Raw genomic sequence first — 50,021 nt, forward strand, 5'->3', positions numbered from 1 at the left:
AGGGGGTACCTGCTCAATCGGCTAAATACCCGCAAGTTCGCAGTAGCGGTCGACATTGCTGGCAAATACCATCTCGACGGCACCCTTCTGGACGGGCACCGTCGGGGTCCTTCCCCACAGCAGATAATCGCCCAGTGTCTTGGCGCCGCGATACGCCAGGCTCGTCGGGTCCTTATAGACAATATTGGTAAAGATACCGCGGCGCAAGGCCAGGGCGCTTTCGGGAAACAGGTCGTTGCCGATCACCATGACCCGACCGGCCTTGCCGGTCGAGACGAGCGCGTCGGCAACCACTTCGGAACCAACGGCAAAAACGCTACAGATAAGTTCGGGGGCGTCCGGCGCACTCAAGCGCTTTTCGAGCTCATGCTCGAGTTGTTTGACTTGCGCATGGGCACCTGCAAGATCCTCAACCTGCCATGGAATATCACGTTCGCGCAGGTAATTGTGGAAGGCGCGGGCGGTTAGATAGTGCGAATCGGTATATGGGTCGCCTGTCAAAAGGAGCACGCGGGCGTCGGCCCCAGAAGCATGGACCAGGTTTGCCGCCTGCTCGGCCATAAGGCTGCCTGCCGTCGAATAATCGGCCAAGCTCGCACCCAAACGATTCAAATGCGGACGGTCGCCGTCGACAAGCTCAATCGTCACGCCCGCCTCGGCGATCTGCCCCAAAAGCTCAGTCGCACGATCGTCGCCCGGCGCATAGGCGAGCAAGCCATCAATCTTCTCGCCCACCTGCAGACGCTCGTCGATTTGCTCGAGTGCATCAGCGTAGCCGCCCACGCCAAATTCAACGCGCTCAACCGTAATGCCCCGGTCGATGACCTCCTGTTCAAAGCGATTGCAGCCTTCCCACAGGTAACGGAAAAAGTACGCTCCTTCGCGCGATGCGCGGGGCAGGCAAAACACCAGATTGATATCCTTGCGGCGCAGGCTTGAGGCACTTGTGTTGCGGTGATAGCCCATGGCCTCGGCCTTAGCGTTCACCTTGGCGCGCACGGATTCGCTCACGCCGGCCTTTCCCGTCAGAGCCTTGTGCACGGTATTGATGGAAACGCCAAGCTCGGCGGCTATGTCCTTCATGGTTACGCGAGCGCTCATGCGGTTACTCCGTTATAGATAAGTTGCCAATTAATAGTCCAGTTAACGATACCCCAAAAATACTCTTCGACTCGCCGTGCTCTCCCTCAAATGCACAAAGCGCCCCGCGAACGGATGCCCGCGGAGTGCTTGGATGTCCGGACCTTATTTGATACCGCGACCCAAGTCTTCGGCGATTTTGTCTACGCCCTTAAGTGCAGCGCACGTCTTTTTGTTGGAGCAATGCCCCGTGCAAACGCCACCCTGAGCGCAGTCGGCGCAGGTGCCCTTGCGGTAGATGCGCACGCACACGGCGACAAACGCAACGCCGATAACAGCCAGTACAACAATATCGATAGGTGCCATAGCAAGCCTCCTCTAGTTAACCATCACTTACTTTACCCCATTCTCCACCTACCAAAAAGGGACAGGTTTATTTTGGTTGGTTTTATCTGCGGAAACGCCACATCTCTCCCACCAAAAAGCCCGGGTATCGCGAAGATACCCGGGCTCGTGGAAAGGGGCTAATCCTTATTTGGACTTAAGCGGAAACTGCGGCGGAAGCGGTGTTGGTCTCGTCCTCGTCCGTCCAAGCGTGCTTGGGCATGGGACGAAAGATCTGGAAGAGCATCGCAACCAGCAGAACGATGGCTACAACCGTCCAAATACCAAACTGGCCAAGGACAAGCAGGTTGTAGAACTGGTTGATGAACAGGCCAATGACCCAGGCAAAGGCGCACTCGTAACCGATGGCGATCGCAGTCCACTTGCCGGAATCCATCTGGTTGCGGATGGTACCCATGGCGGCAAAGCACGGGGCGCACAGCAGGTTGAACGCGCCAAAGGCAACGCAAGCGCCCATGGTCGGGAACATGCCGGCGAACGCGGTCCACAGGCTCGGGTCAGTCTCGGCGGCGTCGGCCACGGACAGCAGCGAACCGGCGGTGGCGACGACGTTCTCCTTGGCGACAAGGCCAGAGACAGTCAGCGCAGTTGCCTGCCAGGTGCTAAAGCCGAGCGGGGCGAAGATCCAGGCAACCAGGTTGCCCAGCATGGCGAGCACGGAGTAGTCCATGAACTCCTCGGGGATGCCTTCCATCGCAGGCAGGAAGCCAAAGGAGCCGTTGTAGCTACCAAAGTTGGACAGGAACCAAACCACGACAGTGGACGCGAAGATGACCGTGCCGGCCTTCTTGATAAAGGCCCAGCAGCGCTCCCACACGTGCAGCGCCCAAGAGCGGATCGCCGGGAAGTGGTAGGCGGGAAGCTCCATAACGAACGGCGTCGGGCGACCGGCGAAGAGCTTGGTCTTCTTGAGCATCAGACCCGAGCCGATGACGGCAAAGACACCCAGGAAGTAGAAGAGCGGGCTGATCCACGCGGCGGTAGTGGAAGAATCGCCGATGATGGAGCCCATGAGCAGAGCGATGATCGGCAGCTTAGCGCCACAGGGGATGAACGTGGTGGTCATGACCGTCATGCGGCGGTCCTTCTCGTTCTCGATGGTCTTGGTGGCCATGACGCCAGGGACGCCGCAGCCCGAGGACACGAGCATGGGGATGAAGGACTTACCGGACAGGCCAAAGCGGCGGAACACGCGGTCCATGATGAAGGCGACGCGGGCCATATAGCCGCAGTCCTCCAGGAAGGACAGCATGACGAACAGCAGGAACATCTGCGGCACAAAGCCAAAGATGGCACCCAGGCCGCCGACGATACCGTCACAGACGAGCGAGTCGACCAGGCCACCGTCCTCGGTGCCGCCCGCCACGAGGGCATCGTGCACCATAGTGGTAATACCCGGAACATACGGACCATACTGAGCCGGATCGACCGAATCAGCATCGTCGCCCGCAGCCTCGACGGCTGCGTCGTAGGCATCGCGGCCCTGACCGAGCACGTACCAGCCGTCGGTGCCGAAGAGCTGGTCGTTGGTGAAGTCCGTCACCGTGCCACCCAAGGTGGAAACGGCGATGTAGTACACGCAGAACATGATGACGACAAAAATCGGCAGGCCCAGGATACGGTTGGTAACCACGCGGTCGATCTTCTCGGAGGTGCTCATCTTGGCCGGGGCCTTGGTGAGGCACTCGTCGATGATGTGCGCGATCACGCCGTAGCGCTCACCGGTGATGATGGACTCGGCGTCGTCATCGCAATCCTGCTCGCACTGGGCGACCAGCTGCTCTACGCGAGCAGCCTTCTCCTTGGTGAGGTTGATGAGCTTGCAGGCATCCGCATCGCGCTCGAACAGCTTGACGGCATAGTAGCGGCGCTTGTTGGCGGGAACGCTTGCCGGCAGGTTGTTCTCGATGTGCGTCAGGACATCCTCGATGGAGGAATCAAACTTGTGCTCGGGCACCTGACCCTTAGAAGCAGCGGACTGCTTAACCTGGTCGAAGAGCTCCTTGATGCCCTTGTTCTTAAGAGCGGAGATCATCATAACCGGGCAGCCGAGCTTCTTGGAAAGCTTGTCAATGTCGATCTTGTCGCCATTCTTCTCGACCAGGTCGGCCATGTTGAGGGCAACGACCACGGGCAGGCCGGTCTCGATGACCTGAAGCGCCAGGTACAGGTTGCGCTCGAGGTTGGTGGCGTCGACCACCTGGACGACAACATCGGGCTCGCCGCTCATGAGGTAATCGCGCGAGCATTGCTCCTCGGGGCTGTAGGGGGAAAGCGAGTAGATGCCAGGGAGGTCCGTGATGGTAACGTTCTTGTCGCTTAGGAGCTTGGCTTCCTTTTTCTCAACCGTGACGCCGGGCCAGTTGCCAACGTAGCCGTTGGCGCCGGTGATCAGGTTGAAAAGCGTGGTCTTGCCGCAGTTGGGGTTACCCGCCAGCGCGACATGGATCTGAGAATCCGCCATTCAATCCTTCTTCCTTGTGTGCCTGCGCTGCTTTCTCCGCGCAGGCTGGATAATGTGCTTCAAAGATGCTGCATTAAGTTAGAAAAACCTAACTTTATCTGCAGAAATATACGTCGCAAGCCCTTACTGGACCTCGACGACGGCCGCCTCCTCCTTGCGGATGGAAAGCTCGTAGCCGCGCACGTTGATCTCGACCGGATCACCGAGCGGCGCGACCTTCACGACCTTGAACGAAGTGCCCTTGATGAGCCCCAGGTCCATAAGGTGGCGGCGAAGCGCACCCTCACCGTGAAGCTTGACGATGGTGGAGCTCTCGCCCACCTTAACGTCACCCAACGTCTTCATTTACTTGTCCCCCTTTCGGTTTTTATCAAATGCTGCAGACTAACCGACAGTCATGATGTGCATGGCAACCTTGGAATCGATGCCAAAGCGTGCGCCCAGCACCGTGACGATGATATTGGCGCCACTCGAGCTCACCACGTGGATTTCGTTGCCCTCGACAAAGCCGAGGTCCTTGAGGTGGTGTTTCATGTCCTCATTGCCCTTTACACGAGACACGCGCACGGTTTCACCCGCTTTTACCATCGAAAGCGGCATGGCCGGCATCTGCGGTCCGCAAGACATGAGTGAGCTCCTAACGTCAGTTCGTCCTCAACATCGACGCGATAAAAGTTAACCACGTCTATGTTCGCTTTAGTAAACTAGCACGTGGTTAACTTTTTGGAAAGGGTCCGCATTCAGATTTCGAAAAAGTTTCCTATACGAAACAAAAAGGCGCGGCAAAGAGCCGTCCTTTGCCGCGCCCCGTCATGCTTAAAGCGAGAGGTTTCTAATCGACGTAACGCAGGAAGCCTCATCCACGCCCGAAACGCGGAAGATGATGTCCTCGCCGCACTCGCCGTAGAGAGCCATGAGGCCCATAACGTCGCGACCGTCGGTATGACGGTCACCGATGCTGACCGACACGTCGCTACGATGCTTGGCAATGATGTCATAGAGCAACGCAACCGGGCGGGCATGTAGTCCCAACGGATCTTTAATCGTCTTTGTAAACTCGACCATGTCCCCTCCCACGACATCGCACATTCGGCCGGCAAAACCCAGCCACGTGGTAGTTATTGTAGCGTTAGATGCTTGTCGAGAGCCCCTCCGGATACCCCGTGGTCAAAAAGTGGCAAATATGAGTACTGTCACCAATTTAGTAGCAGCAAAATCGAGAGCAAATTGCCTACTTTGAGCGATTCGAAGAGGTTGAAAGCCGTCAAACGCCCTTTAAAGGGGGTTAGATAAATTGATTTTGAGTCCATTTTTGCTCAAAACCGGCCGATAGATATGACACCTCTTTTGCAACAGTACTCATATTTGGCATTTTTTGACCACAAGGTCCAAAACCATGCCCCAAAACACAAAAGGAGGGGCCTCGTAAGGCCCCTCCTTAGGAAAGGGAATCGATTTATTCCACAGCCGTAGATTAATCCTAGCCGCTACTCCATCATGTCGAGGACGGAGGGGCGCAGCTCGCTCTCGGCGGCCTCGGGATCGGTCTCGCGCAGACGGTTGATGTAGCGGTTGTACCACATCACGGCAAGGCCCAGGAAGACAACCACACCGCCAACGTTGTAGACCAGCGTCAGCCACAGCGGCTGATCGAGCGGAATGGTGCCGCAGATAAGCACGAAGCAGAAGACCACAAGCAGGAATGCGGCAACGACCAGGCCAAAGCTGCGCGAGCCCATGCGGAAGTCACGGGGAGCGGCGTCGAAGTTCTTGCGCAACATAAAGTAGGCAAGCAGGATCAGCAGCGGCGGGAGCAGAGCAGTGGCAGCCGTCATGTTAGTGACGATCATGAGCAGGTCGTCGAGGTTGCCGGAGCCCAGGGCCGGGATGATCAGGATGGGGACGACGATAGCGAACTGCAGCCAAGCAGCGCGGGCGGGAATGCCATGCTCGTTAAGCTCGACGATCTTGCTACCAAAAACGCCCTTGGGGATCTCGGTGAAGAAAACCTTGATGGGAGCCGAGGTCCACATCATGAGGGAGCCCAGCGTGGCAGCGAGAAGGATCAGGCCAATGACGCGCGTGGACACTTCCATGGGAATGCCAAAGTGGGCAAAGACAGCGCCGAATACGTCGAAGATGCCGGTGGAGATGGCAACGCTGCCCTCGGGAATGAACAGGTTAACCAGCAGCGAAGCACCTGCATACAGAAGGCCGATGGTCAGGCCGGCGATAACGACAGTGCGCACGAAGGCCTTGACGCCGCCCTTGAGGTCGTTGAGGAACACGCCGACAGACTCAGCGCCGCCAACGCCCTGGATGATCCAGGCAAGCGTACCGAAGAAGCCCCACGCAGTTGCGAAGTTGCTCATGTCGGGAGCCATGTTAGCGGGAGTAGGAGCCGTAGCGAACTCAACGCCGCCAAAGGCAGCAGCCAGGGACAGCAGGATGAACACGGCGGTCAGGCCGAGAGCCGCGGTCGAACCGAAGGAGGAAATGGAGCCGATCCACTTAGCGCCCTTGGTCGAAACCCACGTGGCGATAGCAAAGACGACGATCTCGATAATGGTGATCCACAGCTGCGAAAGCTCGGCGTTGGCACCAAAGAACACGTAGCTCGCGTAGATGATGACGTTGGGCAGGACGGACGCAAAGAAGAACAGGTTAACGAACCAGTAGCTAAATGCCGTCAGGAACGCCCAGCGACCACCCATCGAGGTCTTAACCCATGCGTACACGCCAGACTCGGAGTCCTTGTTGAGGCCGACGAACTCGGCGGTAACCAGGGTATAGGGGACAAAGTACAAAAGCGTGGCAAAGAAGAACGACGGCGCAGCTGCCAAGCCGATGGCCGCGTTGTTGTTGATGATGTTCTTGATACCGAACACGGCGGCGACCGTCATGCCCAGCAGAGCGAACGAACCAATCGTTCCTCGTTTTTCAGAGCTCATAAGCCCTCCCAATCATCTATTAAATGTCATCTAAACCCGTCCGAGCTGCAAGTGCAAACACGGACGGTGCACCTGCTAAGGGGAATGGGGAAAAGGGAGTCAACAAAGCCATCCCCCTTAACGGCGCGAAGCAAACGTCCAGGCGGACGAATACTACTTGTTGGGGAAGGAATATCCTTCAACCGTCACGTGCAGTACCACGACGCGGGGATCCGCGGCATCAGCCACGACACGGTAGGCCTCGTCGATCTCGACGACGGCAACGCCGCCGGCAGGAATCGTCACGGTCTCCCCCGCTCCCTCAAAGCGCTCACGATCGTCGATATCGCTGTAGGCGCGCGTACAGGTAAGATCGGCCTTAGAAGCCACCTCGACAGTCAGGTCGCCGTCGAGCGGGGCGAGCACGGCATGATAGCGACGGTGACCGACCAGATCGGCGGTAGCGGCCTCGTGGGCGTTCACCCACCAATACACCAACGAGTCGCCGATGGAGTAAGCCACGTCGTGCTGCAGGTCGGCAACACCATCGAGCGCCTGTCCGGTACGCATCCACTTCTTGACGGACTTCATCTGAGCGTCGAAATCGGCGCGCGAGTTAAAGACATGCATGACTTATGCCTCCTTAATGGGTGCCAGCGCCTGAGCCAGATCGGCAGACGTCAGCGGTCGCAGGGACACCTCAAAGCTGAAGCTCTCAAAACGGGTGCGATAGGAATCGAGCACCTCGGAACCCCAAGAGTTCGAGCCAAGGCCGAGCAACTGGTCGTTGATGTTGACCGTAACCGTGTCGCCCTTGACAAGGTCGTAGACGTGCTTGGCGTTATCGATAGCCTCGCAGCTATAGGGCCATGCCGAGAACGAGAACGGGTTGGAAGCGGCGTCGGCCGGACGAGTCACCAGCACGCCGTCACCGTGGCTCGAGCGCAGGGCAACCCAGCGGGTACCCTCGCGGTTGGCACAGTCCTGAGGCATAACGTAGGGCGTGAACATGTCGTCGACCGTAGTGCGGTAATGACCGACCGGGTTGGCGCGCAGCGAGTCCGGATAGTTCTCGCCCGGGCCGTGGCCATACCACTCGACGGCACGATCGCAACCGGGAACCTCAAAGGAGATGCCGATGCGCGGGATAATGTCCGAATAGTCGCCGTAGGGCTCGCCGGAAACCTTGAGGTCGACGCGACCGCTCGGAAGCACGGTGTAGACAAGCTCGACGCGCATGCCGAACGCGCGGACGGGAGGAGCAATACGTTGGCTCACGGTAACGACGACCGCATTGCCGTCCTGCTTCCAAGAAACCTTGCGGGTAGACGTCTGCATCACATCGATGAAGTTGTCCTTCCACAGGGAGTCGTACTCCTGGGCGTGGTTGTCGACGAGCGGATGCCAAAAACCAACCTGGGGGCCAGAGGCCATGACGTCGCGGCCGGATGCCTTCCACTCGCTCACGGTACCGTTGACCTTGCTGAAGGTCAGCTCGCCGTTGAGGGAGTGAATGTGGATCTCCTGCTCGGTCTCCTCGACCGTAAGCTCAGGACGAGCGGGGGCAGCGATGGCCGGCGCCGAATGGTTGGCGATGGCAAACTGGCTTGCACCCAGTTGGAACATCGGCTCGCACCAGACGTGAGCGGCCATGGTGTAGGCGCGCACGGTCAGCAGGGTCTCGCCTACCGCGGCCTCGTGAATCACCAGCGGAAGCTGGACGGACTCGCCGGGGGCAACCGCACCGGGCATGAACGTCTTGCGGCAGACCACGTCGCCGTCCACCAGGGTCTCCGCCGACAGGCAAACATCCTCGAGGGTGGTAAACCAACGCTTGTTGGTGACGGTCAGCTCGCCCGCCTCGTCGTCGTAAGCCATGCGAACCGGGCAGATGACCTGACCATACTCAATGAGGCCCGGGCTCGGCTGCTGCCAAGGGAACACCATGCCATCGATGCAGAAGTTGCTGTTGTTGGGGTAATCGCCGTTGTCGCCACCATACATATCGTAGGCAACGCCGTCCTCGGTCACAGCAGCCAAACCGTGGTCGCACCATTCCCAGATAAACTGGCCTTGGATGCAATCCCAGCGATCGAAGACCTCCTGATACTCGGACAGGCCTCCGGGGCCGTTGCCCATGGAGTGACCGTACTCGCAGTTGATGCGCGGCTTGGGGAATGGATGCTCACCAAAGTCGTTCATCTGCGACACACGGGAGTACATGGTGGAGATAACGTCGACGGTATCGGCGTTGCGGTCCTCCTCGTAATGGACCGGACGACCATCGAGCTCGTGAGCCTTGGCGTACATCGCGCGGATGTTGCAGCCATAGCCGCTCTCGTTGCCCATCGACCACATAATGATGCAGGCGTGGTTGCGCTCCTGCATCACCAGGCGCTCAATGCGGTCGACGTAGGCCGGCTCCCATGCCGGGTCGTCGGTGACCAGGGCGATATTGCCGATATTCTCGAAGCCGTGGCTCTCCATATCGGTCTCGGCGACCAGCATGATGCCGTACTCGTCGCACAGCTCGTAAAAGCGCGGGTCGTTGGCGTAGTGGGACGTGCGCACCGCGTTGATGTTGTGCTGCTTCATGAGCTCCAGGTCGCGGCGCATGCGATCGAGGCCCACGGCGCGGCCCTTGTGATCGTCGTGATCGTGGCGGTTGACGCCATGCATCTTAAAGTAAGTGCCGTTGAGGTAGATATGATTGCCCTCGACCGTCACCTCGGCAAGACCCTGGCGATGCGGGACGTACTCGCTGACCTGGTCACCGTCGTAGACCTCAAACGTAAGGTCGTAGAGGAAGGGGTCCTCGGGATTCCAGAAGTGGGCATCGGTCACGCCGCACTCGGCATGGCCGTCGACGCACTCGCCCGTAGCCACCACGTTCTCGCCATCGCTGAGCGTATACACAACGCGGGTAGCGCCCTCGGCCACCGTATCGAGCGTGATCAGAGCGGTATCGCCCTCGCGGTGCGTGCGGAACCTAAAGTCGACCAGGTGCGCGGCGGGACGCTGCATAAGGTACACATCGCGGAAGATGCCCGAGGCCCACCACATATCCTGGTCCTCGATATAGCTGCCATCGCTGTACTGCAGGACCTTGACAGCAAACAGGTTGTCGCCCTCGACGAGCGCGTCGGTCACGTCGAATTCGGCAGACAGGCGCGAACCCTTGGTCATGCCGATAAACTGACCGTTGACGTACAGCTCGCCATAGCTCTCGATGCCGTCGAAGCGAATGATCTCGCGAGCGCCGGCGGGAACAGCGGGAAGATTGACGATACGCTGGTACACGCCCGTGGGGTCATCGGAGGGAACGAATGGCTGGTCCACCGGGAACGGGAAACCCTCGTCGGTGTAGGCAAGGTTGCCATAGCCGTCTACCTGCCACAGGTGCGGAACCTCCACGTGATCCCACTCGGGCTCGTACTTGGAAAGCTCCTCGTTAGAGACGGCAGCAGGCCCCTCAAAGAGGCGGAACTGCCACGAGCCGGACAGCTGGACAAACCCGCGCGACAGCTCGCGGCTGTACGTAGCGGCGAGATCGGCGGTCTCGTAACCCATAAAGTACGCATGGGGTGCCAGGCGGTTCCTGTGGGTGAGCGCTTGGTTTTCCCAATCGTTAATGGCGTCCATGGTGATGCTCCTTCGTCATCGTAGTGATTCTTGTGCAACCGGTTGTCCTTATCTTACGGGCGATGCAAAAAACTGTGCAACCGGTTGTCCGCTGAACGGTCGATTTCGCCGGATTAACGGTGCAACCGGTTGTACAACCGCGGCACTTATGTCACCCTGAGTATCGAAACTCAGTGTAAGACATCGTTCTTAAGCTCGTAGGCAACCGCCACGCCCGCTGACATCTCACCCATACGAGACGTATTCGATTGCGGCTTGGTTGCAAAACGACACCGGTCACCGGATATCATGAACGCTGTTCAGGCGCACTATAGTAAGCTGTATCCGCACCAGCCCGTATCAGCGACAACATCGACCGCATTCTCCAGGAGACGCCATGACCCAACCAGTTCGCACCGCACCTACGCTTGCCGAGGTTGCCGCAGCTGCCGGCGTGTCGCGCTCCACGGCATCGCGCGCCCTCAACGATTCACCCCGCATTAGCGAGGAAACCAAAAAGCGCGTCCGCGCGGCGGCCAAGAAAGTCAATTTTGTCCCCAACGCTCGTGGCCGAGCGCTCGCTGTCGGGCGCACGGAAATCATCGCCGTGCTCGTGACCGAGCCCCTGAGTGAACTCTTCAGCGACCCCACCTATAGCGAGTTTTTGAGCGGCATTACCGAGGAACTGTCGGAGTCGTCCTATCTGCCCGTTATCTTGCAGGCGTCTTCTACGCATGAGCGCAACCGCGCACGCGAGCACTTTGAGCGACGCTCGTTCGACGCCGTGATCGACGTCTCCCCCTACAAAGGCAGCGAGTTGCTCGAGGTGCTGCGCGAGCTGGGCGTACCCACCGTGTTGTGCGGCCAGCTCGAGGGCCACCCCTATCGCGACGTGTTCTCGACGGTCTACTCTGGCGACGAAGAGGGCGGACACTTTGCGGCACTCGCCATGAAGAAGCGCGGGCGCAAAGATATCGTCGCCGTGTTGGGACCGCAAGACAACCCCGCTGTTGTCGACCGCCTGCGCGGCTACCGCGCCGTCTTGGGCGAAGACCTCCCAGACGCAAACGTTATCTATACCGGCTGGAACAGCGGAGACGGCTATCAGGCCATGCACCAAATTCTCGCGCGCGAGATGGCTTTCGATGGCGTGCTCTGCGGATCGGACCGTATCGCGGCTGGCGTCATCACCGCACTCAACGAGGCAGGCCTATCCGTTCCGGCGGACGTTTCTGTCGTCGGCTTCGACGATCACGAGATTGCGACGCGCTGCGTCCCCGCGCTCACGACCGTCCGCCAGCCCCTGCGCGAAGAAGGCCACATGGCCGCCAACATTGCGCTCGACATGATCAAGGGTGCCGAGCCCACCACCTCCGTGATGCACATGAAGCTGATCCAGAGAGACTCGCTATAAGAAACTGGGCCGGGCTTTCCGCCAGACAGTTGTTGCGGAAAGTCTATCCCGTTTTGAGCGCTCGTTCTGGGGCACAGTTTCCGTTAGACAGCTCAACCGGAAACTGTGCCCCATTATTTTGCCGGATTCTGGGTCGCACTTTCCGCGATGCCCGGTCACCCCATGCCCTCACAATCTCGGCGTATAAAAAACGAGGGAAGGCACACGTCCTTCCCTCGTTACGAGCAATATATAGCCGCTCGCCTACATCAGGCGCAGGCTGACGTCCTTGAGCTGGGCGCCGCTAACGGCACTCGGGGCGCCCGACATGAGGTCGGAGCCACTAGCCGTCTTGGGGAACGCCATAACGTCACGGATGGAGTCGGAACCGGTGAGCAGCATGCACACGCGGTCCAGACCCAGAGCGAAACCGCCCATCGGGGGCGCACCAAACTTGAGGGCCTCCATGAGGAAGCCGAACTGAGACTCGGCGCGCTCCTCGGTAAAGCCCAGGAGCTTGAGCATGGACATCTGCATCTCGGCGTTGTGGATACGCATACCGCCACCGCCGGCCTCAAAGCCGTCCATGACAAAGTCGTAGGTGCACGAACCGGCTGCCAGGGGATCGGCCTCGATCTTGGCGATGTCGGTCTCGGTCGGCAGGGTAAAGGGCTGGTGCTCGGCAGCATAGGCCTTGCGATCCTCGTCCCAATGGAACAGCGGGAAGTTGACGACCCACAGGAAGTCGTGACCCTCGCGCTTGATCTCAAGCGCATTGGCCATGTGCGAACGCATACCGCCCAGGATCTCATCAGAGAGCAGGCGCGGGCCGGCGGCGAACATCACAAGGTCGCCGGGCTCGACGTCCATGCGCTCGCGCAGAGCGGCCATCTCCTCGTCCGAGAAGAACTTGACGATGGGGCTGTTGATGGAGCCGTCCTCGCGGAAGGCGATCCAGGCCAGGCCCTTGGCGCCAAACGTGGAGGCCACGCCGGCGAGCTTATCGATCTTGGCACGTGCCCAGGCACCGGCGCCCTTGGCGTTGATGGCCTTGACGACAGAGCCCTCCTCATTTGCGGCGGTCGCAAAGACCTTGAACTTGGAGTTGGCAAAGATGTCGGTCAGGTCGACCAGGTGCATGCCATAGCGGGTATCGGGCTTGTCGGAGCCATAGGTGTCCATGGCATCCCAGTAGTTCATGCGACGCAGCGGCGTGGGCATCTCGACACCCATGCGACCGAAGGCATCGGCAAGAACCTCTTCGAGCGCGCTCATGACATCGTTCTGGTCCACGAAGGACATCTCGATATCGACCTGGGTGAACTCGGGCTGACGGTCGGCACGCAGGTCCTCGTCGCGGAAGCACTTGGCAACCTGGTAGTAGCGCTCAACGCCACCGACCATGAGCAGCTGCTTCAGAAGCTGCGGGGACTGCGGCAGGGCGTAGAAGTTGCCCGGCTGGATGCGGCTGGGAACGATGAAGTCGCGGGCGCCCTCGGGCGTGGACTTGAACAGGGAGGGCGTCTCGACCTCCATGAACTCACGGTTGTGCAGTGCCTCGCGAATGGCAAAGGTAAAGTCGGAGCGCAGCTTGAGGTTGGCCATCATCTCGGGACGGCGGAGGTCCAGATAGCGATAGCGCAGGCGGGTGTCCTCGCTGGTCTCGATGCCGTCCTCGATCTGGAACGGCGGGGTGACGGACGTGTTGAGCACCTCGGCGTGGTCGGTCAGGACCTCGATCTCGCCGGTCGCGAGCTTGGTGTTGGTGGTCTCCTCGCCACGGGAGCGCACGACGCCGTGGATCTTGATGGGCCACTCGGGACGCATGGTCTCGGCGATCTTAAAGGCGTCGCCGTCGGAGTGCTCGGGGTCGAAGGTGAGCTGCGTGATGCCCTCGCGGTCGCGAAGATCGCAGAAGATAAGGCCGCCGTGGTCGCGGCGACGGCTCACCCAACCGGTGAGGGTGACCTCTTCGCCCACGTTCTCGCGGCGAAGCTCGCCGCAGGTACGGGTGTGCATGGAATGCTCGTCGATGGGACGGGTCTGGCTCATACCAGTGATCCTCCTTTATGGATCTGTGCCGCCCCGTGTCGTTCCGGGCGGCGTCGTACAGATTTGCCCAGCCTGTGTAAACCGCGCAGCCAGACATGGCGTTCTATCTTATCGCACCTGTGTCGATGTGCCGCGGAAAAGTAGCTCCTGCCCAAAGACTTGACGGAGACGAAACAATTGACGCGGCCTGACCGTCGCCCAGGCGCGCCGCGTGCGACAATGTGCCCCAATACAACTGCACTCGGAAAGGCCCGCCATGACTGCACGCCTCATCGTTATGGATATCGACTCCACGCTCATCAACCAGGAAGTCATCGACCTGTTGGGCGAGGAAGCCGGCGTGGGAGAGCAAGTTGCACAGATCACCGAACGCGCCATGCGCGGCGAGCTTGACTTTAAGCAGGCGCTCGAGGAGCGCGTGGGGCTGCTTGCCGGCTTGGATGAGAGCGTGTTCGAGCGCACCTTTGAGCGCGTGACGTTTACTCCCGGCGCGCTGGAGCTTGTGCGCTCGGCGCACAGCAAGGGCTGGAAGGTCGGCGTGGTGAGCGGCGGCTTCCACGAGGTCGCCGACAAGATCGTGGCCGCCGCGGGCATCGATTTTTGCCTGGCCAACCGTCTGGAAGTCGTGGACGGCAAGCTCACGGGTAAGCTGGCGGCAGACATTGTGACCAAGGAATCCAAGCTCATTCAGCTGCTGGATTGGGCGGTTGAGTGCGGTGTCGACATGGCCCACACCGTCGCGATCGGCGACGGCGCCAATGACATCCCCATGATTCAGGCCGCGGGCACGGGCATCGCGTTTTGCGCCAAGCCCAAGACGCGCGAAGCCGCCCCGTTTGCCATCGACGAACGCAACCTGACACTCGCCATGGATATCATCCTGCGCGACTAGTCGATCCTTCTAACAATAGAATCAGTCTGTCCTATAGTTTCCGAACAATTTTGTCTTAGTGTTCGGAAACATACCCTTTGAGTGCTAGACTTTGCGCCGTCGAAGGGAACATATATGGATAAGCGAGATCTAGAGCAGCTGCTGAGCGATGTTGCCGGCGGATCAGTCACCCCCGCCGACGCCCTTACGCGCATCCAGACGGCTCCGACTGCCGATTTGGGCTTTGCGCAGCTCGATCTTTCGCGCGGAGTGCGCCAGGGAGCCGGCGAGGTTGTCTACGGTGCCGGTAAAACCGCCGAGCAAATTGCCGCCATTATCGAGGCGCTGCGCGATGCCGGCCAGGAGCGCATCCTAGTCACACGCTTGGATGCCGAAAAAGCCGCGCGCACCGCTGAGTTCCTCGGCAACGACATCGACCTGGGATATGTCCCGGACGCCCAGCTCGCCCTGGTGGGTGGCAAGCCCTCCCCCACCGGCAACGGACACATCGTCGTCGCCTGCGCCGGTACGAGCGACCTGCCCGTCGCCGAAGAGGCGGCACTGACGGCCGAGTTCTACGGCAACGAGGTCGATCGCCTCTACGACGTGGGTGTCGCCGGCCTGCACCGCCTGCTCGCTCATGCTGAGGAACTTGCCCAGGCGCAGGTGGTCATCGCCATCGCCGGCATGGAAGGCGCCCTGGCGAGCGTTATCGGCGGTCTTGTGAGCTGTCCGGTCATCGCCGTCCCCACCAGTGTGGGCTATGGCGCGAGCTTTGGCGGCGTGGCCGCACTGCTCGCCATGCTCAACTCCTGCGCCAGCGGCGTTTCAGTCGTCAACATCGACAATGGCTTCGGCGCCGCCTACCAGGCAAGTCTTATCAATCATTTGAGCGCCGGCACGCCCTGCGCCCGTTAAGGAGCATTCTATGTCCAACCATCAGCACACGCTTATCATCGACGGCACCTCGGGCATCAGCGGCGACATGACCGTCGCAGCCCTGCTCGACCTGGGCGCCAGCGAGGAGCACCTGCGCGAACAGCTCGCCACGCTGCCGGTCGGCGGCTTTGAGATTGCCGTCACCCGCGTAAACAAGCATGGCATCGACGCCTGCGACTTTGACGTTCAGCTGGCAGAAGAGCTCGAGAACCACGACCACGACATGGCCTGGCTCTACGGCAACGAAGCAGCTGCCGAGCACACGCACGAGCATGAGCACCACCATCATGCCCATGGTGAGCACGAGCACCGCCATGGGCACGCGCGTGACCACGACCACGACCACGAGGGTCACCATCACGCCCACCACCACCATCACCGTTCTTTGGCGGACGTCACCGCCATCATCGATGGCTCGCAGATGAGTGATGGCACCAAGCGTCGCGCGCTCGCCATCTTTACCGCGCTCGCCGCCGCCGAGGCCAAGGCCCACGGCAAAACGCCCGAGACCGTCATGTTCCACGAAGTAGGCGCCATCGATTCCATCGTTGACATCTGCTCTGTCGCCATCTGCCTCGATGACCTGGGCATCGAGGATATTGTCGTCGAGTCGCTCTCCGAGGGTCACGGCACCATCCACTGTGCCCACGGCCTTATGCCCATCCCGGTGCCCGCCGTCGTCAACCTATGCCAGGCAGGCAATATCGCCCTCACGCCCGCACCGGTCGCCGGCGAGCTCGTGACGCCCACGGGTGCCGCCATCGTCGCCGCACTGCGCACGTCCGAGCACCTGCCGGCCCGCCACCGCATCGAAGCCGTCGGCTACGGCGCCGGTAAGCGCCCCTACGAGGGCTGCTCCGGCACGCTCCGTTGCCTGCTTGTTCACGTGGACGCATAGCCATGGATGCCCGCAAAACCAAAAGCCGCGCCGCCATTGTCACGGCGTTTTCCGAGCTCCTTCGCGAGGAGGACTACGGCAAGATCACCGTCGGCGACATCATCGCGCGCGCCCATGTGGGTCGGGCCACGTTCTACGGCCTCTTTAAGAGCAAAGACGACCTACTGTCCAAGCTCGTAAGCGACATCTGCACCCACGCCCTCGACGACGATGGCACACCGCTCGACGACCCACTCGTGCAGGTCGAACATATCCTCAACAACCTCTGGGAGCGCCGCCAGGGCGTTCGAGCCCTCGTAGCCGGCGCCGGCTCACGCGTCTTCGCCGACTGCTTACGCAAGACCATCATGTCACGAGCAGCCGAAACCGTCCCCGCCGACCCCACAGGCCCCGCCGCCACCATGGACCGCAGCTTCTTACTACACCACATAGCCTCAAGCTTCGTTGCCACCGTCCAATGGTGGGCCTGTCACAACTTCCAAGCGGACAAAGCCGACGTAGCCAAAGACTACCTCTCGGCCATAAAGCCCCTCTTCAGCTAAGTAAGAAGCTCATCCCAAAGCATCGCCCCAACCCAGGCCGCCACGCACCCCAAAGTGTCACTCGCACCTCAAAGCGCCTAACAACAAAGTGCCCACCACATCCAAATTCAGATATATATGTTGGTTGCTTGTTCGAACACAACTGGATTCCCGCAGGGTCCGGCATAGGTTAACTTTTCGCCGCACTCCGCAGGACGCAAGAAGCTCCCGCCGCACTCCGCAGGACGCAAGAAGCTCCCGCCGCACGAAGTGCGCAGCGAGAGCTTCTTGCATGTCCGAGGACGCGGCGAAAAGTTAACCTATGCCGGACCCGGGCGTTATATCAATTGTCTTGGACTAGAACATGCCCAAGAAACCGTGCACAAACAGCGCGGCCAGAGCGGCACCGATAAACGGAGCGATGCCAGGAACAAGCAGGCCGTACTTCCAGTTGTTGTCAGCCTTGTTCTTGATCGGCAGCACCTGATAGGCCATGCGAGGACCAAGGTCACGAGCCTGGTTCATGGCGAAGCCGGTGATGCCGCCCATGCCCATGCCAACAGCCCAAACGATCAGACCGACGCAGATAGCGAGCATCAGAACGTTCTCGCCGGCGCGGCTAGCGGCAGCAAGGATGGCGCTGATGAACACAAAGGTGCAGATAGCCTCGCAGAAGAAGTTACGGGCATAGTTCGTACCCTCGGTGGTGGGGTTGGTCGAGAAGATGTTGCGCTGGGCAATGGGGTCGACGACGCCCTCGGAAGCCTTGAACTCATCGGCATACATAAGCCAAGCGATTACGGCGCCCACAAAGCCGCCGAGCATATCGGCAATCATGAAGGGGATGCAGCTGCTCCACGGCACCAGGCCTACGATGCACTGGGCAAGCACCATAGCCGGGTTCATGCACACGGCGCCGCCAAAGACAAACAGGCAGACCGAGATGCCAAAAGACCAAGTGGTGATGGCAAACATGTGGCCGGAGCCCTGATACTTGGTGCCCTTGAGCACGGTATCGCAGTGCACGCCCACGCCAAAGATGATCATGAGGGCCGTTGCGCCGAATTCGCAGAGGAGTTTGGTAAGCATAAAACCTTATCTTTCTTGTCGGTTATAAACGATTCGTTTAGGCCGCGCGCTAGTGCTGAGCGACGACAACGCCCAGGCCATCGGGAATGACGGCCACCTTGGCATCGGCACCCTTCATCTCAAAGGCGAGCTTGAGCGCCTCCTCGAGGGTGTTGACCGGCGTCATGTGCATATCCTTAATCATCTGGTGATCGCACAGGTCGGTGACCATGATCACGGGGTGATGCGCCAGGATGCGGGCAAAGATCTGGCTCGTCCACTGGTCGGGCAGGGTCTCGTCCTTAGGACGGTCGATGCAGGCGCGCTCAAACTCTGCCGGATCGTTGTCGGCGATGTTGTGATAGAAGCCCTCGCCGCCGTGACCGTCGGCACAACCGGCGACGTCGATGATCACACCGCCCTCGGGAAGCGTGGCCTCGGCAGAGCACATGCCCTTCACGGCCTGGTAGATGTTCTGGTCGAGCGGGTAGCCGCCGTTGGTGGTGATGGCAATCTCGCACTCGACGGGCTCAACGCCGGCAAGGCTCTTTACGAACTCGCAGCCAGCCTCGTGTGCCTTGTGGATGTCGCCGGCGAAGGAGCCAATGACCTCGTGCTTGCCGTTGAGCACCACGTTCAGCACAAAGGCAAGGTGAGCCATCTCGGCAGCGGCAAACATGTCCTCGCTCACGTGGTTATGGCACAGGTTGCCGGCACGCGAATGGGAATCGTTCACAAACTGGCCGTTGTGGTTGTACATGATGGTCTTGTAGCTGGCGATGCCAGGCAGGACGGACTTGCGGCTGCCGGAGAAACCAGCAAAGAAGTGCGGCTCAATAAAGCCCTCGGCAAGCAGCAGATCGCAATCGACGGCAATCTTATTGATGATGCACTCGCCACCAGAAGGCAGGGTGCCGATCTTTTTCATCATGCTGTCGTCAGTCGCGACGTGCATAACGATTTCCTCGTTGGCAACGATCTCCTCGCCGTACTTGTTGACGAGCTCCTCGTGCGTCGACGGACGATGCATACCCGTAGCAACCAGAATGCGAACGCGCGCTTCAGGCGCAGCAGAATGGATGTGATGCAGCAGAATAGGCATCGTCACACGCGAAGGAACGGGACGCGTATGGTCGGAGCTAATGATGACGATATCCTTCTTGCCAGCACAGAGCTCCTCGAGCGAAGGCGAGCCGTAAGGGTTGGCAAGTGACTCCTCCACCAGCTCTTCCTGCGATTTCGTGGTCTTAAACTCGTTTTGATGACCTTCCATCACACCTGCAAAGTTCTTATCCTCGAGCTCCAGATGCAACGTCTTGTGGTCAAACGGCAGTTCACATTCAAACAATGACGAGCGCCCTCTTCCTTTCAACTGACACACTAGATAAACCGTTGGAAGGATACGCCGCTCACCGAAAAACGCCACCGTCCACCGAGTCGTTAACACAACGTTCATATTTGACTCACAAAAAAACGGCCGCGATCCCAAACGGGACCGCGGCCGTCCGCCAAATACACCATGGGCAGGATAGCCTACGCAATGCCGAGGCGAACGTCCACCCCGACGGCATGCGTACGTAAGCCATCTTGCATAAATACGTCAATTAATTGCATAAAATGGCGCAAGGTTTTCTAGCCGTAACAGGGTAGTACCCTCCGGAGCGTGCATTTTTGCGAGTATTCTGCATCACGTAATCAGATTATGGAGTCAAGAGTCTCTTAAAAGGCCGAAATCCCTCACGACTCATCCCGTCAGGACGACGCACTGCGATAAGCCCGCCAAATTTAAACATCGTTAGCCTCCAATTGGCGCGCAGAGGCATCAACAAAGGCAGCGAAAATCGGCTATCGCCCTTATACATCAATCTTTGGCTGCTGAAAACTCCGTTTTTTGCACGTCGCCCCAAGCACCACCCTCACCCAGCGGCTGATCCACCGAAGACCGGACATCGCAGGGCCCGCCATAGGTTTACTTTTAGGCACACTCCGCAGGACGCAAGAAGCCCTCTCCGCACTCCACATTAGGCGCGAAGCGCACTTTATTTTCATCAGCTTTAATCCCTGAAGACCGAGGACGAAGGGACCCGATGGGTTTCCCTCTGAATGCATTCCGCAGCACGAAGCCCTTTCCAAACGCGCGAAGCGCGCCTTTATTTCCCCAGCAAGTAATCCACCGAAGACCGGACATCGTAGGGGCCGCCGTTTGTTTTCTTTCCGGCGCATTCCGCAGGACGCAAGAAGCCCTCACCGCACGAAGTGCGCAGCGAGGGCTTCTTGCGTGTCCGAGGACGCGCCGGAAAGAAAACAAACGGCGGCCCCGGACAACGACTACAGGGCTATCGATTACCCCGTGTTCTGCAAACCTGCCGAGACGCCGGTCACAGTCGAAAGAATCAGGCTCATGTACTCGGCCTTCTTCTCCTCGGCCATCTCGTCCTGGTTCATACGCACCTCGCGAAGGGCGCGGACCTGGGCGATGGACAGGGCGTCGACATAGGGGTTGCGCACGCGAACGGCGCAGCCGAGCACGCGACGGCGCTGCAGCGGCCACTCATCACCGACGATAGCAAGGACCCACTTACGGGTGAGCTGCATCTCGGTGAAGACCTTCTCGGACAGATCCTGGCGATCGCCCAGGTGCAGATACATCTTAGCGATGCGCTGGTCGGTCTTAGCGATCGACATCTCGATGTTGTCGATGAACGTGCGGAAGAACGGCCACTCCTGGTAGGCAGCCTTGAGCTGGTCAAGATCGCCCAGCTGCTCGCAGGCGGTGCCCAGGCCGTACCAAGCGGCCAGGTTAATGCGCGCCTGGCTCCAGCTGAAGATCCACGGAATGGTACGCAGGTCGTCGAGCGACTTGGCGCCCAGGCCGCGCTTGGCGGGACGCGAGCCGATCGGCAGCAGACCGACTTCGGTCAGCGGCGTCACGGTCGAGAACCACGGTGTAAAGTCCTCGGTGTTCAGCAGGTCCAGATAGCGCTCGTGGCTTACTGCGTTGAGCTTCTCTGCCATATCCCAGAACTTCTGCGTGGTCTCGGTGTTGGTCTTCTCGACACTCGGGGCCGACTGCAAAAGCGTTGCGGCGGCAACGGACTCAACATGGCGCTGAGCCAGCGTGCGGTTACCGTAACGGGCAAAGATGACCTCGCCCTGCTCGGTGAGCTTAAAGAAGCAGTTGACCGAACCCTTGGGCTGCGCCAGCACGGCCTTGTTGGCCGGGCCGCCGCCACGGCCCACGGCACCGCCGCGACCGTGCATGAGCACCAGGTCGATATCGTTCTTCTCGGCCCACTTGGCAATGCGCTCCTGCGCGGAGTGCAGCGCGAGCATAGCCGTAGTAGGACCGGCATCCTTGGAGGAGTCGGAATAGCCCAGCATGACCTCCATGCGGCGGTTGGTCTGGGCAAGGCGCTTCTGCACCACGGGCAGCGTAAGCATCTGGTCGAGCACGTCGACACAGCCCTCGAGGTCCTCGAGCTGCTCGAACAGCGGGATCACGTCGAGCTCGGGAACGTCCTCCTCGTGTGCGAAGGACAGGTGGGCCAGCTCAAAGACGTCGGCCACATGCTGGGCGCTCTTGGTAAACGAGATGATGTAGCGGTGCGCCATCTTCTTGCCGTAGCGCTTTTGGATGGAGCCGATAGCGCGGAAGGTATCGATGACCTCGCGCGTCATGGGCTGCAGGTCGCCATGGATACCGTTCTCGTGGATATCCTTGAGGGCGCGGGCGTGCACCACGGAATGCTGACGGAACTCCATCTCGACCATATGGAAGCCGAAGGACTCGACCTGCCAGATAATGGTCTGGACCGGGCCGTAGGCGGCACGGACGGCACCGCAGGCAGCAAGCGAACGCTGGACGACGCGCAGGTCATCCAGGAACTCGTCGGCGCTGTGGTACATGGTGTCGGTGATGCGACGGACGGTGGCGTTCAGACGGTCGGCCATGACGAGCATGACGGCGCGATGCGGCTCGTGCTCGGAAATCAGCTCGGCGCGGGCCGTGTACTGGGTACTCATCTCGACCTGATGGTTCCACAGGTTGATGAGCTCGGCAGACGGCTTGCTGTAGGTGGCCTCGAGCGTGAGGTTGCGGCCGATGCGGCGGCACTTATCCTCGAGCTTGAGCACCATGTGGGTGAAGTACTTGGCGGCGACCTCACGGCTCACCTTGGCGGTGACGTTGGGGTTACCGTCGCGGTCGGAACCGATCCAGCTGCCGGGATGGAAGAACGCCGGGCACAGCGGCGGCACGGTACCGGCCTTGTCGCCCAGCACCCAGTCGTCAAAGCGACGATAAATGACGGGGATAACGTCGAACAGCGTGTTATCAAAGATGTCGATGATGGTATCGGCTTCCTCGACCGGCGTGGGCTTCTTGAGCGCGATGGGGCTCGTACGCACCAGGGCGTCGATCTCCTGCAGCATATGGCGCTCGTTCTCCACCAGGTCGGAGCCGCCCAAACGCGGACGCTCCTCCAGCAGGTTGGAGATACGGCGAATCTTGCCCTCGACGGCCTTACGACGGGCCTCGGTGGGATGTGCGGTAAAGACAGGGTGGAACTCGAGCTTGCCGAGCAGCTCATTGGCACCCTCGACGCCCATCTCGTTTACCAACTGGTGATAGGCGACGGTGAGTTCGTTGGCGGGATCGACCTCGGTATCGGTCGATGCGCCGGCCTCGAGCTCGCGCAGCTGCGCCACACGGTAGTTCTCCTCCGACAGGTTTGCCAAGTGGAAGAAGCTCGTAAAGGCGCGAACGATGACCTGCTGCTTATCAAGCGGCAGGCTGTCAATCAGATCGACGACTTCGCGAAACGCCACGGCGGTGGGCTCGTCGGCAGTGGGCACGCCCTGTTCGTCAACGGACTCGTCGGCAGCGCGGCTACCGGGGTTGCCAGCATTGGCCACAATCTCGGCTGTCAAAATCTTGTCGAACAGGTCCGCGATCTCGGGATCATACTCGCTAAGCACACGACGTTCCAGGCGCAGGAACAGCGCCAGATTATCGCGCAGCTCCTCGGGGATCTCGATCTCGGCGAGACGCTCCCTGGACTCGGCATTCGAGCCGATTCGGTTAACGAGGCGGTTGACCACGGCAGCGACGCGCGCCGCGGCTTCGGGTACAGACTGGTTGCTTAGGTTCTCAGCCACGTTTCCTCCCATTCCTCCTTCTATGCACGTAACATGCGGTATTCATTATAGGCGCTTGAGAAATACTTTCGACACTGATTGCGCTTTACCACACAAAAGTATTTTCTGCATTGCAAGGGTTTTTGCCCCAAATGGTCGTATTTCTCGGTGGGCAGCATATGCAAGCGAGGGCATTCCGCATAAATGCGAAACACCCCCGTAACAATAGCTCGTCGCGAGCGGGACATGTTAGCGGGTCCGCAGCTCAAAAATCATGCGCTACAGACGCTCGCGAACCGCCTCGACGACGTTGGCCAGATCGACGAGAACCTCGTCATGGCTCTGCATGTCGCGCACCTTGACCTTGCCGGCGGCAAGCTCGTCGCCGCCCAGGACCAGGATGAGCTTGGCGCCTACCTTATCGGCCTGCTTAAACTGGGCCTTGAGCGAACGGCCCTGATAGTCGGCCTCGGTCACAATCCCTGCGGCGCGAAGCTGCTGCGTAATGGTAAAGACGTTCTGACGCAGCTCCTTGCCGGCATTGGCGACGTAGACGCACGGGACCTCCTCGGCACCCAGGTCGCTGCCAAAGGCCTGCAGGGCCAGCAGGGCGCGCTCAAAACCGACGGCGAAGCCGACGCCTGCCGTGGGCTTGCCGCCCTCGAGCTCGACGAGGCCATCGTAGCGGCCGCCGCCGCCGATGGAGCCGACGCCGGCGCCAGGGGCCTCGACCTCAAAGACAGTACGGGTGTAGTAGTCCAGGCCGCGCACCAAGGTGGGATCCTCGACATACTCGATACCGGCGGCGTCCAGATAGCGCTTGACTTGCTCGTAGTGCTCGCGGCACTCATCGCACAGGTTGTCACCCATCAGCGGAGCGTTGGCCATGATCTCGCGGCAGTGGTCGTTCTTGCAGTCAAAGGCACGCAGCGGGTTGAGCTCGGCGCGCTCGCGGCACTCATCGCACATCTCGTCTGCGTGATCGAGGATAAACTGCTTGACTTGCTCGCGGTAAGCCGGACGGCACTGAGCGTCGCCCATCGAGTTAATGAGCAGACGAAGCTTGGAAAGATCGAAGCCCAGGCGCTTGTAAAACTCCATGAGCATGATGATGCACTCGGCGTCTGCCGCCGGATCGGGAGCGCCGAGCCACTCGATGCCCACCTGGTGGAACTGGCGCAGGCGGCCCTTCTGGGGACGCTCGCCGCGGAACATGGCCTCGGCGTAGTACGCCTTAAACGGCGTGGAGCCCTGGGGCACCAGATTGTTCTCGACGACAGCGCGCACCACGCCGGCCGTGCCCTCGGGGCGAAGCGCCAGGCGCTGCTTGGGCTTGAGTTTGGTGTCGGTGCCCTCGGTAAAGACGCGCTCCAGGTTGGCACCGCTGAACACGCGGAACATTTCCTTGCGCACGACGTCGGTCGACTGGCCGATACCGTGGACAAACACGTCCACCTGCTCGATCGCGGGCGTCTCGATGGGTTTAAAACCAAACGGCTCGAACACGCCGGCCGCAATCTGCTGCATCTTTTGCCAGGCGCGCATCTCGGCGCCGATAAGGTCGCGGGTTCCCTCCGCCTTCTGTGCCTGCATGGGCAAACACCTTTCTTTTGTATCGCGTCATAGGTAACGGTCATTATACGGCACAAACACAAACCGCGGCGGCGCGTCTGACCGAACGAGGGTATGGGGACTCGTTCGGCCTGACGCACCGCCGCTGTTTGCGATCCGCTTTCCTCCGTCCCCTTCGGATCACGTGATCTGTTGGGGACGGAGGAAAGCGGATCATTTCGTAGGCCCGTGGCCGCCTTGGAAACCGAATGATGGCACGAGCATCCATTCGGCTTCCAAGGCGGCCACGGACAGAACGGGGCGAACAGAAAAGAGCGACGGACGCCTACTCCCCCGCCACGCTTGCGCGCAGCTTGGCGGCGATGGGCTCCGAGGCCAGCAGGAATACGAGCATGACAACAGAACACACCAGGCACACGATCCAGGCGCTCGCAAAGGAGCCCGAGACGGCAAAGAGCACATAGACCTGCCAAAGCTCACCCACAAAGCTCATGCCCGCGAGCACCGCCGAGGTGGCGATAACGGTTAGGGAGCCCAAAACGCGACCGCTTACTTTATCGGCAACATGGCCAATGACAAGCGATCCGATAACGCTCACCACGGTAGAGATCGCATTGGAGACGTTGTACTGGGCAAGCGTAATCCCGAGGTTGCTGACGATCAGCAGCTGGAACATGCTCATGCAGTTGACGAAAATCGTGTAGCACGTGGCCATGATCACGAAGCCGGAGGCCACCACGAGCCAGCCGGGGAAGAATTTGCGTTGCTGGGACATACCGCTCCTTTTAAAAAACGAATAGCCTGCGCCGGGCGCCGGTAGTGCCCAAGATTGCCTTGAAAGACAAGGGCATAGGCCTTATGGCCATGCCCGCAGGCTTGAAAGGCAAGGTTGGGTACTACCGGTGGTCGGCGATGTAGCCCAAAGCGACGGCGGCATAAGCCGCGGCGCCAAGGGGAAGCTCGGCATCGCTAAAACGTGCCTTGGGATGATGCTGAGCAAAATGCTCGTCCGTATCAGTCACGGCAGCGCCCACGGTAAAGTACGCACTCGGAATCTCGCTCGAGATCAGCGCGAAGTCCTCGCTCGCCATGGCGTGGAACAGCGGCAGGAAGGCGGCCTTGGGCAGCACCGCGCCCACGTAGCCAAGCGACGCCTGCGTCATATCGTCATCGAGTACGAGCGGGGGAACATCCGAGAGCGTCTCGATAGTCGCCGGCGTACGATATGTTGTGGCAACGCCGTTAACGACCTCCGCGATGCGGGTCTTGAGGTGCTCCATGAGCTCAACATCGAAGCCGCGCAGCGTTCCCTCGAGCACACAAGTGTCGGGGATGACATTTGCGGCCTGACCGCCGGCGAACTTACCGACAGTCAGTGCGACCTCCTTGACCGCCGGCACCTCGCGGGAGATGAGCTCCTGAAGCGCCAGATGCACATGGACGCCGGCCGTGATGGGGTCGATGCAGATCTCGGGGCTGGAACCGTGGCCGCCCTTGCCCTGGAGCGTGATGCGAAAACCGTACACGCCCGAGAGCGCCGGGCTGCCGTAGAGCACCAGGCCAAGCGGCGACTGGCTATTGACATGCATGGCAAAGGCGGCCTGGGGACGCGGGTTCTGCAGCAGACCATCGGCGATGGCGGCGCGGGCACCCTCAAAGGTTTCCTCGCCCGGCTGGAACAGCAACTTAACCGTGGCATTGGCGTCGACAAGCTCTGCCTCGCGCGCCTTGAGCATACGGGCTGCACCAAGCAGCGCCGTCGCGTGCATATCGTGTCCGCATGCGTGCATGCAGCCGTTCGTAGAGGCGAAAGGCTCGCCTGACTCTTCGGCAACGGGCAGGGCATCCATGTCGCCACGCAGCATAACGACCGTACCGGCCTGTTCGTCCGTGCAGACGCCATTGCCCTGGGCCGCAGCGGCACCGGCGCCGACAAGGCCCACAACACAGGAACCATCGACGAGCGTGGCAAATGGGATGTCCATCTCGGTCAGGCGCGCTTGAATATACGCAGAGGTCTGCGGGAGGCTATTGCCCAGCTCGGGCATCTGGTGTAAATCGTGTCGCCACGCAGCGAGCTCGTCTGCAAAAGCCTGAGCTTCTGCAACAAGACCGTCACCGATAGCGGCCTGCGCCGCTGCGGTGGCCTTGGGCGCTGATTGCGGTTGAAGATCGGACAGTGCTGGTGCCATAGATGCCCTCCAGTAACGTTTTTGCAGCAAGCACTTTGACAGCGTAAAGTACAAGGTATTACTTTAAGGGTGACGCATAAAAAATGCCGCCCCGGGAGGGCGGCGCAACAAGTTGTTTACAATTGCGGGCGCGGCTTTTTGCGCAAAAAATCGAAGTGAGTCTCGCTCAAGATAATCGACAGGAAGATAAGCACGAAGCCGGCGAGCAGACGCGAGGTGAGCGCCTCCCCCATCAGCAGCACCGAAAACAACACCCCCGAAGGGGACTCCATCGAAAGGAGCAGCGAGCCCGTCGAAGCCGGGACATGCGCCAGGCCGACGTTTTGGATGAGCAGAGCCACGCATGTGCAGCCCACCGAGAGAAACGCCATCGCAGCGATAAAGCTCGGCGTCCACACGGACAGAGGCGCTTGGGTCTCGAATAGCAGCGACGTTGCCAGGCTCAGCACGCCGTTGCCCACAAACATCCAAAACGTGATGACGTTGATGTCCATTTTGCGACCGTACTTGGCAGTCACCGCCATCTGGATGGCGAAAAAGGCCGCACCCGCCAGCGTAATGACGTCACCGATGTTGAATTCAACGCTATCGAGCGCCACCAAACCAATGCCCGCCAAGCACAGCAGCGCCGCGCCCAGGTTATAGCGGGTGAGTTTTTCGCCGCTCAGAAAATAGCTCGCGAACGGCACAAGGATGCAATACGTGCCCGTCAAAAAAGCATTCTTGCCCGCCGTAGTATGTGCCAGACCGACCGTCTGCAACGCATAGGCCGCCCACATGAGCACGCCCATACTCAGGCCAACGATCAGGTTGCGGGCATTGAAATGTGCAATGATGCGTTTGTGGAAGACGGCAAACATGACCAACGCTGCGGGCAGAAAGCGTACATAGAGCAGCGCGAACACCGGAATGGTGCCGAGTGCGTCCTTCATAGTGGTAAAGGAGTAGCCCCAGATGACCGCCACCGAAAGGAGCAGAACCTTCCAGAACAGCGGCGAGCGAGCGCCGGCGCCCCGGGGAATACCGCCCGCGCCCAAATCCTCACGGGCTACTGGGCTATCGGGCAAGTTTTCGATTTCGTTGGCAGCGTATTGGGCCATGGAACATCCTCGCACTCAATCTGGGCGTGGTGTCCGCACGCGTATGGTTGCGTGCCGCCTCATGGTCAAATAAAAACGGGGCGCACCGGACCCCCGGCACGCCCCGCTACTGTAACAACAACCAGGCAACCCACGCAATTCACTACGCTAAAGCATCGGGTTGGAAGACCTCGATGTTCCGACGGCGTTTACGTGGCTGAACTAGATCAACTTAGTTGCCTCCAGCTTTTCGATGATCCAGTCGTTGGCTTTGATAACCGGGCGGCGGAAGACGACGCCCAGGGCCAGCGACGGAATCAGATAGCTCGCCAGAATGCCCAGCTCAACCCAGTACTCCATATGGTAGGCGCCAGCCATGGCGGCATGCATGGCGTTGATGCCGTGAGTAAACGGCAGGAACGGATAGATCGCCTGGAACACGGGGCCGGTCATCTCGATGGGGAACGTGCCGCCCGAGCCGCCGACCTGCATGACCAACAGCACAACGGCCAAAGCCTTGCCGATATCGCCAAACGACACCGTAAGCGTGTAGACGATATTGGAGAACACGAGACTCGCGACCCAGCCAGCCAGCACAAACTGCAGCGGGTTGTCGCACTGAATGCCAAAGAACAGAATGTCGCCCGCGCACACGAGCGTTGCCTGCAGCAGAGCCAAACCGCCAAAGAACAGGTAACGACCCAGGTAGATCTCGTGCAGGCGCACGGGGATGAGCTCATTGATAAGTTCATCGTCAACCGAGACCTTCATCATGGCCGCCAGTACGATCGAGCCGACCCAGAGCGACAGAATCGTGTAGAACGGCGCCATGGCCGAACCGTAGTTGCGGATCGGATAGACCGGCTTACGGTCGAGTGCGACAGGGCCGGAAAGCGACACGGCCAGACCCTCGGGATCATTGCCGATCATCGTCTTGATCGTAGCGAGGTCATCCGACATCAAGGCGCCGTCGAGCTCGTCCTTAAACGCACTGATCTTGTCCGACGCCTCGCCCAGCTGATCAGAAGCCTTGTTGACCAGCTTTGCAGCCTTGGAGAGGCCCTTTGCCAGCGAACCGGATGCGTCGGTCAGGCCAGCAACAGCACTATCCAGATCGTTCGAAATACCGTTCAGCGAATCCAAAACGCCCGAGATGGTCTTCTTGAGCTCCTTTGCCTTGGCCGAAAACGTAGAGTCGTAGTCAGTCTTGGCGCCCGAGATACCAGCCTTGGCATCCGCGATTGCCTGATCGACCTCGGCACGCGACTTATTAACCTCTGCCATGCTGTCAGAAAGGGACTTAGCAGTTGCCGTCAAGTCCTTGGCGTTGTTGCGATACTCCACAGCAATCCTGCTCAGCGATGTTGCCACAGACTTGAGGCTGTCCTGGAGTTTTTCGTCAGTCACCTGATCGGCAAAGCTGCGGAGCTGGTCGGCCGTGGCGTCGATATCGTCGGCACGCGTGTTGAGCGCCGCCGCGGCATCGTTGAGCTGGGACACTGTAAGGTCGACATGTTGATTCGCGGCATCAAATGCCTTCGCAAGCTCGGCGGACACGTTGTCAAACGAGCCCGCGCTTCCGTCAATCGCGGCATTGATGGCGTCGTTGGCGTCCTTCAGCGCTTCCTTGGAATCGCTAATACCGCTCTTGACATGCTCCATCAGCTGCTTCGTTGACTCATCGACCGTGCCCGTCTGCTTGAGCATGCCGCTCGCCGACGTCAGCGAATCGGACGTGGAGCTCAAAATGCCCGCAAGCGACGTTGCGCTGGCCTGAACGTCCTGCAGGTCCTGGACCGAATCGCCGAGCGTCGAGGACAGGTTGGCGATAAAGTTGCTGACCTGGTCGGTGCTCATGTAATCGAGCAGGCTGGACACCGTCTTAAGACCGATGCTCGTAATGGTCTCGGTAAAAGTTTTGTTAACCTGGCTCTGGACGGCGCTCGAACCCTTCTCGGTCACGATCTGCGCAATGGCGTTGGCCTTCTGATTCTCGTAGAACTCGATATCGGCATGCTTCACGTCGGTCGAGAAAAGCGTCATCATGTCAGCGCTAAACGTTTTGGGGATAACGACGGCAGCATAGTACGCGCCCGACTTAACGCCCTCGATAGCCTTTTCGCGATTGTTGAGCACAACCCAATCGAAGCTCTCGTTGCCGCGTAGGGTGGCGGTCACGTTTTCGCCCACGTTAACCTCGACGGGGATCAAATCGCTCTCGTAACCCTCATCGGTGTTGACCACGGCGATCTTAAGATTGCCGGTGTTGCCGTACGGATCCCAGCTGCCGGCGATGTTAAACCACGCGTACAGACACGGTACGATAATGAGGCCCATCACGACAACCAAGCCGATCACGGAGCGAGACACGTTTTGGACATCGCGCTTAAACAGATGCAGGATGTTCTTCATTTATGCCTCACCTCCTTTGGAGTGCTTGCCAAGCGCGGTGGTATCTCCATCATTTGTGGCTGTGCTGTCGCTGCCCTGAGATTTATGGTGCGAGCCGATATGCGGCAAGCGGCCCGTGGACTGATCGCCGCCCTTGGCACCACGCTCGCTGGCGTTGAGGCCAAACATGTGGCGGGCGGCAGGAATGGCGGCCGTGTGTTCGCGCATCTCGCGACGCAGGTCCTCATCCGAAAGCGCCGAGATGCGCATCTGGGTATTGAGGCTCGCTCGGATATATTCGATATTGATAAGCCAGCCGCAGATGGCAATAACCGAGATGATCCAAATGACAAGCAGGATGATCTTGCCGTTATTGTCGATATCGAGAACCGTCGACAGGACAAAGAGCAGGACCTGAACGCCCACCACGGCGGCAAAACCGCCCTTGATGTAGTACGGGTAGCGATGTTCAAAGGCGACCGCATGATCGAGCAGTTCGCGACGGTACGAATCGGAATCGAGCATGACGCGCATGGCCGTGCGCAGCGAGTAGCGCTGGCGCGGCAGGTCGTTGGACTCGCAAATCATCATACCGGTCGTGGAGAGCTGTTTATCAAAGAGCAGGTTAAGGTTGAGCAGCAGCGGACGCAGCTGCAGGCCGATAAAGAGCGCCACGATCAAGAACACGCCCAGAATGCACAGGTTAAACAGGTAGTTGAACGAATACATGCCGCCGACCGTCTCGCGCAGCAGATTGATGCCGTAGGTAAAGGGCAGCAGCGGGTGCAGCCACTGGAAGAAGCCGGGCATCATCTCGATGGGGTACATGCCCGACGAACCCGGGATCTGCACGATGACGAGAATGACGCCGATAGCCTTGCCGATATGCTTAAACGTGGTGGACAGCGCATAGATGATATTGACGTAGGTGAACGAAATGGCGATGCCGCCCAGCACGAACAGCAGCGGGCTGACGCACTGCACGCCAATCACCAGATCGCCTACCGTAACGATGATGGCCTGCAACGCGCCCAGGATCACCATGAGCAACCAGCGGCCAAAGTAGCCTTGGCGCGCCGTAAAGCTGCCAACACCTTCACGGTCGACCTCGAGCTTGTAAATGGCGATAAGCACGTAGCCGCCCACCCAAAGCGCCAGATTGGTGTAGAAGGGGGCAATGCCCGAGCCGAAGCTCTTAACCGGATAGATCGACTTGGACGCGAGCTCAACCGGAGATGCCATGAAGTCTGCGACGTCATTGACGTCGACGCCCATCAGGTCGGCCAGCTCGCCCATGGACTCGGAGGCCTGTAGCGCCGCGATGTCGTTGGCGGCGGTTGCGAGCTTGTCCTGGACCTTGGCAAGCGAGGAATCGGTCTGGGACAGCGTGGTCTTGGCCTGGCCGAGCGTAGCGTTAAGCTGCGAAAGCGTACCGCGCGCGCTTGCAATCGTGGGCGTGAGGCCAGATACGATACCCGTCAAATCACCCGAGACGGCGGCAAAGGAATCAAGCGCGCTCGAGGCCTTCGGCAGCGCGTTTTGACCCAGGTCCGTCTGGGCCTGGCCAAGGTTGGTCGCACCGGTCTGAATTGCGTTATTGATAGCGTCGCTGGCACCCGAGACAGCCGCGGCGTCATTCGCCATGGCGCTCGACTGCGCAGACAGACCGTCCTTGATGCTCTGAAGCTTTTCATTCTGCTCTCGAAGCAAATCGATGGTCGATACAATGCGCGCGTCAATTTCCTCGGAACCTGTCGACGTGTCATTGGCGAGAATCTCTAAGTGCCCGATAACGGCCTTATTGTGGTCGATCGTCGCTTGGAGAGACTCGAGCGAGTTGTCGATACGGGTGGTCGTAGATGTGACCGTGCCCGTCAGCTTGCCGATGGCAGCGTTCGCAGAGGCCGACGTCTTGGTAAGCGCAAGGCTGCCTTCCGAGAGCGCCTTGGAGAGCGAGGCGATAGAGTTGCCCGCCGTGGTGCGAGCTTCGCCCAGCAGGTCGTTACCCTGAGAGATCGCCTGCGTCAGTGACGGCGCCTGACCCTGCAGGCCGGCAAGTGCCGCATCGGCCGAGGCGATGGCGCCACTCGTCTTATCGATGGCGGCATTCATGTCGCCAATCGAATCGTGCACCTCGCCCAAGGTATCGGATGCCTCGGAGACAGAACTTGCCAACGAATCCTGAGTCTGGGTTGCCTTGTCCTTTAAATCGACTCCGGCATCCTTGGCGATGCCCGCCACGGTCTCGCCCACCGTGGAGACAAACTCCGAATTGATCTGCTCCTCGATAGTATTGGCGCCGGTATCGGTCACCTTGGGCGCAATGGCGCTCTTCTTCTCGTTAACGTAATACGTAAGCTTGGGCTGGCGATAATTGCCATCGAGCATCGAGACAAGATTGTCGGAGAAGTTCTTGGGAATCACGATGGCCGCATAGTACTCCCCGCTCTCGACGCCCTCTTTGGCATCGGCCGCCGAATCGACGAAGGTCCAGCCCAACTGATCGTTCTCCTTGAGCTGATCGACGACCTGGTCGCCCGCGTTGAGCTCGCCCACCAGGTCGTTTTGGGTTCCCTGATCGTTGTTAGCGATGGCAATCTTGATACCCTGGGTGTTTCCGTACGGATCCCAGTTTGCCACGATGTTGTACCAGGCATACAGCGAGGGAATAACACACACGCCAAGGGTAACCACCAAGGCGACGGGGTTCACGAGCAATCGCTTGATGTCACGCTTAAAGATCGCAAAGGATACCTTTGCGTTGGATAGTTTGCTGCCGAGACTCACGCTTGGACCATCCATCCTGTCGTTGAATCGAATCGTACTATCGATAACCATTGTACGTAGGCGCTTTAGCGTCTCAGTGCACAATGGTATTGAGTTTTGCGGGTAGCAATATACTACGAAGACGAATTAACGTACAGTTGTACAGTATCTTAAATTTCAGCAGGTCACAAAACCACAACCCCGACAAATAATTGATCCCTTGGGGACGGAGGAAAACGAGAGTAGAAAATCTCCCACTTCAAGCCCGCATTCGAGCCAAAAGTGGGAGATTATCCACTCTCGTTCTAATCTAGTTACGGTGCCGTATCCCCGAACTACATCAAGTTGCAAACAGCCGCCGCGAAGGCAACGGGGTCCTCGGGCAAAATGCCCTCGACCAGCAGAGCCTGGTCATAGAGCAGACCGGAGTACTGCTTGATCTTGTCGGCGTCGCCTGCCTTCTGGGCAGCGACAAGCTTGTCAAAGACCGGGTGCTTGGCGTTGAGCTCGAGCACGCGTTGGCTCTTGGGCATGCCGTCGGGCGCGCCCTCGGGTCCCTTCTGGAGCACCTTCTCCATCTCGAGCGAAAGTGGGCCCTCGGTGGTGATACAAGCGGGGGCATCGGTCAGGCGCGCGGAGACGGCGACTTTCTCGACCTTGTCACCGAGCGCCTCCTTCATAGCGCTAAAGAGGTCCTCGTTCTCCTTGGTGGCGTCCTCGGCCTCCTTCTTCTCGTCCTCGGTCGCCAGGTCAAGATCACCGGTTGCGACGTTCTTGAGCTCCAGGTGACGATCCTCAACCTCGGGCTCGGCACCATCGGCCACGGCCTTCTCGGCAGCCTCGCGGGCGGCATCGTCCTCGTAGATCTTGGGCATATCGGCCGCAACGTACTCACGCATAGCCTGGAACGTGAACTCATCCACATCCTGCGTCAGCAGCAGCACGTCATAGCCGCGGTCGAGCACGCCCTTTACCACGGGCATCTTGGCCAAGCGCTCACGCGAGTCGCCGGCGGCGTAGTAGATGGCCTTCTGATCCTCAGGCATGCCCTTGGCATACTCGGCCAGGGTAATCATCTTCTGTTCCTTGGCAGACCAGAACAGCAACAGGTCGGCGAGCTCATCGGCCTTCATGCCATAGCTCGAGTAGATGCCGTACTTAAGACCGCGGCCAAAGTTCTCAAAGAACTTCTCGTAGGCCTCGCGGTCGTTGTCACGCATATCCTCAAGGTCGGCGGTAATCTTCTTTTCCACACGCTTGGCGATGGCCTTGAGCTGACGGTTCTGCTGCAGCGTCTCGCGCGAGATGTTGAGCGACACGTCGGCGGAATCCACGACGCCGCGGACAAAGTTGTAGTAGTCGGGCAGCAGGTCGTCGCACTTCTCCATGATCAGGACGTTGGAGCTGTAGAGCGCCAGACCCTTCTCGTAGTCCTTGCTGTACAGATCGAACGGCGCGCGTCCCGGCACAAACAGCAGGGCGTCATACTCGAGCGTGCCCTCGGCGTGGAAGCTGATAGTGCGCGCAGGATCGTCAAAGTCGTGGAACGTGGACTTGTAGAACTCGTCGTAGTCCTTCTGCTCGACATCGGAGCTGCGCTTCTTCCAGATCGGTGTCATGGAATTGACGGTCTCGAGCTCCTGGTAGTCCTCGTACTCGGGCTTGTAATCATCCGGCGCGTCCTCGGGCTTGGGTTTCTGGCGGCTCTTGCTCACCATCATCTGAATCGGGTAGCGCACATAGTTGCTGTACTGCTGAATCAGGCTCTTGAGGCCCCACTCGGTCAGGAAGCGATCGTAGGTCTCGGCCTCGCCGTCGGCGTCGAGCTTCTCGTTCTCGCGCAGCGTCAGGATGACATCGGTACCGTGCTCGGCGCGCTCGCCGTCCTCGATGGTGTAACCCTCAAGACCGTCGGACTCCCAAACGTGGGCGGTATCCTCGCCATAAGCGCGGCTGACGACCTTCACGTGGCTGGCGACCATAAAGGCGGAGTAGAAACCCACGCCAAACTGACCGATGATGTCGACATCGGAGCCCTGCTGCTCGGCGTTCTCGGTCTTAAACTCCTCGGAGCCGGAATGGGCGATGGTGCCCAGATTGCGCTCGAGCTCCTCGGCGGTCATGCCAATGCCGTTATCCGAGATGGTAATGGTGCGGGCGTCTTTATCAAAGGAAACGCGAATAGCCAGGTCGCCCTGGTCGATCTTGACGCTCGGATCCTGCAGGCTCTTAAAGTTGAGCTTGTCGACGGCGTCGCTCGCGTTAGAGATAAGCTCGCGCAGGAAGATTTCCTTATTGGTGTAGATGGAGTTGATCATGAGGTCGAGCAGTTTTTTGCTCTCGGTCTTAAATTGACGCATGTGCAGTCCTTTCGCGCTACCCCCGTCCGCAAAAACGGCCCGGTCGCCCGAGCCGCATCGCAGACCTGCTATGTTCAGACTTAGATTTTATAACCCATTAGCGCGCATATATACATACGGAATCGAAAAACTGTATGTCTAAGCGCTCCGATGCGCCAATTGCCAAGGAGTGTCCCCAACTGCCGGCAGAAAAGGAACGTCCCTATCTGCCACCCTCGACCCGCTTGGCCATCCAGGCGTGGGGCTGACCTTCATCCTCGTAATCTACCGGCGCGATCTGCGCGTAACCCGCCTTGGCATAGAGTGGCAGCACGTATTCCTGCGCATGCAGTTTTATGAGCTTGGCACCGGCATCACACGCGGCGGCATCACTGGCCTCGACGATCTTGCTCGCCAGACCGCGACGGCGCATGCTCGGCAGCACAGCCACGCGCCCCATAATATAGGTCTCCCCCGCTGCGACGCCTTCGTCCAAGTCGCACGCCGGCGAAACCGGAGCCTCTGAATCTGCCGCGCGCTCAAGCTCTTCGGGAAACACGCGCGAGCAACCGGCAAGCTCGCCGTCTGCATAGAGCGTCACATGAATGCAGTTCGGATCCTCGTCGATAGCGTCGAACTCATTCTCGTAGCCCTGCTCGTCCATAAAAACGACGCGGCGCACCAGCGCCGCGTCATCAAAGCATCCCGTCTTAAGTTGGATATCCATGGCTGCCCCTTCATTCAATGCGAACGTTAGGGACAGATTTTAGCGAAAATGGGCTCCACGCACGCTAAACTTCGCGCGAGCCTTCGCCAGGCAGTCGTAATGACCCACGTTATGGGCATCGCTCGCGATGAAGCTGTACAGGTTCTGATCGAACAGGCGCTGTGCCGGCTTTTTCTCGCGACCAAAGCGACCGCCGGCAATAAAGTCCGCCGAAGCCTGCAGCTTGCAGCCCATATCGACCAGGCGCTCCGCCACGCTTACATCCTTTTGAACCGCACGATAGCGCTCAGGATGAGCGATAATCACCTGGTAACCACGGCACTGCAAATCGTAAATCGTGTTCTCGTACTCTCTAAACGCATACGCATCGGCATGCGTCGAAAGCTCGAGCAGAAACTCGTTGGTTCCATCGAAATGCAAGTGCTCCGCAGCATCGATACCAAGCTCAACAAGCTTTCGATGGTTGACCTCGAAGCCCATCTGGAGCGGAAAACCGTCAGCGTTATCACGCAGCAGCTCAAAGGCATCCCACATCTTGTCGTAATCAAAATAGGGATCACGGCAGTGAGGAGTGCAAACGATTCTGGTTACACCGGCCCGCTTGGCAGCCTCGAGCATCGCCAAGCTCTCATCGAGATCGGCGGCGCCGTCGTCTACACCCGGCAAGATATGGCAATGAATGTCACGCATAGGTCAGCCTTAATCAACTAAACGTTTGCTCGGTTGGTGAAGATGCCCTTTTTGGAAGTCCCCTGATCGTCGGAGCCCTTCTTCACCTTCTTACCGTCCTTGGTGTAGTAGGAGTAGTAGTACTCGCTGGTCTCGGTCTCGCAGTAGTTCATAACGGTACCGATGAGCTTGACCTTCTCGGACTTCTTAAGCTGACCGATGGCGTTGAGCGCCTCCTCGCGCTTGGTGAAATCCTCACGCACGACAAAAAGCGCACCGTCGGTCAGACTTGCGATCTCGGCAGCATCGATGAAAGTGCCGACCGGGGGAGCATCAAAGATGACGTACTGGAACTTGGCGGACAGTGCCTTTACCAGCTTGGCAAAGCGGTGAGAGACGATGATGTCGGCAGGATTGGGAATATGCGGCTCGGCATCGAGGAAGTAGAAGTTCTTCTGACCCGTCTCGACAATTGCCTGGTCAATGGAGATCTGCTCGGAAAGAACCGCATAGAGTCCGCCGCGCGAACGAACGCCGAGCATATCGGAAAGGGACCTGCGGCGCATATCGGCCTCGACCAGGAGCACGGACTTGCCGCTCGTGGCGATTGCCTGAGCAAGGTTAATGGAAACCGTAGACTTGCCCTCGTTGGGAATCGAGGAGGTAACGGTGATGGTGCGAATGGGGTCGTCCACACTCGCAAAGCGGATGTTGGCCAGAAGGGTCTTGGCGGCATTCTGTACAACGAGCTTATCGGTGTTCTTTGCCTTAGCCATGCCTATTTACCACCTTTCATAGCCGGAATTCGGCCAACAACGGGAATACCCAGGAGCTCTTCTGCCTCTTCTGCACCGCGGATGCGGGTGTTGAGCATGTCTGCCAAAACGACATAGGCAACTGCGATAAAGATGCCCGCGAGGAACGCGACAGCAACGTACAGCATACGCTTGGGACCGCTGGGGGCTTCGGGGGTCTTAGCCTCGTCGATAACGTTGATGCTCTGGGCAGCGCCGACGTTCTGAGCGACCGTACTCACCGAGCTGGCCATGGTCTTTGCGACCTTAGCCGTCTCCTTGGCATCGGTGCCGGTAACCGAAAGCGTAATGACACGCGTGGTGGTCTCGGAGGAAACAGACACCTTGTAGTCATCCAGATCGGTGAGGCCCAGTTCCTTGGCGGCGCCGCTCTTAACGCTATCGCTATCCAGCAGCGTGGCGATATCGTTGGAAAGCATCTGACTCGCCGAGAGATCGTTGTAGCTCATCTGACCGCTATCGTCGGTCTTGGCGAGAATGTACATGCTCGTCGTCGCGGTATAGGTGTTGTCCATCGCAACGAAGGACACGATGCCCATGGCGATCGCGCAGACCACCGGAAGGGCGATGACCAGCTGAAGGTGCTTTTTGAGCAGCTGGAACAGTTCGAGAAGGGTCATGCAGCTTGCCTTTCATTTCCCCAGTTCGGATTGACAAAACTGTCCGTATGTTATCGCATCTTTTTACCGAGACCAAACTCTATACATAAGAAACAGGCTCTCCTGTAAAAATGTCGGAAGCAATCGTAAAATTGCACAACAACGCCGCACCCGAAAGTCAAATGCGGCGTCTGCATCAATATCTATGTTGTATCGCTATGCGAATGGCTCGTCCTGCTGTATGGGAAACGTCACCGTAATGGTGGTTCCCACGCCCAACGCGCTCGACAAATCGAGCGCGGCGTGATGATACAGGGCCGCATGCTTGACAATGGCAAGCCCCAGGCCGGTTCCGCCGCGTGCCTTGGACCTACTCTTGTCCACGCGATAGAACCGCTCAAATACCTTGCCCTGTTCTTCAGGCGCGATACCGATTCCCGTGTCGGCGACCGCGAGGAACGGATGGCCTTCGTCGTTGGTGCCGCACTGCAGCGTAACCGTACCGCCGGGCCGATTGTAGCGGATGGCGTTGCTTGCCAGATTATAGATGAGCTCGTCGATCAAGCGCGACACGCCTTCGATGACCACAGGCTTGGTCTCATGACTTATCGTCACATTCGCCTGACGGGCGACCTGTTCAAGACGCTGCCCAACCGCGTAGATGGCACGCGAGAGCTCAATAGGCTCCGTGGACCCAATGGGCACCGCCTCGCCCTCAGTTGCACGCTCGGCCTCGTCCAAGTTAGACAGCGTAAGGATGTCGTTGACGAGCGCCGCCAAGCGGCCTGCCTCACGATAGATGCGACCGCCAAAGTTGCGCAGGTCGTCCTCGCCCTCGACCATGCCGTTTGCGATGAGCTCGGCATAGCCCGAAATCGCCGTAAGCGGCGTCTTGAGCTCATGGGTGATATTCGCCGTGAACTCGCGGCGCATACGGTCGTTGTCCGTCAGCACCGCCATTTGGCGCTTGAGTTCCTGGCGCTGCGACTCGATACGCTCAAGCATGGGGACCATCTCGGCATAGGCGTGCTCATAGCTACGGCGTGGGTGGTCCAAATCCACCTCTTGCAACGGCGCGATGATGGCACGGGACTCGCGGCGCGCCATAAAAAACGAGAGTACCGCACCCGCTGCTGCGATAAGCAGCATCGGCGCCACCATCGACAGCAAAATCGCCGCAACGCCAGGCTGGGCCTGCGCCAAGCGGACAACCTGGCCGTTATCAAGGGCGACGGCGCGATACAGCATAATCTCGTCGAGCGTAGAGCTTGCGCGCTCCGCGGAACCCAAACCACTCTCAAAGGCCTCGATGACCTCGGGGCGATCGCCATGGTTGGGCAGTGTGGAAGGCGACGCCTCGTTGTCGTAGGCAACCGATCCATCCTTGTTAATCAGCGTGATGCGCAAGTCCTCGCGATCGAGGCTACGCAAGAACGGGATGGGCTCCTGCTGCTCATCGAGGGCGGCAGCAATGAGCTCGGTTTCCTGCGCCAGGTTGGCACTCGTGGCATCCGCCAAGGTGTTTTGCACAAAGAACGCACCCAGCACCGTAAACGCCACGATAACCGCCATGGCGCAGACAAAGATCGTCACAAAAACGCGGTGCGACAGCGTATGTTTTCCCTGGGGGGCGAAGACCACGGGTTACTCCTCCGATGCGGTGGCCGCGGTGTCGTCACCTTCGGCACCATCACCGGCAGAAGGCTCGGCCAAGCGGTAGCCCACGCCGCGCACGGTCTCGATGGCGCCGGCATGCTCGCCCAGTTTTTGGCGAAGCGTCTGCACGTGCACGTCAACGGTGCGCGAACCGCCGTCGAAGTCCCAGCCCCACACGCTCTGCAGCAACGACTCGCGGGTAAAGACCACGCCGGGCTTGCGCATGAGGTACTCGAGCAGGTCGAACTCGCGCAGGGTGAGCTTAAGCGGCTCGCCGGCAACGGTCACCTCGCGATGGCTGGGCGAGAGCACGATGTCGCCCACGCTGAGCACATCGCTCGCCTGCTTGACCATGCCGCCGCGACGCAGCAGTGCGCGGCAGCGGCTGGCGAGCTCCATGAGCGAAAACGGCTTAGTCAGGTAATCGTCGGCACCGCCATCGAGCGCCATCACCTTGTCGAGCTCGGTATCCTTGGCGGTAAGCATCATGATGGGCACCGTCGCCGTCAGGCGGTCGGCACGCAGGCGACGCATAATCGCCAAGCCATCGGTATCGGGCAGCATGATGTCGAGCAGGACGGCATCGGGTACCCGTCGCGCCACGGCAGCCTTAAACTCACCGTCGCACGAAAAGCCCTCGGCCTCGATTCCCTGCTTGCGCAACGCATAGACCGTCAAATCCCTGATGTTGTCATCGTCCTCGACGTAATAGATCATGTTGAACCCCTTTGCGGCCGGCATGACCGCATCTTAACCCTAAAGGTACCTTTACTAGATGGTATCAGCCAAAACGGCCCGTCAAATAATCCGCCGTGCGCGGATCGGTCGGATTCTTGAAGAGTTGCGCGGTGGGCGCGCGCTCCACCAGCTCACCCAGCAAAAAGAATGCGACCGAATCGGAGATACGCGCCGCCTGCTGCATATTGTGCGTAACGACCACGAGCGTGCAGGTCTCCTTGAGCTCGCAGGCAAGCTGCTCCACCACCAGCGTCGAAACGGGGTCGAGTGCCGAGGTCGGCTCGTCCATCAGCAGAATGTCGGGCTGCACGGCAAGTGCGCGGGCGATGCACAGACGCTGCTGCTGGCCGCCCGAAAGACCCAGACCCGACTCTTTGAGCTTGTCCTTGACCTCATCCCATAGCGCAGCGCGACGAAGGGAGTCCTCGACCAGCTCGTCGAGCACGACGCGATCGCGCACACCCACACCGCGCGGACCATACGCGACGTTGTCGTAGATGCTCATGGGAAACGGGTTGGGGCGCTGGAACACCATGCCCACGCGCTGGCGAAGGCGGCAGATGTCGTAGTCGCCCAGGATATCTTGACCATCGAGCGCAATCTTGCCCTCGATTCGGCAGTCCTTGATGCCGTCGTTCATGCGGTTAAAGCAGCGCAGCAACGTGGACTTTCCGCAGCCCGAAGGCCCGATGAACGAGGTAATCTGCTTGTCGCGAATCTTGATATTCACGTCCTTGAGCGCATGGTGGTCGCCATAGAACAGGTCGAGGCCCTCAACATCGATGCGCGTCGGCGAGGCGGCAAGATCCTCTGCCGTGGGGCGAGTCGCATCCCCAACCTCGCGCTCGTGCGCGGCCTCGGCCTGCGCTTTCATGAGTTCTTCAAGCTCCGTGGGCTCCACTGCCGCAGCAGCCGTCATACCGCATACCTCCACATCGATATCAATTCAGCAGTATCGATAGTAGAAATCGCGGCTCATATGCACGTGAGCGCATTGTCAAGTGTTTGTAAGGGCACGCTGGCTATGCGGCGGGCAGCTCGATGGTGAATATCGTGTGTTCGGGCGTCGATTCACATGCAACGGTACCACCGTGTGCCGCGATGATCTCCTTGGCAATAGCAAGGCCCAGACCGGCACCACCGCGATTGGTCGCACGCGCCGCATCCAGGCGATAGAACTTCTCAAAGATCACCTTGAGCTTAGCCGCAGGGATAGGATCGCCCTGATTGATAAAGCGCACGCGCACGCCGCCATCGTCTTGGCGCCCGGCCTCAATCGTGATAGTCGAGCCCTCATAGCTATAGGCGACGGCGTTTTTCATGATGTTGTTGAACACGCGAGCCATCTTGTCGCCATCCACGAGCACCGTCAGGTCCTCGCGAATATCAACTTGGACTTCCTTATGCTGCTCGTTGAGGATGGGATAGAACTCGTCAGCCACCTGAGCCAGCAGCAACCCCAGATCAACATAGCCGCGCGTGAGCACGATATCGTGGAAGTCAAAGCGCGTGATATCGAAGAACTCTTCGATGAGCGTATCGAGCCGGTGCGCCTTGTCGAGCGCCACGCCCGTAAAGTGCGCACGTTGCTCAAGCGGCAAATCGGGAGCCTCCTGCAGGAGCGAAAGATAGCCCACCACGCTGGCGAGCGGGGTGCGTAGGTCATGTGCCAAGTACGTGACCAGATCGTCCTTGCGATGCGACTCGTCACGCAGAGCTTGTTGCACCTTACGCCCACGGTCACGCACGCGGTTAAGGGCGCCCTCGACCTCCAAGAAGTCGCCGTCGATGTTGTCCCAGGTGTCGGGGTGATCGATCAGGCGATCTTGAATACGAGCAGCCAGCACACAATCGGCATGCTGCTCGCCCTGCTCGTAGCCCTGGTAGTACAGGGCGCGGCCGCACAAGAACAGCACGCACACGGCAAGCGCCAGCACAAAGCCAAGCATGTTGAATACAAAGCCGGCATCAAACAGCACCGGCCCTTCGATGCCGCCGAGCGCCATGGCGCCAATCGCCAACGTCATGGCCCACGCGGCGCCGCCAATCACCACGCAGCGGCACACGATCTCAAATCGATCGATCAGCAAAAAGCCGACAAGCAGCACCGCCAAGATTCCGACGATGTTGTCGATGCCAATCAGCAGCAGGCTCAGCAAAAAGAGCAGCACCGTTGCAAGCGCGCGGTTGTCGACGACCGACCTCACGTATTCAAAGAGCCGATCGGGCACCTCGAACGCTTGCCTATCGTCTTTTGTCATATCAAGATCCTCACAAGCGAAAAGCGTTATTCGATGATGTAGCCGACGCCCCAGACGTTTTTGATAAAGCGTGGCTTTTGTGCGTCGTCGCCGATCTTTTCGCGCAAGTGGCGAATATGCACCATCACCGTATTGTTGGAGCCGGGCATAAAGTCCTCGTTCCACACCGCGCGGAACAGGTCCTCCACGGCCACCACGCTGCCGCGATGCTCGACCAGATACAGCAAGATTGAATACTCGGTGGGCGTGAGGCGAACCGGTGAACCGTCCACTGTCACGGAACGAGCATCGCGGTTGATCTCCAAGCCGTCGAGCTGAATGGTCGGCGACTCGGCCGCCTGTGCACGGCTACCGTAGCTGGTGTAGCGGCGAAGCTGAGCGTGCACGCGCGCGATGAGCTCCGGCGGACGGAACGGCTTAACCACGTAATCGTCCGCGCCAAGCGAAAGGCCCCCGATCTTGTCTTGCTGGGCATCGCGCGCCGTCAGCATGATCACGGGATAGGTATGGCTGGAACGGATCGTACGCAGCAGCTCAAACCCATCGATATCGGGCAGCATGACATCAAGCAGCGCCAGATCGAACTCCTGCTCCAAAATCGCCTTGGCAGCATCGGCCCCGCTATAGGCAATCTGGACATCAAAGCCCTCTTTTGTAAGGTAGATGCCAACCAAGTCGGCGATGGCCTTCTCGTCATCAACTACCAAAATGCGCTCGTTCATGCGTGCTCCTCTCGCGCTCCATTATGCCTGAGGCGACGCACGCCACACACAACAAGCGTGGGTGATTAAGCCGGCCTTAAGCACCCTTGTGCCCGTTCGGGTGCGGATGTGGGCCAAGCGCGCACGCGATGATCGCCGACGCCGGCAAACGATATACTCTAGTTCCAGAAGAGACCATCCCGTCGAAAGCGAAATCCGTGAAGTCCCTCACCTCTTTTGCAAAGCGCTCAGCCCAGCTTGCCGCCGGCTTTGTCTGCGCTATCGCCCTTGCCGCTGGCGCGCCCACCGTCGCCGGCGCCCAAGTGCTCACGACCGACAATGTTTGCGGCAAAACCGCCGATGCGCGCGGCATCACGGCCGAAAACCTGCCCGATATCGATGCGACCAATGCCCTCGTCATGGGCAAAGACGGCACCGTCTACTATGGGCGCGGCGCCGATGAGCAGGTCAAGATTGCCTCGATCACCAAGGTCATGACCGCAATCCTAACCGTCGAGAATTGCAAGATGGACGAGAAGGTCACGGTGAGCAACGCCGCAGCCACCGTGGGTAATTCGACCGCCGGCTTGCTCGAAGGCGACGAGCTTACCGTGGAGCAGGCGCTGCGCGGCCTGATGATTCCCTCGGGCAACGACGCCGCCATCGTGCTCGCCGAATATGTGGGCAAGAAGATCGACCCTAAGACCAAAGACGCCGAGGCCACATTTGTGAAGGCCATGAACGAGCGCGCTAAGAAGCTCGGCTGCACCGGTACGCTTTTTGAAAACCCGCATGGTCTGGACTTTGATGAGTGGGCTGGCGATATGCACTCAACCGCACACGACGTAGCGCTGATGATGCAGGAGGCCATGAAAAACGACACGATCCGCGAGGTCGTAGCGAGCGAGGATTCCTGGATCGAGGTCACGGGCGCCGACGGCACCGACCATTCGCATTCCATGGACACGCATAACTATTTGCTGGGCCAAGATGGCAACATCGGCGGCAAGACCGGCACCACCGACGACGCGGGCTATTGCTTTACGAGCGCCTACAACCGCGACGGCGACGAGATCTACACCGTTATTTTGAACTCCACCACCACCGATCAGCGCTTTACCGATACCGCCACCCTTGCCAACTGGTACTACGGTCACAAGGTGACGGTCGCAATCGCCAACACGCAAGAAAAGACCGCCAACGGCAACCCGCTTATGGCGCGCATTAGTCAAACCGACTGGACGGATAAGACAATCGACGCCACGCTCGCCGATCCCACGGCGCAAGCGACCGTGTTTTCTCTTGCCGGCGAGGTGACCGAAAAGGTTAGCTACGACGATCTTTCGGGCACGGTGCATGTGGGCGACAAGGTGGGCAGCGTTACACTCAAGCAGGACGGCCCCAAGATCGCCGTCATGGACCTGGTTGCCGACGAGGAAGGCTCGGGGCCCAATCCCATCGAGTGGCTCCTTGTGAAGCTCGACCGCCTGGGCCGCCGCATCGACAACCGCCCGCTCACGGCAGAGAGCGAGACCGTAGCCAAGGCGCCCGAGGTGTAGGGCGCAAGAATAATCAGCCCACTGAAAGGAGGCGTCCGAAAGGATGCCTCCTTTTTTGAGGGTTCGAATCCCCAGCGCCCTTTCTCGATAATAAAAAAGGGCCCCCGATGGGACCCTTCTTCAAATTCGTACTGGCGGAGAGCTGGGGATGTCCGGGCACGCTGCGCATGCCCTCCGGCTTCAAAGCCTGGCAGCTTTTCTCCCACGGGCTACAAACGCTTTCGCGTTTGCTTAACGCCCGTGCCCTCTCGGGTTCGAATCCCCAGCTAACGTGGTTCAACTAAAAAAGGGCCCCTTTCGGAACCCTTCTTTAAAGTCTTACTGGCGGAGAGCTGGGGATTCGAACCCCAGATGCCCTTTTGGGGCATACTCGCTTAGCAGGCGAGCACCTTCGGCCTCTCGGTCAGCTCTCCGTAACAGCCGTTCTATAGTAACCAAACAGCCAAGGATGGGCAAGGGGGAATTTTGGAACGATTCCGATTTGCCAGTAGACGTCTCAGCCAATCATCTCAATTTGTAACAGTTACAGGCCGAATCTTCGTCCAGATGTTACAGATTTAGACAAACAGTCAGCGCCATCCGCAAATGTCTCAATCTGAAACACCTGCATGCCGTAATCCCCTCTAGATGTTACAGATTGAGACAAAGATGCGGGGGCAACCACAGCGGCGGCGTCGATGCCTCCAGTCTTTATTAGTCCGCTCGAATGGTCTCCAACAGATAATCGCGCATGTACGGAATTGCAAACGAAACACAGCCGTAGCCGGCAGGCTCAATCAGTCCCGTATCGATCAGACGTTTGCGATACGACCCGACTTTATTCGCCGGCAATCCCATCTTTTTGGCAATATCACCGTTCGTAATCTCGCCGCCTTCGCATTGCGCCATCGCCGCGAGATATTGAAACTGCCGCTCCGACACCCTGCGCAGCGCGGGGGCAATCACCATGGCATTGAAACTATCAAGAGCCGCCTGGACACCCTTGCGAGCCGCCTCTTCACTCACGCTCTCCGACCCGCTGCGCGCAGCAACCTGCCAAGCGTAATATCCGACCAACTGGACCATAAAGGGATAGCCTGCCGAAGCCTTTGTTAAAAGCTCAGCAACGCCTTCGTCGAGTTCCTTGCCCGCACGCCTCATCGTATCCTCAAACGATCCGCCGACTTCAAAATCTGAAAGCCGCGTGAGCTCGATATGCTTCGCCCTCTGAAGGAACGTCAACGTATCATCCACCACCACGCCATCCACCGAGGTTGGCAAACCAGCGAATGCAAAGGCGACATTCGCCCCTTGGCGAATCAAGAGCTGCATTTCATTACCCAGCTCGCGCATTTCCTCAGTTGAGGCGTCCTGAATCTCATCGAGTGTGATGAGCAAACCACCTCGCTTCGCGGCATCGTACATCGCCTCCCCCAGATGAGAGGCTGACTTCGACAGCTCTACGGAGCCAAGGCTGACTCCTAAAATCGATGGGGAAATCGACATTGATGCAAGACGAACATTTCGCTGCAGAGCCTCGAGAATTCTGTCGCAAAAACCGGCATTTGAGGCGACGTCGACAACCTCGAATCCTTTTTTGCGCGCAAGATCGCCCAATGCGTTGAGGAGCACCGTTTTACCCGTGCCTCGGACACCCGAGATGCGCATGAGTCGATCGGGGGCACCAGGGCCATTCTCAAGAGCTTCGGCAAAGTCGTCCAAAACAGCGTCGCGTCCGATAAGCTCAGGTGGATTCATGCCCGCTGTTGGCTTAAAGGGATTAATAGCTTTTGACATTCGACCTCCTCTGCCAGTTTTAACAACTTTAACAAAGTTTAGCAACTTTAGCAGAGTTTAACAGTTTTAGCAGGCTCGGCGGCTTTATGCCTTACCGATTCTGTCGGGTCCTCCCGCCCGCGCCGATACAAATAGCGCGGTGCGGCCCCTCTATATCGCCCCTACCCCAGCGAGCGGTTGAGGGAGCCGAGCTCGTCGTTGCCCATAGTGCGCCACATTTGGTAGATGCAACCGCGTGCCAGGAAAAAGAAGCCGTTGTCGACCAGTTGAACAGCGGCATCTGCCAGCTGATTCGTCACGGCGGACACTGGCGGCAGCTCGAGTCCAGCCTTGTGGATGGTCTCAACCGCTTCTTCGAACGTCGGAGGCTCGCTGACGCCCATCTCGTTCATAAGGCCCTGCATTTCTTCCAGCGCGCTGCTGCCCGACTCCTCGCCGCGCGGCACTAGACGGTAACAAGCCAGCGCCAGGTCGAGCTGATCGCAATTCCAATAGGCAAACGCCAAGCGATAGAACAGGTAGCCAATTGCAGAACGATCGCTGGCAATACGTAGGCCGTGGCGCGCCACCTCGATAATCTCGTCAAAGCGCTCCAGACGCGCAAGCACGTTGATGAGTGCAAAGTGCGATTGCATGGACGAGCGCGCCAGATCGTAAAGATGGCGCACCTCGGGCAGTGCTCGTTCAAAGTCCTCTTGCTCGGCGTAAAAGCTGCAGATCTCGTGCTGGGCAAAGTACAGCGCATCGGGCGCACGAAGGATTCGCACAGAGTCGTCTTCTTCCAACACCGGTAGCACCATGCGCACCAGCTGGTTATCGCAAAACTGCGTTTGAACCGGACCTGTCGCTAAAAGCTCGGCGACGGCGCACTTAGCCTCCAACTCCTCGACAAGACGGGAAAAGCCTTCAAAAGCACCTGTACGGTCGACTTTTGCCTGCTCGCGCAATTCAACAACACGGGCCACGTATGGGTCGTCGTCCTCTTCCATGACCTCCAACTCGTCAGCCGTATCGGCAAGCAGCAGATTGCGCAGCGCCGGCGGCAGCGTGCGATGGTCATCACGCGGACGAGCATGAACCTCCGCAGGCTCAATCGTCTCCGGAGCGGTTGACTCATACGCCTCAAGCACACGCTTGCACGGCATATCGTCCATGTCCATGTTCTCAAGATCCTTGGCGACAGGCACGCAATCGGCCAGATAGGCCGCACGCCCAAAGAAATACGTTGCGACAACGCGCTCGCCCTGCTCACTGTCGGTAGCAGCAATCTGCACATAGCAGCGCGTGATGCAGGTGCCCGCGGCAAAACACGCTGCCGCAAGCGTGAGTGCCACGCGCGCATCGTGCTCCGCGGCCCAGATCGCCCGCGTGTCCTCGTCCAGCTCGCGCCAGGCGTCATCCTGAGCGTCGTATTCACGTTGCGGCATGGCATCAACGACAGACTGCCCAAACCGAACGAGCATAATCCCCTCGGCAACGTTTGCCCGATAGGTATAGTCGAGCCGCGTGACCACGTTGAGCGCCTCAACGATTCGCGCAAAACGGGTGCGCACGTCCCACTCGCCGCCCGGCTGGCAAGCCACCGTACCCGGCTTGCCCCACGGGTTATCGCTCGAAGCCGTATCGAGCAGTCGGGGAACATCGTTGGTCGTCTTGGCGATATGCCACGCATCAAAGAGCGCGCAGCCCTCAAGGCTCGGCGAGGATGCCGTAGGGACCAATCCGGCCCCGATGCGCTCAAGGATGCCGGAGAGGCGGTTGAGACGGCACTCGACGGCAAGCAGCATGTCAATCTCGTCCTGGTCCAGCAGGCTACGATCAAAATTGAGATAGAACAACTTTGACCGGTCGATGCGCGCTAGGCTCATTTCTGACTTGGCGGCAATGGTGCGCAAACGGGGCAAGTCGACCTCGCTCATAAGGGCGGCGGCATAACGCTCGATACCACTCGGATTCTCGGCATGGTCAACGCGGTAAAGCAGCGTCTCGATAGCATCGGGGAGCGGTGCCGTGTTAAAGCCCAAAAACACCTCGACCGGCTCGGGCAGCTTTACGAGCTTTATTTTGTCGACAACGTTTTGCATGTCCGCATCGAGACCGTCGACGCCCGCCGTGTTCGCAATAGCGCTTTCGGAGTTGGCAAATATCACGTAGCGCAGGAACATCGATGCCATGAACTCGCCGTAAGGAAGGGCGCGGATCGAATTCCATGTCTCGTGGTCGGACCGCTCGCGCATGGGGCCTTCGGGAGAACCGACAGTTTGCGCACATGCGTGCATTGCACCGTTGGCTTCCCTTACCATAATCTCACCAATACTGGAGTCCGACTCGTCAAGGACCAGTTCCATGTCGGGATCGTTGGGCAGCGGAGCCTCGCTGACGGGGCGGTCCACCTTGTACACCTCACCCGAAACGCTTACGTAGCCCAAAAGCGACACATGACTTTTGCCAACGAACTCGACGACATAACAAGATTCATGCTGGTCCTCGCCAAAGAGTTTCCAGACCACGCCATATGAGCGTCCCGCAGGCTGCTCGGGTATCGCCGGAAAGCGCTTCTTGGGATCGAGAAACCTGAGCTTGTATGTCGGACGCTCTGCCACGAAATATCACCCTGATCAGTCGTTGAGAGAAGGAGTGGTCGCGGATGGGCCGCGATACCTACTCGGAATCTTACACGAGTCGATAAGAAATCGTCCGCTTCACGCCCGCGCCTCGACCGAGGTTCGAATCCATGCAGCGGCGACATAAAAGAAAAGCCCCCGTTGCCGGAGGCTTTCAATTTCAATTGGTGCGGCGTATA

The 50,021-nt window shown here is 59.2% G+C and carries 37 protein-coding genes and 1 tRNA gene; 6 read left to right on the forward strand and 32 right to left on the reverse strand.

Annotation, left to right across the window (positions count from 1 at the left end):
* Positions 1–21 precede the first annotated feature (21 nt).
* The 9 genes from KSY82_RS00450 to KSY82_RS00490 all read right to left on the reverse strand — a co-directional run bounded on the left by KSY82_RS00450 (position 22) and on the right by KSY82_RS00490 (position 10,521).
* Positions 22–1,101 (reverse strand): substrate-binding domain-containing protein, encoded by a 1,080-nt coding sequence (locus tag KSY82_RS00450; protein WP_006234771.1) that lies wholly within the window; start codon positions 1,099–1,101, stop codon positions 22–24.
* 144 nt (positions 1,102–1,245) lie between these two features.
* Positions 1,246–1,446: a hypothetical protein gene (locus KSY82_RS00455; protein ID WP_006234772.1), complete on the reverse strand. Its 201-nt coding sequence runs from the start codon at positions 1,444–1,446 to the stop codon at positions 1,246–1,248.
* Positions 1,447–1,621: 175 nt separating this feature from the next.
* Complete coding sequence (gene feoB, locus KSY82_RS00460; RefSeq protein WP_217749825.1) at positions 1,622–3,949, reverse strand: ferrous iron transporter B; 2,328 nt, start codon at positions 3,947–3,949, stop codon at positions 1,622–1,624.
* A gap of 123 nt (positions 3,950–4,072) precedes the next feature.
* Entirely contained in the window at positions 4,073–4,294 is a 222-nt protein-coding gene (locus tag KSY82_RS00465) for a FeoA family protein (RefSeq protein ID WP_006234774.1), read from the reverse strand.
* 39 nt (positions 4,295–4,333) lie between these two features.
* Positions 4,334–4,576: a FeoA family protein gene (locus KSY82_RS00470; RefSeq protein WP_022094360.1), complete on the reverse strand. Its 243-nt coding sequence runs from the start codon at positions 4,574–4,576 to the stop codon at positions 4,334–4,336.
* Between the two features lie 189 nt (positions 4,577–4,765).
* Positions 4,766–5,014: an HPr family phosphocarrier protein gene (locus KSY82_RS00475; RefSeq protein WP_022094361.1), complete on the reverse strand. Its 249-nt coding sequence runs from the start codon at positions 5,012–5,014 to the stop codon at positions 4,766–4,768.
* A 422-nt stretch (positions 5,015–5,436) separates the two neighbouring features.
* Entirely contained in the window at positions 5,437–6,900 is a 1,464-nt protein-coding gene (locus KSY82_RS00480) for an amino acid permease (RefSeq protein WP_217749826.1), read from the reverse strand.
* 153 nt (positions 6,901–7,053) lie between these two features.
* Positions 7,054–7,509, reverse strand: coding sequence for a NanQ anomerase/TabA/YiaL family protein (locus KSY82_RS00485; RefSeq protein WP_195234168.1), 456 nt, complete (start codon positions 7,507–7,509; stop codon positions 7,054–7,056).
* Positions 7,510–7,512: 3 nt separating this feature from the next.
* Positions 7,513–10,521, reverse strand: coding sequence for a glycoside hydrolase family 2 TIM barrel-domain containing protein (locus KSY82_RS00490; protein ID WP_217749827.1), 3,009 nt, complete (start codon positions 10,519–10,521; stop codon positions 7,513–7,515).
* A gap of 376 nt (positions 10,522–10,897) precedes the next feature.
* Between KSY82_RS00490 and KSY82_RS00495 the strand changes: the two genes are divergently transcribed.
* The gene (locus tag KSY82_RS00495) at positions 10,898–11,914 is read left to right on the forward strand and encodes a LacI family DNA-binding transcriptional regulator (RefSeq protein ID WP_217749828.1); all 1,017 of its coding nucleotides are present in this window, start codon (positions 10,898–10,900) and stop codon (positions 11,912–11,914) included.
* Positions 11,915–12,157: 243 nt separating this feature from the next.
* Here the strand turns inward: KSY82_RS00495 and aspS are convergent, their stop codons facing one another.
* Positions 12,158–13,945: an aspartate--tRNA ligase gene (gene aspS, locus KSY82_RS00500; protein WP_217749829.1), complete on the reverse strand. Its 1,788-nt coding sequence runs from the start codon at positions 13,943–13,945 to the stop codon at positions 12,158–12,160.
* A 256-nt stretch (positions 13,946–14,201) separates the two neighbouring features.
* On the opposite strand from aspS, the gene serB reads away from it, so the two are divergent.
* From serB to KSY82_RS00520, 4 genes are all read left to right on the forward strand, one after another.
* Positions 14,202–14,837, forward strand: coding sequence for a phosphoserine phosphatase SerB (gene serB, locus KSY82_RS00505; RefSeq protein ID WP_217749830.1), 636 nt, complete (start codon positions 14,202–14,204; stop codon positions 14,835–14,837).
* 114 nt (positions 14,838–14,951) lie between these two features.
* The gene (gene larB / locus KSY82_RS00510) at positions 14,952–15,734 is read left to right on the forward strand and encodes a nickel pincer cofactor biosynthesis protein LarB (protein ID WP_217749831.1); all 783 of its coding nucleotides are present in this window, start codon (positions 14,952–14,954) and stop codon (positions 15,732–15,734) included.
* Positions 15,735–15,744: 10 nt separating this feature from the next.
* Positions 15,745–16,653: a nickel pincer cofactor biosynthesis protein LarC gene (gene larC / locus KSY82_RS00515; protein ID WP_217749832.1), complete on the forward strand. Its 909-nt coding sequence runs from the start codon at positions 15,745–15,747 to the stop codon at positions 16,651–16,653.
* Between the two features lie 2 nt (positions 16,654–16,655).
* A complete protein-coding gene (locus tag KSY82_RS00520) occupies positions 16,656–17,195 on the forward strand; it encodes a TetR/AcrR family transcriptional regulator (protein ID WP_217749833.1) in 540 nt (179 codons plus the stop codon).
* A 336-nt stretch (positions 17,196–17,531) separates the two neighbouring features.
* Here the strand turns inward: KSY82_RS00520 and larD are convergent, their stop codons facing one another.
* From larD to KSY82_RS00615, 19 genes are all read right to left on the reverse strand, one after another.
* A complete protein-coding gene (gene larD, locus KSY82_RS00525; RefSeq protein ID WP_117640038.1) occupies positions 17,532–18,263 on the reverse strand; it encodes a D/L-lactic acid transporter LarD in 732 nt (243 codons plus the stop codon).
* 49 nt (positions 18,264–18,312) lie between these two features.
* Positions 18,313–19,590: a nickel-dependent lactate racemase gene (larA, locus tag KSY82_RS00530; protein WP_195234153.1), complete on the reverse strand. Its 1,278-nt coding sequence runs from the start codon at positions 19,588–19,590 to the stop codon at positions 18,313–18,315.
* A 995-nt stretch (positions 19,591–20,585) separates the two neighbouring features.
* Positions 20,586–23,399: a phosphoenolpyruvate carboxylase gene (locus KSY82_RS00535; RefSeq protein WP_438265350.1), complete on the reverse strand. Its 2,814-nt coding sequence runs from the start codon at positions 23,397–23,399 to the stop codon at positions 20,586–20,588.
* Positions 23,400–23,657: 258 nt separating this feature from the next.
* On the reverse strand, positions 23,658–24,971 hold the full coding sequence (gene hisS, locus KSY82_RS00540; protein WP_217749836.1) for a histidine--tRNA ligase: 1,314 nt from the start codon (positions 24,969–24,971) through the stop codon (positions 23,658–23,660).
* A gap of 304 nt (positions 24,972–25,275) precedes the next feature.
* Positions 25,276–25,725 (reverse strand): MFS transporter, encoded by a 450-nt coding sequence (locus KSY82_RS00545; protein WP_217749837.1) that lies wholly within the window; start codon positions 25,723–25,725, stop codon positions 25,276–25,278.
* Positions 25,726–25,846: 121 nt separating this feature from the next.
* Positions 25,847–27,142 carry a M20 family metallopeptidase gene (locus KSY82_RS00550; protein ID WP_217749838.1) on the reverse strand — a complete coding sequence of 432 codons (1,296 nt, stop codon included), beginning with the start codon at positions 27,140–27,142 and terminating at the stop codon, positions 25,847–25,849.
* 116 nt (positions 27,143–27,258) lie between these two features.
* Positions 27,259–28,242 (reverse strand): DMT family transporter, encoded by a 984-nt coding sequence (locus tag KSY82_RS00555; RefSeq protein WP_217749839.1) that lies wholly within the window; start codon positions 28,240–28,242, stop codon positions 27,259–27,261.
* Between the two features lie 201 nt (positions 28,243–28,443).
* Positions 28,444–30,633 carry a YhgE/Pip domain-containing protein gene (locus tag KSY82_RS00560; RefSeq protein ID WP_217749840.1) on the reverse strand — a complete coding sequence of 730 codons (2,190 nt, stop codon included), beginning with the start codon at positions 30,631–30,633 and terminating at the stop codon, positions 28,444–28,446.
* On the reverse strand, positions 30,634–33,450 hold the full coding sequence (locus KSY82_RS00565) for a YhgE/Pip domain-containing protein (RefSeq protein WP_217749841.1): 2,817 nt from the start codon (positions 33,448–33,450) through the stop codon (positions 30,634–30,636).
* Between the two features lie 263 nt (positions 33,451–33,713).
* Complete coding sequence (htpG, locus tag KSY82_RS00570; RefSeq protein ID WP_217749842.1) at positions 33,714–35,738, reverse strand: molecular chaperone HtpG; 2,025 nt, start codon at positions 35,736–35,738, stop codon at positions 33,714–33,716.
* Positions 35,739–35,940: 202 nt separating this feature from the next.
* The gene (locus KSY82_RS00575; protein WP_217749843.1) at positions 35,941–36,444 is read right to left on the reverse strand and encodes a GNAT family N-acetyltransferase; all 504 of its coding nucleotides are present in this window, start codon (positions 36,442–36,444) and stop codon (positions 35,941–35,943) included.
* A gap of 39 nt (positions 36,445–36,483) precedes the next feature.
* A complete protein-coding gene (locus KSY82_RS00580) occupies positions 36,484–37,134 on the reverse strand; it encodes a tyrosine-protein phosphatase (protein WP_022094060.1) in 651 nt (216 codons plus the stop codon).
* 17 nt (positions 37,135–37,151) lie between these two features.
* Positions 37,152–37,889, reverse strand: coding sequence for a CpsD/CapB family tyrosine-protein kinase (locus KSY82_RS00585; RefSeq protein WP_055285949.1), 738 nt, complete (start codon positions 37,887–37,889; stop codon positions 37,152–37,154).
* Between the two features lie 2 nt (positions 37,890–37,891).
* Positions 37,892–38,548 carry a YveK family protein gene (locus tag KSY82_RS00590; protein WP_217749844.1) on the reverse strand — a complete coding sequence of 219 codons (657 nt, stop codon included), beginning with the start codon at positions 38,546–38,548 and terminating at the stop codon, positions 37,892–37,894.
* Between the two features lie 195 nt (positions 38,549–38,743).
* Positions 38,744–40,168 (reverse strand): sensor histidine kinase, encoded by a 1,425-nt coding sequence (locus tag KSY82_RS00595; protein ID WP_368042013.1) that lies wholly within the window; start codon positions 40,166–40,168, stop codon positions 38,744–38,746.
* Between the two features lie 3 nt (positions 40,169–40,171).
* Positions 40,172–40,900: a response regulator transcription factor gene (locus tag KSY82_RS00600; protein ID WP_195521674.1), complete on the reverse strand. Its 729-nt coding sequence runs from the start codon at positions 40,898–40,900 to the stop codon at positions 40,172–40,174.
* A gap of 64 nt (positions 40,901–40,964) precedes the next feature.
* On the reverse strand, positions 40,965–41,840 hold the full coding sequence (pstB, locus tag KSY82_RS00605) for a phosphate ABC transporter ATP-binding protein PstB (RefSeq protein ID WP_217749845.1): 876 nt from the start codon (positions 41,838–41,840) through the stop codon (positions 40,965–40,967).
* A 103-nt stretch (positions 41,841–41,943) separates the two neighbouring features.
* Positions 41,944–43,182 (reverse strand): sensor histidine kinase, encoded by a 1,239-nt coding sequence (locus KSY82_RS00610; protein ID WP_217749846.1) that lies wholly within the window; start codon positions 43,180–43,182, stop codon positions 41,944–41,946.
* A 26-nt stretch (positions 43,183–43,208) separates the two neighbouring features.
* Positions 43,209–43,904, reverse strand: a complete 696-nt coding sequence (locus tag KSY82_RS00615; RefSeq protein WP_217749847.1) for a response regulator transcription factor — start codon at positions 43,902–43,904, stop codon at positions 43,209–43,211.
* 197 nt (positions 43,905–44,101) lie between these two features.
* Between KSY82_RS00615 and KSY82_RS00620 the strand changes: the two genes are divergently transcribed.
* Complete coding sequence (locus tag KSY82_RS00620) at positions 44,102–45,442, forward strand: D-alanyl-D-alanine carboxypeptidase family protein (RefSeq protein WP_217749848.1); 1,341 nt, start codon at positions 44,102–44,104, stop codon at positions 45,440–45,442.
* Between the two features lie 322 nt (positions 45,443–45,764).
* Here the strand turns inward: KSY82_RS00620 and KSY82_RS00625 are convergent.
* The 3 genes from KSY82_RS00625 to KSY82_RS00635 all read right to left on the reverse strand — a co-directional run bounded on the left by KSY82_RS00625 (position 45,765) and on the right by KSY82_RS00635 (position 49,821).
* Positions 45,765–45,855, reverse strand: a tRNA-Ser gene (locus tag KSY82_RS00625).
* A gap of 280 nt (positions 45,856–46,135) precedes the next feature.
* On the reverse strand, positions 46,136–47,218 hold the full coding sequence (locus KSY82_RS00630) for a DUF8462 domain-containing protein (protein WP_240128945.1): 1,083 nt from the start codon (positions 47,216–47,218) through the stop codon (positions 46,136–46,138).
* A gap of 161 nt (positions 47,219–47,379) precedes the next feature.
* A complete protein-coding gene (locus tag KSY82_RS00635) occupies positions 47,380–49,821 on the reverse strand; it encodes a tetratricopeptide repeat protein (RefSeq protein ID WP_217749849.1) in 2,442 nt (813 codons plus the stop codon).
* Between the last annotated feature and the right edge of the window lie 200 nt (positions 49,822–50,021).

This window comes from Collinsella aerofaciens (assembly GCF_019131995.1).
Taxonomy (GTDB): Bacteria; Actinomycetota; Coriobacteriia; order Coriobacteriales; family Coriobacteriaceae; genus Collinsella; species Collinsella aerofaciens_S.

Coding starts and splice junctions, on each gene's coding strand:
- KSY82_RS00450 (WP_006234771.1), bottom strand. CDS start 1,101: ATGAGCGCTCGCGTAACCATGAAGGACATAGCCGCCGAGCTTGGCGTT.
- KSY82_RS00455 (WP_006234772.1), bottom strand. CDS start 1,446: ATGGCACCTATCGATATTGTTGTACTGGCTGTTATCGGCGTTGCGTTT.
- feoB (WP_217749825.1), bottom strand. CDS start 3,949: ATGGCGGATTCTCAGATCCATGTCGCGCTGGCGGGTAACCCCAACTGC.
- KSY82_RS00465 (WP_006234774.1), bottom strand. CDS start 4,294: ATGAAGACGTTGGGTGACGTTAAGGTGGGCGAGAGCTCCACCATCGTC.
- KSY82_RS00470 (WP_022094360.1), bottom strand. CDS start 4,576: ATGTCTTGCGGACCGCAGATGCCGGCCATGCCGCTTTCGATGGTAAAA.
- KSY82_RS00475 (WP_022094361.1), bottom strand. CDS start 5,014: ATGGTCGAGTTTACAAAGACGATTAAAGATCCGTTGGGACTACATGCC.
- KSY82_RS00480 (WP_217749826.1), bottom strand. CDS start 6,900: ATGAGCTCTGAAAAACGAGGAACGATTGGTTCGTTCGCTCTGCTGGGC.
- KSY82_RS00485 (WP_195234168.1), bottom strand. CDS start 7,509: ATGCATGTCTTTAACTCGCGCGCCGATTTCGACGCTCAGATGAAGTCC.
- KSY82_RS00490 (WP_217749827.1), bottom strand. CDS start 10,521: ATGGACGCCATTAACGATTGGGAAAACCAAGCGCTCACCCACAGGAAC.
- KSY82_RS00495 (WP_217749828.1), top strand. CDS start 10,898: ATGACCCAACCAGTTCGCACCGCACCTACGCTTGCCGAGGTTGCCGCA.
- aspS (WP_217749829.1), bottom strand. CDS start 13,945: ATGAGCCAGACCCGTCCCATCGACGAGCATTCCATGCACACCCGTACC.
- serB (WP_217749830.1), top strand. CDS start 14,202: ATGACTGCACGCCTCATCGTTATGGATATCGACTCCACGCTCATCAAC.
- larB (WP_217749831.1), top strand. CDS start 14,952: ATGGATAAGCGAGATCTAGAGCAGCTGCTGAGCGATGTTGCCGGCGGA.
- larC (WP_217749832.1), top strand. CDS start 15,745: ATGTCCAACCATCAGCACACGCTTATCATCGACGGCACCTCGGGCATC.
- KSY82_RS00520 (WP_217749833.1), top strand. CDS start 16,656: ATGGATGCCCGCAAAACCAAAAGCCGCGCCGCCATTGTCACGGCGTTT.
- larD (WP_117640038.1), bottom strand. CDS start 18,263: ATGCTTACCAAACTCCTCTGCGAATTCGGCGCAACGGCCCTCATGATC.
- hisS (WP_217749836.1), bottom strand. CDS start 24,971: ATGCAGGCACAGAAGGCGGAGGGAACCCGCGACCTTATCGGCGCCGAG.
- KSY82_RS00545 (WP_217749837.1), bottom strand. CDS start 25,725: ATGTCCCAGCAACGCAAATTCTTCCCCGGCTGGCTCGTGGTGGCCTCC.
- KSY82_RS00550 (WP_217749838.1), bottom strand. CDS start 27,142: ATGGCACCAGCACTGTCCGATCTTCAACCGCAATCAGCGCCCAAGGCC.
- KSY82_RS00555 (WP_217749839.1), bottom strand. CDS start 28,242: ATGGCCCAATACGCTGCCAACGAAATCGAAAACTTGCCCGATAGCCCA.
- KSY82_RS00560 (WP_217749840.1), bottom strand. CDS start 30,633: ATGAAGAACATCCTGCATCTGTTTAAGCGCGATGTCCAAAACGTGTCT.
- KSY82_RS00565 (WP_217749841.1), bottom strand. CDS start 33,450: ATGGTTATCGATAGTACGATTCGATTCAACGACAGGATGGATGGTCCA.
- htpG (WP_217749842.1), bottom strand. CDS start 35,738: ATGCGTCAATTTAAGACCGAGAGCAAAAAACTGCTCGACCTCATGATC.
- KSY82_RS00575 (WP_217749843.1), bottom strand. CDS start 36,444: ATGGATATCCAACTTAAGACGGGATGCTTTGATGACGCGGCGCTGGTG.
- KSY82_RS00580 (WP_022094060.1), bottom strand. CDS start 37,134: ATGCGTGACATTCATTGCCATATCTTGCCGGGTGTAGACGACGGCGCC.
- KSY82_RS00585 (WP_055285949.1), bottom strand. CDS start 37,889: ATGGCTAAGGCAAAGAACACCGATAAGCTCGTTGTACAGAATGCCGCC.
- KSY82_RS00590 (WP_217749844.1), bottom strand. CDS start 38,548: ATGACCCTTCTCGAACTGTTCCAGCTGCTCAAAAAGCACCTTCAGCTG.
- KSY82_RS00600 (WP_195521674.1), bottom strand. CDS start 40,900: ATGATCTATTACGTCGAGGACGATGACAACATCAGGGATTTGACGGTC.
- pstB (WP_217749845.1), bottom strand. CDS start 41,840: ATGACGGCTGCTGCGGCAGTGGAGCCCACGGAGCTTGAAGAACTCATG.
- KSY82_RS00610 (WP_217749846.1), bottom strand. CDS start 43,182: ATGACAAAAGACGATAGGCAAGCGTTCGAGGTGCCCGATCGGCTCTTT.
- KSY82_RS00615 (WP_217749847.1), bottom strand. CDS start 43,904: ATGAACGAGCGCATTTTGGTAGTTGATGACGAGAAGGCCATCGCCGAC.
- KSY82_RS00630 (WP_240128945.1), bottom strand. CDS start 47,218: ATGTCAAAAGCTATTAATCCCTTTAAGCCAACAGCGGGCATGAATCCA.